The organism is Vibrio sp. Isolate33, assembly GCF_022397895.1.
GTDB classification, from domain to species: Bacteria; Pseudomonadota; Gammaproteobacteria; order Enterobacterales; family Vibrionaceae; genus Vibrio; species Vibrio pomeroyi.
Genome location: NZ_JAKEUP010000014.1, coordinates 1 through 57,671, shown reverse-complemented (window position 1 = coordinate 57,671; position 57,671 = coordinate 1). Strand labels below are relative to the sequence as shown.

57 protein-coding genes (1 of these 57 running past the window's edge) are annotated in these 57,671 nt (G+C 43.9%); 27 read left to right on the top strand and 30 right to left on the bottom strand.

The genetic code is table 11. The features are described from left to right. Positions 1-509 carry the 5' portion of a TfoX/Sxy family DNA transformation protein gene (locus tag L1D37_RS17815; protein ID WP_019822603.1) on the bottom strand. The gene continues 73 nt to the left of window position 1, outside the view, so the window shows 509 of its 582 coding nt (coding positions 1-509); its start codon is at positions 507-509; its stop codon lies off the left edge, out of view. Positions 510-866: 357 nt separating this feature from the next. Between L1D37_RS17815 and L1D37_RS17810 the strand changes: the two genes are divergently transcribed. The 5 genes from L1D37_RS17810 (at position 867) to L1D37_RS17790 (ending at position 6,409) form a co-directional block, all read left to right on the top strand. After that, positions 867-1,787 (top strand): HDOD domain-containing protein, encoded by a 921-nt coding sequence (locus L1D37_RS17810; protein WP_176681524.1) that lies wholly within the window; start codon positions 867-869, stop codon positions 1,785-1,787. Between the two features lie 38 nt (positions 1,788-1,825). After that, a complete protein-coding gene (locus tag L1D37_RS17805; RefSeq protein ID WP_176681525.1) occupies positions 1,826-2,731 on the top strand; it encodes a lysine exporter LysO family protein in 906 nt (301 codons plus the stop codon). Between the two features lie 174 nt (positions 2,732-2,905). After that, complete coding sequence (locus tag L1D37_RS17800; RefSeq protein ID WP_146492362.1) at positions 2,906-3,433, top strand: hypothetical protein; 528 nt, start codon at positions 2,906-2,908, stop codon at positions 3,431-3,433. A gap of 118 nt (positions 3,434-3,551) precedes the next feature. Then, positions 3,552-5,195, top strand: a complete 1,644-nt coding sequence (panP, locus tag L1D37_RS17795) for a pyridoxal-dependent aspartate 1-decarboxylase PanP (protein ID WP_017630381.1) — start codon at positions 3,552-3,554, stop codon at positions 5,193-5,195. Between the two features lie 359 nt (positions 5,196-5,554). Continuing rightward, positions 5,555-6,409, top strand: a complete 855-nt coding sequence (locus L1D37_RS17790) for a MurR/RpiR family transcriptional regulator (RefSeq protein WP_004734686.1) — start codon at positions 5,555-5,557, stop codon at positions 6,407-6,409. Positions 6,410-6,537: 128 nt separating this feature from the next. Here L1D37_RS17790 and L1D37_RS17785 read toward each other — a convergent pair whose 3' ends face one another. Further along, positions 6,538-7,830, bottom strand: coding sequence for an iron-containing alcohol dehydrogenase (locus L1D37_RS17785; RefSeq protein WP_239848637.1), 1,293 nt, complete (start codon positions 7,828-7,830; stop codon positions 6,538-6,540). A gap of 580 nt (positions 7,831-8,410) precedes the next feature. Here L1D37_RS17785 and L1D37_RS17780 point away from each other — a divergent pair. Together L1D37_RS17780 and L1D37_RS17775 are read left to right on the top strand one after the other, a co-directional pair. Continuing rightward, on the top strand, positions 8,411-8,674 hold the full coding sequence (locus L1D37_RS17780) for a GrxA family glutaredoxin (protein ID WP_009847069.1): 264 nt from the start codon (positions 8,411-8,413) through the stop codon (positions 8,672-8,674). A gap of 249 nt (positions 8,675-8,923) precedes the next feature. Next, positions 8,924-10,606 (top strand): aspartate:alanine antiporter, encoded by a 1,683-nt coding sequence (locus tag L1D37_RS17775; protein WP_017630384.1) that lies wholly within the window; start codon positions 8,924-8,926, stop codon positions 10,604-10,606. 276 nt (positions 10,607-10,882) lie between these two features. Here L1D37_RS17775 and fabV read toward each other — a convergent pair whose 3' ends face one another. From fabV to L1D37_RS17760, 3 genes are all read right to left on the bottom strand, one after another. After that, positions 10,883-12,085: an enoyl-ACP reductase FabV gene (gene fabV / locus L1D37_RS17770; protein WP_048664789.1), complete on the bottom strand. Its 1,203-nt coding sequence runs from the start codon at positions 12,083-12,085 to the stop codon at positions 10,883-10,885. A 210-nt stretch (positions 12,086-12,295) separates the two neighbouring features. Continuing rightward, a complete protein-coding gene (locus L1D37_RS17765; protein ID WP_239848636.1) occupies positions 12,296-14,578 on the bottom strand; it encodes an acyl-CoA dehydrogenase in 2,283 nt (760 codons plus the stop codon). Between the two features lie 55 nt (positions 14,579-14,633). After that, the gene (locus L1D37_RS17760) at positions 14,634-15,263 is read right to left on the bottom strand and encodes a TetR/AcrR family transcriptional regulator (RefSeq protein WP_017631427.1); all 630 of its coding nucleotides are present in this window, start codon (positions 15,261-15,263) and stop codon (positions 14,634-14,636) included. A gap of 918 nt (positions 15,264-16,181) precedes the next feature. Here L1D37_RS17760 and L1D37_RS17755 point away from each other — a divergent pair. Together L1D37_RS17755 and L1D37_RS17750 are read left to right on the top strand one after the other, a co-directional pair. Next, positions 16,182-17,489, top strand: coding sequence for a TolC family outer membrane protein (locus L1D37_RS17755; protein ID WP_239848634.1), 1,308 nt, complete (start codon positions 16,182-16,184; stop codon positions 17,487-17,489). Further along, on the top strand, positions 17,489-18,100 hold the full coding sequence (locus L1D37_RS17750) for an OmpA family protein (protein ID WP_026084313.1): 612 nt from the start codon (positions 17,489-17,491) through the stop codon (positions 18,098-18,100). Before L1D37_RS17755 ends, L1D37_RS17750 begins: the two co-directional genes overlap by 1 nt. A 262-nt stretch (positions 18,101-18,362) precedes the next feature. Here L1D37_RS17750 and nhaA read toward each other — a convergent pair whose 3' ends face one another. The 5 genes from nhaA to L1D37_RS17725 all read right to left on the bottom strand — a co-directional run bounded on the left by nhaA (position 18,363) and on the right by L1D37_RS17725 (position 25,541). Further along, positions 18,363-19,526, bottom strand: coding sequence for a Na+/H+ antiporter NhaA (gene nhaA, locus L1D37_RS17745; RefSeq protein WP_239848633.1), 1,164 nt, complete (start codon positions 19,524-19,526; stop codon positions 18,363-18,365). A 275-nt stretch (positions 19,527-19,801) separates the two neighbouring features. Beyond that, positions 19,802-20,950 carry a lipocalin-like domain-containing protein gene (locus tag L1D37_RS17740; protein WP_239848631.1) on the bottom strand — a complete coding sequence of 383 codons (1,149 nt, stop codon included), beginning with the start codon at positions 20,948-20,950 and terminating at the stop codon, positions 19,802-19,804. Continuing rightward, positions 20,940-23,393 carry an ABC transporter permease gene (locus tag L1D37_RS17735; RefSeq protein ID WP_176681531.1) on the bottom strand — a complete coding sequence of 818 codons (2,454 nt, stop codon included), beginning with the start codon at positions 23,391-23,393 and terminating at the stop codon, positions 20,940-20,942. The genes L1D37_RS17740 and L1D37_RS17735 overlap by 11 nt, the downstream gene beginning before the upstream one ends. Next, positions 23,374-24,045 (bottom strand): ABC transporter ATP-binding protein, encoded by a 672-nt coding sequence (locus L1D37_RS17730; protein ID WP_017060385.1) that lies wholly within the window; start codon positions 24,043-24,045, stop codon positions 23,374-23,376. Before L1D37_RS17730 ends, L1D37_RS17735 begins: the two co-directional genes overlap by 20 nt. A gap of 122 nt (positions 24,046-24,167) precedes the next feature. Beyond that, positions 24,168-25,541, bottom strand: a complete 1,374-nt coding sequence (locus L1D37_RS17725; protein ID WP_239848629.1) for an MATE family efflux transporter — start codon at positions 25,539-25,541, stop codon at positions 24,168-24,170. 482 nt (positions 25,542-26,023) lie between these two features. Between L1D37_RS17725 and L1D37_RS17720 the strand changes: the two genes are divergently transcribed. Next, positions 26,024-27,451, top strand: coding sequence for a cytochrome-c peroxidase (locus L1D37_RS17720; protein WP_239848628.1), 1,428 nt, complete (start codon positions 26,024-26,026; stop codon positions 27,449-27,451). 155 nt (positions 27,452-27,606) lie between these two features. Beyond that, positions 27,607-29,031 (top strand): DUF2867 domain-containing protein, encoded by a 1,425-nt coding sequence (locus L1D37_RS17715; protein WP_239848626.1) that lies wholly within the window; start codon positions 27,607-27,609, stop codon positions 29,029-29,031. Positions 29,032-29,151: 120 nt separating this feature from the next. On the opposite strand, the gene L1D37_RS17710 is transcribed toward L1D37_RS17715, so the two are convergent. The 3 genes from L1D37_RS17710 to rsuA form a co-directional block, all read right to left on the bottom strand. Then, a complete protein-coding gene (locus tag L1D37_RS17710) occupies positions 29,152-29,811 on the bottom strand; it encodes a DUF2913 family protein (RefSeq protein WP_176681535.1) in 660 nt (219 codons plus the stop codon). Beyond that, the gene (locus L1D37_RS17705) at positions 29,811-31,028 is read right to left on the bottom strand and encodes a Bcr/CflA family multidrug efflux MFS transporter (RefSeq protein ID WP_239848625.1); all 1,218 of its coding nucleotides are present in this window, start codon (positions 31,026-31,028) and stop codon (positions 29,811-29,813) included. Before L1D37_RS17705 ends, L1D37_RS17710 begins: the two co-directional genes overlap by 1 nt. Before the next feature lie 204 nt (positions 31,029-31,232). Further along, positions 31,233-31,928 carry a 16S rRNA pseudouridine(516) synthase RsuA gene (rsuA, locus tag L1D37_RS17700; RefSeq protein ID WP_017633289.1) on the bottom strand — a complete coding sequence of 232 codons (696 nt, stop codon included), beginning with the start codon at positions 31,926-31,928 and terminating at the stop codon, positions 31,233-31,235. Between the two features lie 97 nt (positions 31,929-32,025). Between rsuA and L1D37_RS17695 the strand changes: the two genes are divergently transcribed. From L1D37_RS17695 to L1D37_RS17680, 4 genes are all read left to right on the top strand, one after another. Beyond that, positions 32,026-33,768 carry a DEAD/DEAH box helicase gene (locus tag L1D37_RS17695; RefSeq protein WP_239848624.1) on the top strand — a complete coding sequence of 581 codons (1,743 nt, stop codon included), beginning with the start codon at positions 32,026-32,028 and terminating at the stop codon, positions 33,766-33,768. Between the two features lie 174 nt (positions 33,769-33,942). Then, a complete protein-coding gene (locus tag L1D37_RS17690) occupies positions 33,943-34,341 on the top strand; it encodes a hypothetical protein (protein WP_132763695.1) in 399 nt (132 codons plus the stop codon). 61 nt (positions 34,342-34,402) lie between these two features. After that, entirely contained in the window at positions 34,403-35,062 is a 660-nt protein-coding gene (locus L1D37_RS17685) for a response regulator transcription factor (protein ID WP_004741316.1), read from the top strand. Between the two features lie 127 nt (positions 35,063-35,189). After that, positions 35,190-36,539: an ATP-binding protein gene (locus L1D37_RS17680; protein WP_132763692.1), complete on the top strand. Its 1,350-nt coding sequence runs from the start codon at positions 35,190-35,192 to the stop codon at positions 36,537-36,539. A gap of 105 nt (positions 36,540-36,644) precedes the next feature. On the opposite strand, the gene L1D37_RS17675 is transcribed toward L1D37_RS17680, so the two are convergent. The 3 genes from L1D37_RS17675 to L1D37_RS17665 form a co-directional block, all read right to left on the bottom strand. Beyond that, a complete protein-coding gene (locus L1D37_RS17675) occupies positions 36,645-37,025 on the bottom strand; it encodes a VOC family protein (RefSeq protein ID WP_239848623.1) in 381 nt (126 codons plus the stop codon). Positions 37,026-37,244: 219 nt separating this feature from the next. Beyond that, a complete protein-coding gene (locus tag L1D37_RS17670; RefSeq protein ID WP_239848622.1) occupies positions 37,245-38,552 on the bottom strand; it encodes an LssY C-terminal domain-containing protein in 1,308 nt (435 codons plus the stop codon). A 14-nt stretch (positions 38,553-38,566) separates the two neighbouring features. Further along, complete coding sequence (locus tag L1D37_RS17665; protein WP_239848620.1) at positions 38,567-39,295, bottom strand: glycosyltransferase; 729 nt, start codon at positions 39,293-39,295, stop codon at positions 38,567-38,569. 369 nt (positions 39,296-39,664) lie between these two features. Between L1D37_RS17665 and rplY the strand changes: the two genes are divergently transcribed. After that, positions 39,665-39,943 (top strand): 50S ribosomal protein L25, encoded by a 279-nt coding sequence (gene rplY / locus L1D37_RS17660; protein ID WP_132763680.1) that lies wholly within the window; start codon positions 39,665-39,667, stop codon positions 39,941-39,943. Positions 39,944-40,111: 168 nt separating this feature from the next. On the opposite strand, the gene L1D37_RS17655 is transcribed toward rplY, so the two are convergent. From L1D37_RS17655 to L1D37_RS17610, 10 genes are all read right to left on the bottom strand, one after another. Then, complete coding sequence (locus L1D37_RS17655) at positions 40,112-40,504, bottom strand: NUDIX domain-containing protein (RefSeq protein WP_239848618.1); 393 nt, start codon at positions 40,502-40,504, stop codon at positions 40,112-40,114. Between the two features lie 30 nt (positions 40,505-40,534). Continuing rightward, positions 40,535-41,044, bottom strand: a complete 510-nt coding sequence (locus L1D37_RS17650; RefSeq protein WP_176681560.1) for an RDD family protein — start codon at positions 41,042-41,044, stop codon at positions 40,535-40,537. 151 nt (positions 41,045-41,195) lie between these two features. Continuing rightward, a complete protein-coding gene (locus L1D37_RS17645) occupies positions 41,196-41,951 on the bottom strand; it encodes a nucleotidyltransferase domain-containing protein (RefSeq protein WP_176681561.1) in 756 nt (251 codons plus the stop codon). A gap of 71 nt (positions 41,952-42,022) precedes the next feature. Next, positions 42,023-42,685 (bottom strand): DNA alkylation repair protein, encoded by a 663-nt coding sequence (locus tag L1D37_RS17640; protein WP_176681562.1) that lies wholly within the window; start codon positions 42,683-42,685, stop codon positions 42,023-42,025. Between the two features lie 142 nt (positions 42,686-42,827). Then, positions 42,828-43,364, bottom strand: a complete 537-nt coding sequence (locus L1D37_RS17635; RefSeq protein WP_176681563.1) for a GNAT family protein — start codon at positions 43,362-43,364, stop codon at positions 42,828-42,830. Between the two features lie 49 nt (positions 43,365-43,413). Then, a complete protein-coding gene (locus L1D37_RS17630) occupies positions 43,414-43,809 on the bottom strand; it encodes a DUF3465 domain-containing protein (RefSeq protein ID WP_239848617.1) in 396 nt (131 codons plus the stop codon). Between the two features lie 66 nt (positions 43,810-43,875). Continuing rightward, positions 43,876-44,127: a TIGR03643 family protein gene (locus L1D37_RS17625; protein ID WP_210449473.1), complete on the bottom strand. Its 252-nt coding sequence runs from the start codon at positions 44,125-44,127 to the stop codon at positions 43,876-43,878. A gap of 113 nt (positions 44,128-44,240) precedes the next feature. Then, positions 44,241-44,762: a GNAT family protein gene (locus L1D37_RS17620; protein ID WP_239848616.1), complete on the bottom strand. Its 522-nt coding sequence runs from the start codon at positions 44,760-44,762 to the stop codon at positions 44,241-44,243. 115 nt (positions 44,763-44,877) lie between these two features. After that, entirely contained in the window at positions 44,878-45,690 is an 813-nt protein-coding gene (locus tag L1D37_RS17615; protein WP_239848615.1) for a hypothetical protein, read from the bottom strand. A gap of 202 nt (positions 45,691-45,892) precedes the next feature. Continuing rightward, entirely contained in the window at positions 45,893-46,318 is a 426-nt protein-coding gene (locus tag L1D37_RS17610; RefSeq protein ID WP_239848614.1) for a hypothetical protein, read from the bottom strand. Between the two features lie 517 nt (positions 46,319-46,835). On the opposite strand from L1D37_RS17610, the gene L1D37_RS17605 reads away from it, so the two are divergent. Further along, the gene (locus tag L1D37_RS17605) at positions 46,836-47,027 is read left to right on the top strand and encodes a hypothetical protein (protein ID WP_176681569.1); all 192 of its coding nucleotides are present in this window, start codon (positions 46,836-46,838) and stop codon (positions 47,025-47,027) included. A gap of 317 nt (positions 47,028-47,344) precedes the next feature. Then, on the top strand, positions 47,345-47,764 hold the full coding sequence (locus L1D37_RS17600) for a BLUF domain-containing protein (protein WP_239848613.1): 420 nt from the start codon (positions 47,345-47,347) through the stop codon (positions 47,762-47,764). A gap of 145 nt (positions 47,765-47,909) precedes the next feature. Here the strand turns inward: L1D37_RS17600 and L1D37_RS17595 are convergent, their stop codons facing one another. The 3 genes from L1D37_RS17595 to L1D37_RS17585 are packed head-to-tail and all read right to left on the bottom strand — an operon-like array spanning position 47,910 to position 49,424. Then, on the bottom strand, positions 47,910-48,374 hold the full coding sequence (locus tag L1D37_RS17595; RefSeq protein ID WP_239848612.1) for a hypothetical protein: 465 nt from the start codon (positions 48,372-48,374) through the stop codon (positions 47,910-47,912). Further along, positions 48,365-48,754 carry a hypothetical protein gene (locus L1D37_RS17590; protein ID WP_239848611.1) on the bottom strand — a complete coding sequence of 130 codons (390 nt, stop codon included), beginning with the start codon at positions 48,752-48,754 and terminating at the stop codon, positions 48,365-48,367. The genes L1D37_RS17595 and L1D37_RS17590 overlap by 10 nt, the downstream gene beginning before the upstream one ends. Positions 48,755-48,806: 52 nt before the next feature. Further along, positions 48,807-49,424, bottom strand: coding sequence for a winged helix-turn-helix domain-containing protein (locus L1D37_RS17585; protein WP_239848610.1), 618 nt, complete (start codon positions 49,422-49,424; stop codon positions 48,807-48,809). Between the two features lie 254 nt (positions 49,425-49,678). Between L1D37_RS17585 and L1D37_RS17580 the strand changes: the two genes are divergently transcribed. The 9 genes from L1D37_RS17580 to L1D37_RS17540 are packed head-to-tail and all read left to right on the top strand — an operon-like array spanning position 49,679 to position 57,508. Next, positions 49,679-50,197: a hypothetical protein gene (locus L1D37_RS17580; protein WP_239848609.1), complete on the top strand. Its 519-nt coding sequence runs from the start codon at positions 49,679-49,681 to the stop codon at positions 50,195-50,197. Positions 50,198-50,214: 17 nt separating this feature from the next. Then, positions 50,215-50,733: a hypothetical protein gene (locus tag L1D37_RS17575; protein ID WP_239848608.1), complete on the top strand. Its 519-nt coding sequence runs from the start codon at positions 50,215-50,217 to the stop codon at positions 50,731-50,733. Further along, positions 50,730-53,513 carry a TcfC E-set like domain-containing protein gene (locus tag L1D37_RS17570; protein ID WP_239848607.1) on the top strand — a complete coding sequence of 928 codons (2,784 nt, stop codon included), beginning with the start codon at positions 50,730-50,732 and terminating at the stop codon, positions 53,511-53,513. The genes L1D37_RS17575 and L1D37_RS17570 overlap by 4 nt, the downstream gene beginning before the upstream one ends. A 2-nt stretch (positions 53,514-53,515) precedes the next feature. Further along, positions 53,516-54,214, top strand: a complete 699-nt coding sequence (locus L1D37_RS17565) for a hypothetical protein (protein WP_239848606.1) — start codon at positions 53,516-53,518, stop codon at positions 54,212-54,214. After that, entirely contained in the window at positions 54,214-55,254 is a 1,041-nt protein-coding gene (locus L1D37_RS17560) for a hypothetical protein (RefSeq protein ID WP_239848605.1), read from the top strand. Before L1D37_RS17565 ends, L1D37_RS17560 begins: the two co-directional genes overlap by 1 nt. Further along, entirely contained in the window at positions 55,254-56,078 is an 825-nt protein-coding gene (locus tag L1D37_RS17555) for an outer membrane beta-barrel protein (RefSeq protein WP_239848604.1), read from the top strand. Before L1D37_RS17560 ends, L1D37_RS17555 begins: the two co-directional genes overlap by 1 nt. Before the next feature lie 3 nt (positions 56,079-56,081). Further along, entirely contained in the window at positions 56,082-56,633 is a 552-nt protein-coding gene (locus tag L1D37_RS17550; protein ID WP_239848603.1) for a winged helix-turn-helix domain-containing protein, read from the top strand. Positions 56,634-56,640: 7 nt separating this feature from the next. After that, positions 56,641-57,066, top strand: coding sequence for a hypothetical protein (locus tag L1D37_RS17545; RefSeq protein ID WP_239848602.1), 426 nt, complete (start codon positions 56,641-56,643; stop codon positions 57,064-57,066). Then, positions 57,017-57,508, top strand: a complete 492-nt coding sequence (locus L1D37_RS17540) for a hypothetical protein (RefSeq protein ID WP_239848601.1) — start codon at positions 57,017-57,019, stop codon at positions 57,506-57,508. The genes L1D37_RS17545 and L1D37_RS17540 overlap by 50 nt, the downstream gene beginning before the upstream one ends. 48 nt (positions 57,509-57,556) lie before the next feature. Here L1D37_RS17540 and L1D37_RS17535 read toward each other — a convergent pair. Next, positions 57,557-57,671: integrase core domain-containing protein (locus L1D37_RS17535; RefSeq protein ID WP_239847824.1), on the bottom strand; the 115-nt coding region annotated here is incomplete at its 5' end.

Genomic DNA, 57,671 nt, shown 5'->3' with positions numbered 1-57,671 from the left:
CCCGCAAATTTCCAAAGTAGTTTTAGGTCAACATCGTTTCCGTACGCTTTGCGAACCTTATTAAACACTTCAGGCGCGCCCAACTGCATAAACATTGAAACATCATCCACACCAGCCTTCTTAACCATGCGCTCTAGTGTAAGCTGCATGTTTGGCAGATCTCTTAATCTACGGCTTGCTGATGATTTCTTGAAGCTGCGTTGCTGAATTGAATTATCGATTGAAGTACGAATAATGCTATCCAATTCAGGATGTTCGCATGTAAACAGGTCAGTAATATCGTAGTAATTTACGGTTGCTGTTGTCTGTTTTTTCACATGACGATACTTTTCACAATCAAGATCGGTCAGTTTTTTATCTAATGACTTTCCACCTCTAATGAATAAACAACCTTCACTCAATAAAGCGAACATAGCGTCATTTTGAAAGAGGCCAATACCTCCGAACATAGAACGTTTTTGATGCTCACCAAATTGATTCACGTAATTAATAAATGCTGTCTCGGTCATATCCGTTGATCCTTAATCAAATTACCCCGATTAGGTTGATCACCAGACAAGCAGCTTTTTATGCGAAAAATTTTAAATCTATTTTTTATTCTTTAGGTGAATATTATGATTGCGTTTTTCACCTTTAAACAAATGATACTTCGAAAAGAAAAATAAGTCTGGACTTAGTTCACATCAATCAATTGTGTATTCCGGATTTTCATGATTGACATCACAGTAAAGTATCAAACTATGATTGAATTTTGACGCTTGGTGATACACCGGTTCAAATTATTAAAGCTTATGTTGTCCGATGAGTATTGCCTCGCAGCATCGCGGCTTGTAAAATGGCAGGACATACATGTTTTTACTTTTTATATGAATCATTTATCGTTTTTCTGGCTACCACAAAATAAGGCTCTTCTCTTAAAGGGTCTAGAATCAGAGTTTGCCCAACTGGTTGGACATTCTATCTCAGCGGGAAAAATAACACTTCCTCCTATCCCCAACGTTGTACTGAAAATTCAAAAGCTGTGTACCCTTGAATCCACAGGAATTGCCGAAGTTGCCGAGTGCTTACTCGAAGACCCAGGCCTAACGGCTATCGTGATTCGTGTTGCTAATTCCGTGGTCTTTAACCGACGCAACATTACGTGTGTCGATATTATGACGGCGGTATCGCGTCTTGGCATATTACGCGTGCGTGACATCGTTACAGCTCAAGCTATTGAGCAACTCAAGCATTCCGTTAATCTGAGCAAAGAGTGTAATCAACTGTTGGTTCAGAGTGCTTCTGTATCCAAAGAGCTGGGCGCCACTATGGTCTTGGTGACCAACGGCTTCAAAGAGCTCTCCCCTATTGAATACCGCTACCTTGAACATGAAAAGTCATTGCTTGTAGGACTACTCGCTGATATCGGTTTGTTCTGTTTGGTTAGCGAATACCACCTCTATCTCGAAAACGGCAACTACCTAGATCACGACATTGCCCTGCAAATCTTCCAAGGCCAATGTTCTGCAACCAGTAAATTGGTTCTTGATCGTTGGGGCTTCGACAGCGACTTCATTGACGTGTGCAGCAACACCATCAACAAGCAAGAAGAACGTGAAGTGTCTTACTTAGATATTGCACGAATCGCTAACCACCTACTGATGTTCAGAAACAAGGACGAGAACATCGATGATCACGAAGTTGAATTGAACGTGACGGGTGCAGAAGTACTTTATAAGTTAAGCAACTTGAGTAAACATGATTTTAATGCAAAGCTAAACGACGTTATCAACGCTAGCGGCTTCTAAGTCACCGTTATATATGAAGTAAATGCAATGGGGAAAGCATGTTTACAGGGATGATCTTTATATTTGCTCCGCTGGTCGTGGGGTATCTGTTTTCTATTTCAAACGCTCAAACGCTCGAATTTATCAACCGCTCAACATCGCGCTTAATCTACGTGATTTTGGCCTTAATGGGCCTTAGCTTAGCGGCACTAGATAACCTTGGCAGCAACCTGCAGACAATACTTCTTTATACCGTCACTTTCTTTGTCTGCTTAAGCGTCTGTAACCTAATGGCGCTTCCCGCGATTGATAAGTTGCTGCCACTCAAAACGGACAGCAGTAAGAAGAAGCTTCCCCTCTCATCTATGGCGATGGAGTCTGCCAAACTGATTTTAGTGGTAGGTTCTGGCCTTATTGCAGGTTTAGTGCTGCCTATCGGCCTTGACTGGGTAGATACGGCAAGTGAATGGATTCTGTTTGTGCTGCTGTTCTTTATTGGCATTCAACTACGTAATAGTGGATTAACACTTCGACAGATTTTGCTCAATAAACACGGCATGGTCATCGCGGTGACAATCATCATCACCTCAATGTTAGGCGGCGTTATCGCGGCTTACCTACTTGATATTCCACTGTTCAAAGCTTTAGCTATGTCTTCTGGATTTGGCTGGTACTCTCTCGCCGGTATCTTAATGGGTGACGCGTTCGGCCCAGTTTATGGCGGAGCTTCATTCATGCTAGAACTGCTGAGAGAATTAGTAGCATTAGTGCTGATCCCAGTACTTATCCGCAGCTATCCATGCACCTCTATTGGCTATGCAGGTGCGACAGCAATGGACTTCACCTTGCCTGTGATTCAAACAACAGGTGGCGTTCGATGTGTCCCTATCGCGATTGTCAGTGGCTTTATATTGAGTCTGCTCGTGCCTATTTTGATGCTGTTCTTTGTATCTCTTGCTAACTAGATCGCAGGAATAGCGTTTGTTTTAGATTAGAATGCATCTCGAATACCAATGCCCAGGACACCGATACAGTTACCGAAATAAAAAGACACTAAGTGTCATTGCTCAACAAATAACGATCACGGTAACCTGTAACGACAAAGTTATAAAAAGAATAAACTTACAAAAGGAACCACTATGAAACGCCTTTGCGTCGCATTACTGCTAGCTACAACTTCTACTTTCTCTTTTGCAGCAGATTCAATGTCTGAGACAAACCAGTGCCAAGCAAAAAAATATGATGCGTACATCGACGCTTCTTTAGGTTGGTATACTGACCTTGCTGCATTAACTTCTGAGCAATACCCAGAGCTAACAGAAGTAAGTGAGTGGTTCCTAGAAGGTCGTAAGCACCACTTTGAGCTAAATCGTGCAGCCGTTCACTACTACCTAGTAAACGACTCAAGCAAAGTGGCTACAGAGCAGCCTGTTGAAGGTTGGCTACAGCTGGAGCAACACGACATTAAGACGCTTTCACAGCGCGATGACGAACTAGGTAAAGTAGCAAAAACCACGTTCGACGACCGCCAATCAAAGCCTCATGCTCAAAACTACGAGCTACGTTCAGCGTTTGCAGAACTGCTTAGCCACCCTAAGCAAATCGACACAGCGCTTCAACGCTACAACCAGTCGATTGCTAAACTTGAAGCGATTAAGTGTAAATAACCACTCATTTAATATGCTTTTTTGAGAAGTTGGATTTCATAATTAAGACGGGACATTGTTCCCGTTTTCGTTTAGATTGTCCCGCTCGCGTCAATATTAGAAAAATAACTCGCTTGCTATGGTTACGGAACAAAAAACAGCAGATGTTAGCTTCGACAGTCTTCTACGTATCTTCACGGTACCGGAAGGCCCAGATTCAACACTCACTCAAATTGAAGACAAACTTTCACGAAACCTGAATCAATTCTTACGTGAACATATTGTGGCTGAAGAAAAGCCGCTGCGTGAAATTGAGAAAGATTTTTCAAATGCTCATATCCCAGAGCAGCCTGAGTTTGTTTCTGAACATACTGAGCATCTCCTTGATTCGCTCGTGTCTCATTCGGTACATACGTCTTCGCCAAGTTTTATTGGTCACATGACGTCTGCGTTGCCGTACTTCCTGATGCCGCTTTCTAAAATCATGATTGCGCTGAATCAGAACCTAGTAAAAATTGAGACCTCCAAAGCTTTCACTCCCCTAGAGCGCCAAGTTCTAGGCATGCTACATCGCTTGATCTATCAAGATAACGACCAGTTCTATTCTCGTTGGATGCACAGTGCAAACCACTCTTTGGGTGCGTTTTGTTCTGGCGGTACCATCGCGAACATTACGGCGCTTTGGGTTGCACGTAACAATGCACTGAAAGCACAAGGTTCGTTCAAAGGTGTAGAGAAAGAAGGCTTATTCAAAGCTATGAAGCACTACGACTATGAAGGCCTTGCCATCTTAGTCTCTGAACGTGGTCACTACTCTCTTAAGAAAGCTGCTGATGTGCTTGGCATTGGTCAAGAAGGTTTGGTATCAGTCAAAACGGATAACGACAACCGCATTTGCACTGACGATCTAAGGCTCAAGATTGAGCAACTCAAGCAAAACAAGATTAAGCCTTTCGCCGTGATCGGTGTGGCTGGTACGACCGAAACTGGCAATATCGACCCACTTAAAGATATTGCTGAGGTGTGTGCTGAATCAGATTGTCACTTCCATGTGGATGCTGCTTGGGGCGGTGCGACCTTGATGTCTAACAATCATCGTCATCTGCTTGATGGTATCGAGTTGGCTGACTCTGTCACCATCGATGCGCATAAACAGCTTTACATCCCTATGGGCGCAGGCATGGTTCTGTTTAAGAAGCCAGATGCGATGACAGCGATTGAACATCACGCTCAATACATCCTACGTAAAGGTTCTAAAGACTTAGGCAGCCATACATTAGAAGGCTCACGTTCAGGCATGGCGATGTTGGTTTACGCTGCTATGCACATCATTAGCCGCCCAGGTTATGAGCTGCTGATCGACCAAAGCATCAATAAGGCACGTTACTTTGCCGACCTTATTAAACAGCAAAGCGATTTTGAGTTGGTATCAGAGCCAGAGCTTTGCCTGCTGACATACCGCTATGTACCTGAATCAGTTAAAGCTGCGCTGCTTAAAGCGGAGCCTGAACAACGCGTACAGCTGAACGAGTTACTTAACGAACTTACTAAGTTTATTCAGAAGAAGCAGCGTGAAACCGGCAAATCTTTTGTGTCACGAACTCGTTTAAATCCTGAAGCTTGGGCACACCAACCAATCATTGTTTTCCGCGTCGTGTTAGCTAACCCACTAACGGGTAATGAGATTCTTTCTTCAGTGCTTGAAGAACAACGCGAAATCTCTAAACTAGCGCCTAACTTGATGGGTAAAATCACCAAGTTGGTTACGCAAATCAACGCATAACCATTCAATTTTAGTTGCATCAAATTGAAAATTTCTTTCTTTTTGATGTAACTAAGCTGTCAGTTCATACTCAATTTGCATTCTTTTTGCTCAAACCCTCTTCCAATTCTGTACTTTTCTAAAATTTTGTTGAGGTTTGTCATATTCTTAAGCATTCATGCCGTGTTTTTGTATTAGTAAATAGTATGTTGGGTTTATACTGACTCTATGGTGCTAGTTAGCTTGATATCTATTTGAAGCAGCAGTATTTACGATACTGAATTTAAGTTTGGTCTTGTGATTATTGATATTTGTTTTAACCATACCCCCTGGTAAAAGATATTAACTGGCAAGTTGTTCTCTATACCCTTGTGAACACTATGAATACATTAGAAAAAATACAAAAAAACCTGGAAAATTTCAGCAAGTCTGAGCGTAAGGTAGCCGAAGTAATCATGGCTTCCCCTCAAACTGCAATCCATTCTAGCATTGCTACCTTAGCTAAGATGGCTGACGTAAGTGAGCCTACAGTTAACCGCTTCTGTCGTCGTTTAGACACAAAGGGCTTCCCTGACTTCAAACTTCACCTAGCTCAAAGCTTGGCGAACGGTACACCTTACGTGAACCGTAATGTTGAAGAAGACGATGGCCCAGATGCTTACACGCATAAGATTTTCGAATCGACTATGGCATGTCTAGACGTTGCTAAAAACAGTCTTGATGCGATGCAAGTAAACCGTGCGGTTGACTTGCTGACTCAAGCAAAACGCATTTCTTTCTTCGGACTGGGTGCCTCTTCTGCCGTAGCAAAAGACGCTCAAAACAAGTTTATTCGTTTTAATATCCCAATCACTTGTTTCGAAGACATCGTGATGCAACGAATGAGCTGCATTAACTGCAGTGATAACGACGTTATCGTTCTTATCTCTCATACTGGTCGCACTAAGAGCCAAGTTGAGATTGCAAACCTAGCGCGTGAAAACGGTGCAACGGTTATCGCTATTACAGCGAAAGACTCTCCACTAGATAAAGCAAGCTCGCTTTCTATCTCATTGGATGTACCGGAAGACACTGACGTTTATATGCCAATGGCAAGCCGTGTTGTTCAAATGACGGTTATTGATGTGTTAGCGACAGGCTTTACACTGCGTCGCGGTTCTGGTTTCAGAGAGAACCTGAAGCGCGTTAAAGAGTCTCTTCGTGATTCACGTTACGAGAAATACTCTCAGTTCTAATCCTCTAAGGTTCAAACAAAGAGCCGCCAGGATACAAACAAAAAGATAGCGATTAAAAAACGGAGCCTAGTGCTCCGTTTTTGTTTGTCTTTTTTAAATGCTTAATGCAGCGAACAGGTCTAAGGCCGTTAAATAGTCCAACTGTTACCCTTCTCCACCACACTATTTTCTGACGCGTAAGAGTTAATGATCGTAAAGCTTGATTCGACCACTGATGACTCTTCATCTTGGTGCTTCAAAGCCCCTGCATCTCTGCTCTCACCACAATCACACTTCTCGCAAACCTTCTGCAGAATATGAATTAAACGGTCTTGGTTCAGTGGCAAGGGGTTTCCTTTTATCGCAACCGACTTAAGCGCATCGGTAGACACTTCATCAAATTGAGCTTCACAGACACCAAACTCTAGTAGACTTGGAAGCTTTAACGTATCCAGCACTTCAGATAGCCAAGTTATCGCCTCTTCTTCTGTCGCCTCGGAGTTATTTGTCACTATCTGAGCAATTCGTTGGTAGCGCACTAAGATGTCGGCTCTTTGCTGTTCTCTCGCAACAGCAATGTTTTCCAACATCACGAACGGGGCTAAGCGCGCGGTAATCACACTGTGTGGTGCTGAAATCTTGCCACCCAATGCAGAGGCTAAACCATGTGCAGCTCCAAGCTTGGCATTGGTTATCGCCATCCCGCCCAGCATAGATGCGAAGGCCAAGTCAGAACGAGCTTGAGGTTCATCATATACACATGCTTGTACTACAGAATCGCTCAACTTACGCAGCCCCTCTTCACAGACCATATCAGTGAGCGGGTTAGGTTCACCGCAAACATAAGCCTCCATCAGATGAGTGAAGGCATCCATCGCACCGCGCCCTGACAAATATAAGTTGGTGCCATGAGTTAAGGTTGGATCGACAATCGCAACGTCAGCCAACATATCTGGACTTCTAAGGCTGATCTTAACTTGGTCTTGCCCTGATTTAAGCACCGCGTTTTTAGTCACCTCTGCGCCTGTGCTGGCCGTGGTAGGGATCGCGATGAATGGAAGCGGTTTGGTTTTAAGAGGAACATTACGTCCGACAACTTCGACATAGTCGTATAAGTTGCCTTGGTTAGGTAAAACAGCAGCTAGCGCTTTCCCCATATCGATCGCACTACCTCCTCCCATGGAAACAACCATATCGGGCTTAAACCGTCGCGCAGATATTGCCGCCTCTTCGACCATTTTGATATTGGGCTCACCCGAGACCGCGATGTGTTGATAGCGCATACCCTGAGCATCGAGGTAGTCGGTGACAATTGACGTGCGCTCTAATGTATTGCCAGTCACCAATAGCACGCTGTAGCCGTATTGGTTAAAGAGAGACAATGAAGCGGAAAGCGCTCCATCACCAAAGATGATCTTTGTAGATGTCATAAATTGAAACATGGTGCCTCCTGCGCCTATGACCAAACAAAACTGCGAACTCTTGGTTTTTGGAATGTGGACTTTGTAGCTCGTTTTTTCTTGTATTTGTAACTAGTCTTCGTTTCTTGCCTTTGTAACTGGCAGATTTCGTAGCGAGGGTAAGAGCATGCTGAAAACGACATATGGCTAATAAATAATACAAAACATGGTAGCGGTCCGTACATTTACGCCACGCCGCCTCTTTTCAATTTCGCTACTTTCCCGCGCATCAGTATTAAGATGCCTCGTTCTATGAGTACGTTTTTTGACGAGGTGCAACTTGTCGCATTAAAGATGGATTAAAGTCCCATTCTTAGGGGTAATTCACACTCTTAAATTATGGATACTCAACCTAGATACCCATCAGAAATCATCACGGATCCTTTTTGTGACCATTATTTGCTCTGATAGGCAAAACCTATTGTATTAAGAGGCAATTCCATCTTTATTTCCCCATGGCATTGAGGCATAGTTGGTTTTAAGAAATTTTGAGTGGCATTCATAAAAGAATAGTTAACATAAATGAGTTAACGAGCCTCATCCCGTATTTAGGAGAAATTAAATGTTTGTAGTTATTTTTGGTCGCCCTGCTTGCCCATTCTGTGTTCGTGCAAAAGAGCATGCTGAAACTCTTAAAGCTAAACGTGATGACTTCAACTACCGTTACGTTGACATTCACGCTGAAGGCATCAGCAAAGCTGACCTAGAGAAGACAGTGGGTAAGCCAGTAGACACAGTTCCACAAATCTTCATCGATCAAGACCACATCGGCGGCTGCACAGAATTTGAAGCATACGCAAAAGAAAACCTAGGTCTTTTCGACTAAGCTAAGATTTCTCTCAAGAGATCCAAGGCTATAGCCTTAAACAGCTGACCAATTTTACCGTTAGGCTGTACAGTTTATAGAAAGCCCGCTCACTGTAGCGGGCTTTTTTATGACCAGTTTTCGTACGGAATAAGAATAAGGTCAAAATCAAGTAAAATAGCAAAATATCGCTTATAATTTATTTATATTTAGATACAATTCACCTCTCAAACTTACCCTGTGTTTCACGCCAATTATTGAGCGACCACTGTGAATATCGACGTTGTTTTTCTGTTAGAACAAAACCCCATTCTCCTCATCTTTGTTGTTTTATCGATTGGATTAGCCATTGGTAAAATTCGTTTCGGTAGTCTCCAACTCGGCAATTCAATCGGTGTTCTGATTACTTCCCTCGTTATGGGACATCTTGGCTTTTCTTTTAATGCAGATGCACTCACCATTGGCTTCATGCTGTTTATCTACTGTGTTGGTATTGAAGCGGGTCCAAACTTCTTCGGTATCTTTTTCAGAGACGGTAAGCACTACCTCATTCTAAGCCTTGTGGTACTTTCTACCGCGATTGCCTTAACCTATTTCAGCAGCCATTACCTCGGGCTAGGCTTCGGCTTATCTGCCGGCATGATGGCAGGCGCGCTTACCGCAACACCTATCTTGGTAGGTGCGCAAGATGCTCTTAATTCTGGGCTTGCTGAAGTACCAAGAAACATGGACTTGAGCCTGATTATCGAAAACCTTTCGGTCGGTTACGCGATGGCTTACTTGGTTGGCTTAATCAGCATGATCATGTTCGCTCGCCTGATTCCAAAGCTGCAAAAAGTAAACCTACACGACTCGGCTGAGCAGATTGCTCAAGAGCGTGGTTTAGGTGCTTCTGGCCAGCGTAAAGTTTATCTTCCTATCATTCGCGCCTATCGTGTGGGACCTGAGCTTATCTCTTGGACTGACGGTAAGAACCTACGTGAATTGGGTATCTATCGCCAAACAGGCTGTTACATCGAGCGTATTCGCCGTAATGGTATTCTTGCCCACCCAGATGGTGATGCAATTCTGCAAGAAGGTGACGAAATCGCACTGGTTGGTTTCCCAGACAGTCACGCGCGTCTTGACCCAAGCTTCCGTAACGGTAAAGAGGTTTTCGACCGTAACCTTCTCGATCTACGTATCGTGGAAGAAGAGATCGTCGTTAAAAGTGACAGCATCGCAGGTAAGCGCCTGTCAGACTTAAACCTGTCTGAATATGGCTGTTTCCTTAACCGCGTAGTACGTGCTCAAATTGAAATGCCGATGGACTTAAACATCGTGCTTTCAAAGGGTGATGTACTGCAGGTGAGTGGCGAAAAGAGTCGTGTTCACGGCCTAGCAGAGAAAATTGGTTTCATCTCGATCCATAGTCAAATGGCCGATTTGATGGCTTTCTGTAGCTTCTTCATTCTGGGTATTTTGTTTGGTTTGATCACCATGACATTCGGTCAGGTGTCGTTTGGACTAGGTAACGCGGTTGGCCTTCTTCTATCAGGCATCATGCTGGGCTTCTTACGAGCGAACCACCCTACTTTCGGTTACGTACCTCAGGGTGCGTTGAACATGGTCAAAGACCTCGGTTTGATGTTCTTCATGGTCGGTATCGGCTTAAGCGCCGGTGGAAAGATATTTGAGCACTTAACCCAAGTTGGCCCACAGGTCATTGGTATTGCTCTGGTGGTGAGTGTGCTGCCGGTATTCTTCGCTTACTTGGTTGGTGCTTATGTGTTGAAGATGAACCGAGCTCTATTGTTTGGTGCGATCATAGGTGCGCGAACCTGTGCTCCGGCAATGGACATCGTAAATGACCATGCTCGCTCAACAATCCCAGCTCTGGGTTATGCTGGCACCTACGCAATAGCAAACATATTGATGACCTTAGCAGGTACTTTCATCATCATCATTAGCTAGCGTCTACTGCATTAAAAGCAGCCAAGCTTAGATATTTCGGATGCACTAATTCATCTTTGGGTTAGTGCATTTTTTATGGCCTGTTCTAAGCGCTTCAGCCTCCTTCCCCGCACCTGCTCTTACTCTCTTCGTATCTCGATACCCGTATCCGCTCTTAAATCTTTTCGCATCTCGCCACTCGAATCCCGTATCTGCTCTTAATCTCTTTAATCAAATAGCAGACAAAAAAATAGGCGCTCAATGAGCGCCTATTTCGTTTAGATTCGATAAGTTGAATTAGATGTCAGCTACATCAAATTCAACAGCTGGGTTAACGTCAGCTTCGTAATCAACACCTTCAACACCGAAACCAAATAGCTTCAAGAACTCTTCTTTGTACTCTACGTAGTCAGTCAGTTCTTTTAGGTTCTCAGTTGTGATTTGAGGCCATAGGTTACGACAGTGATCTTGGATGTCTTCACGAAGCTCAAGATCATCTAGACGTAGACGGTTCACTTCATCTACTTCTGGAGCGCTGCCGTCTTCTTTGTATAGACGTTGGCTGAACATACGGAAGATCTGTTCCATACAACCTTCGTGAATACCTTCTTCACGCATCTTCTTGAACACCATAGCGATGTAAAGAGGCATAACAGGGATTGCAGAGCTTGCTTGAGTCACAACAGACTTAAGAACAGCAACGTTTGCAGTACCGCCAGTTTGGCCTAGTTTCTCGTTCAGCGCTGATGCTGCACGGTCTAGATCCATCTTAGCTTTACCTAGCGCGCCATCCCAGTAGATTGGCCACGTTAGTTCAGTACCGATGTAGCTGTAAGCAACAGTTTTACAACCGTCAGCTAGAACACCCGCTTCAGAAAGAGCGTTGATCCAAAGTTCCCAATCTTCACCGCCCATTACTGTAACAGTGTCTTTGATTTCTTCTTCAGATGCAGGCTCAACACTTGCTTCGATGATAGTGTCTTTGTTGGTATCAACCGCTGTTGATGTGTACGTTTCGCCGATAGGTTTTAGAGCTGAACGAATCACTTCGCCAGTCTCCGGCATTTTTCGCACTGGAGACGCCAGTGAGTACACAACCATATCGATTTGACCTAGATCTTCTTTGATCAGATCAATTGTTTTCTGTTTCGCTTCGTTAGAGAAAGCATCGCCGTTCAGGCTTTTTGAATACAGGCCTTCTTCTTTAGCTAGCTTGTCGAACGCTGCTGAGTTGTAGAAGCCAGCTGTACCCGGCTTTTTCTCAGTACCGGCTTTCTCGAAGAAAACACCGATAGTTGAAGCGCCGCCACCAAATGCAGCCGCAATACGTGAAGACAAGCCGTAGCCACTTGAAGAGCCAACAACTAGTACACGTTTAGGTGCGTTTGCGATTGGGCCTTGAGCTTTTGTGTAAGCAATTTGTTCTTTTACATTAGCTTCACAACCGACTGGATGTGTTGTAGTACAGATGAATCCGCGAATTCGAGGTTTGATGATCATATTCAACTTCCTTAAAAAATCAGGTTAAGGATAAAAGTTTCGTACGCAAATGGCATCTAATTTCTGTAAAAATGTGGTGAAAATGCAAGTGGTTGGAGCACTCAGTGAATATTTGCTGACTAAGCCACCATTTGTTAACGCGTCTATTGCGACTTCTACGACAAAAACAAAAAAAGGCACCTTATTAGGTGCCTTTTGTCATTTCTTTATCTAAGCAACGCTATTTAGCTTAGGTTTTAACTCTTTTCGCGTCAAAGTTTCACTATAGTCATGACTGAAGTGGTCAACTTGAATCGCTGCGTAGCGAAGTTTGTCTGCTGCAATGATTTGGTCAACTTCGTCTTGAGTAAGAACGTCTGCCGCCAGTGCTTGAGCAAGTTTATCTTGTAGCAAGCCTTTACGAGCCACTTTGCCCTCTTTCACCGCTTTGAAGATCTTACGCTCAAGAGGCTTAATGCTGTACATCGCATTGAACGCGTTCTCCATCAGACCAACGCTATCCTCTTCTTCTTTACCGATATAGCAAAGGTGAGTTAGACGTTCACGGTGTGCACCCGGAGTCATCAAGCTTTCAGCCAGTTGTACTGTTAGGTTATCACTTGGTTTTTCAAAGTGGTTACCTACCGGGAAAACGAGACCTTTAAGTACTTTACCAACCATCTTGTTCGGGAAGTTTCTATACGCTTCTTGTAGAGATTTCGCCGCGTTATGGAAACAATGTTGAACCGCATAATGTACGTAGTCTAGGTCAGCTTGTTGACGACCTTCGTCTTCATACTTCTTAAGTGCAGCAGATGCCATGTATAGATAACTTAGACCATCACCTAAGCGTGCAGAGATAAGCTCTTTACGTTTCAGTTCGCCGCCTAATGTAAGCATTGCGAAGTCCGCACTTACCGCAAGCGCACGGCTCAAACGAGTCAGGTCTTGGTAGTACGGCTTCGTTGGGCCGCTCATATCCGCTTTAATGAACTTAGAGCCTGTTAATGCCGCACCGAATGCACCAAATGTGTTCTTAGTCGCGTGACCGATATGCTTGAACAACAAGTTATCGAAGTCCTTCGCACCTTGCTTCTCGTCTGGGTTTGCCGCCGCTTCCATTTCGCTTAGCACGTATGGGTGACAGCGTGTCGCACCTTGACCGAAGATCATCAAGTTACGAGTCAGGATGTTCGCACCTTCTACTGTGATAGCAACGGGAATACCTAGGTAAGGCGCAGCCAAGTAGTTCATTGGGCCATCTTGAATTGCGCGACCTGAGTGGATATCCATTGAATCATTCAGAATCGTACGCGCCATCTCTGTCATGTGGTACTTCGCGATAGCCGTTACGATACCCGGTTTCTCTTTCATATCGAGTGAAGTAGTTGTCAGCGTACGAGTGGCTTCTAGTAGATACGTTAAACCACCAATACGGCCAAGGCTCTCAGCAACACCTTCGAACTTACCAATCGACATACCGAACTGCTTACGAACATAAGCGTATGCGCCAGTTGTTCTCGCAGTTAAGTGGCCCATTGCTGTACCTAGTGCTGGTAGTGAAATACCACGACCTGCAGAAAGACATTCCACCAGCATACGCCAGCCTTTACCTGCGTAATCTGCACCACCGATTAACCATTCCATAGGGATGAATACATCATGACCGCGTGTTGGACCGTTCATAAATGCAAGGCCAAGTGGATCATGACGCTCACCAATCACAACACCTTCGTGGTCAGCAGGGATTAGCGCACAAGTGATACCGATGTCTTCTTTGTCGCCAAGCAGTTTCTCTGGATCGTGCAGTTTAAAAGCCAAACCAAGTACAGTCGCCACTGGTGCCAGCGTAATGTAACGCTTGTTCCAGTTAAGCTTGATGCCTAGTGTCTCTTTGCCTTCGTGCATGCCCATACACACAGTGCCGACATCAGGGATACCACCCGCATCAGAACCCGCTTCAGGGCCTGTTAAGGCGAAACATGGGATATCTGTACCGTCAGCAAGACGAGGTAGCCAATAGTCTTTTTGATCTTGAGTACCGTAATGAGACAGTAGCTCACCAGGACCAAGAGAATTTGGAACCATGACAGAAACCGCAGTACTGATACTGCGAGTCGCAATCTTAGTTACGATAGTCGAGTTCGCGTGTGCTGAAAATTCACGACCGCCGTACTCTTTCGCAATAATTAGCGAGAAGAAACGTTCTTTACGCAAGAAGTTCCAAACCTCTTCAGGAAGGTCTCGGTCTTCTTTTACGATTTGGTGGTCATCAAGCATAGCAAGCAAAGTTTCAAGTTCATTATCCATGAACGATTGCTCTTCTGCTGTCAGCTGAGGTTTTGGATATTGGTGCAGCTTAGTGAAATCTGGTTTACCAGAAAACAGCTCTCCGTCCCACCAAACACTACCGGCTTCCATCGCTTCTTTCTCGGTGCTAGATAGTGGTGGTAGTACTTTTTTAAAGAGTTTAAAAGCTGGGTCACTTACCCATTTTTGTCTTAGAGAGCTCATAGTTCAGATCCTTTTGTTCACTATTTTGGTTGTGAATGTTTCGCTTTTTATTGTTTTATTCTTCTGCTGACATGCCAGCGGCCAAGTATGGAATAAGAATATCGACCACTGCTTTGGCATCTATTCGCTTACCGTAATCATTCTCTGCAATTTCAACGAGAGCCTGACTGGAAGCCATGGTGAAAACACAAGTCCCTAGGGTGAAGTGCAATCGCCAAAATAACTGTTCTTGAGTGAGGTTAGGGTTGGCTTTCATTACTGAACTGGTAAACAGAGTCAGTACTTCGCTGTAGCGAGTTGTAATGAACCAACGCAAGTGACCTTGCACATCCGTATAGCCTCGACCGATGAGTAACATAAATCGGCTCGTACCATTTGGCCTTACATCGTTAAGTGCTCTTAGTGGTTGTCTTAAAGACTCAAACACGTCACTCATAGAATACGTTTCGTTCAAGTTTAAGTTCACTAAAGCGTCTTGCAGTGCTGGCATAAATGCTTCTAAGTATCGATTTAATACGGCACGAACCAGAGTCTTCTTATCGCCAAAGTGGTAGTTCACTGAAGCAAGATTGACATTGGCTTTACCCGTAATAGTGCGTAAAGAGGTGTCATTAAAACCGTGCTCAGCAAATAAGCCTTCAGCCACATCTAAGATTTTGTCTTTGGTTGTACTTCTTGGTGCCATTTCAATCACTCGTATTAAACAACTGTTTGAAATATACGCTTAGTACATTTATTTAACAAGCAAGCAACATCACATTTTCACAAATTGGTCGTACCAGTTAATAAAAGTCTGCACTAACCGATTGAATCGACGTGTGTTTACAAAAAAAGGAAAAATTAATGAATTTTCTGGGAACTGAAATTGAAAAGGAGGGTCATAAATTATGTAGAAAACAGAGTATTTAGAAGTTTAACAGGCCGTCAAACTTGTTGTTCTCCCTGCTTTCTTAATTACTGCATTTTCCTTATTAACTCCTATACTTGTATCCGCCCAAACCACGTTGGTTTGGGCTTTTTTTTTGCGTTTTTTTAATGCTCAAGTATCAGCATATCCAATAGTAATCATTCAGCAAGAACACGTCTCGATACGCTCATTGGTACACGCTAAAGCTACAGGCAATTTATAAGTCGCACGATGCTAGAGTTGTCAGGTTGCCTAACAATGATAAGGCTCAAAGCCTATAGAAGAGGGGCTCCCTCTTACTCTACCTGCCATTCATTAGTCTCTATACCATTAAGAGTATCACGAAGTTTCATATCTCATGTTGTCTCCAGAACGCTCAAAATAGAGCTGAAACCTTTGGCACATTCTTATTGTTGATATCGACATTTCAAACAAGCTCACGCCCTATCCTCACCTATTCGAACACTTGCTTAATAATGGCGTTAATCCACTTCGTAAATCACCCATTCAAAAGTCGCCGACCTCGACTATTAGCAAATTAATCAATAGCAATAGCGACTTACCTTCGAAATAAAGCCCACAAACTTAGCATTTTTGTCCATATGTCCTAAGCTTCGTTTAATACCCTTTCTCAATTAGGAAGTTAAACGCAAGTTAGGGAAAGGCGGGGACATTAAAAGTAGAAGGAGACCTACTTTGAGACTGTTTAAATTATCCATCATGTGTTACTTAGTTGTTGCAACCCCACTCTCTGCTCAAACTTTGGAACAGGCCGTCGCCATTACCTTGGCAACAAACCCTGAAATCAAAAGTATCTTCAATGAGTTTGTGAGTGTCCGAAGCCGTAATGACGCCGCAGGCGGTGCGTATAGACCAAGCATTGACCTTGATGCCGGGATTGGCTACGAAGGTATTAACCCTGCACCAAACAATGGCCCAGATACAGACTTAACGCGAAAGGAAGCAACGATATCCCTCACTCAATTGCTGTGGGATGGTTCATCGACTCTCAACGACATTGATCGTACTGCCGCAGAAGCAGAATCGGTTCGCTTACAACTGTTGGCGGATGCTGAAGATAAAGCGCTAGAGGTCACCCAGATCTACTTAGACGCAGTCAAAGCAACTGAAGTTTTAGCCCTATCGGAAAGTAACCTTGCTATCCACAAGAAAATCTATAAGGACATCAAAAAGCGTGCTGTCTCAGGGATAGGCTCAACCGCAGATGTGTCTCAAGTAGAAGCTAGGATTGCAAAAGCGCACGGCAACTTATTAGCCGCACAGAACAATTTAATCGATACCCATACCCAATTTAGACGAATAGTAGGTCAAGAACCGCTAGGCTTAGTTTACCCAAGAGCCGATATTTCGATGATTCCTCTGTCATTATCAGATGCCCTTGTTGATGCACTAGACCAACACCCTGTCATCAAGGTTGCTACTGCAGATGTCGATTCAGCACACTTCCAATACAAACAATCAAAAGGTGTTAATTACCCGACCTTCTCTATTGAAGCCTCTCAGTCATGGCGTGATGATGCGGGTGGCGATGAAGGTTCGAGCCAAGAAACACTGGCAATGCTACGAATGCGATACAACCTCTACAACGGTGGCACTGACAGTGCAAACTCAGAAGCTGCTGCTTATCAACTTAATAAAGCAAAAGATCTGAGAGATCGTGCTTATCGACAAGTTGAAGAAGGGCTACGCCTCTCTTGGAGTGCATTGGATCTTACGTTACAACAAAAGAACTTTTTATCTGATCACGTAGATTCTGCATCAGAAACCGTTATCGCTTATGAAAAACAATATCGAATCGGTAAACGTACGCTTCTAGATTTGCTCAACACCGAAAACGAACTGTTTGAAGCCCGTAAAGATTACTTAGATGCACATTACGCTGAACAGTACGCGAAATACCGTGTAATGAACGCGACAGGTTCTCTATTGAACGCTCTACTAGTCGACATCCCTGACGAGTGGACAACGGCCGTGGAGTATTAATCATGAAGATAACTTACTTACTACTTCCTGCATTAACAATGACCTTGCTAGCCTGCTCTAGCCAACAGGAAGAAGAATATATTGAGACACCTGAAGCGTCACAGATTTCAGATCTGCAAGACGATGATAACGATGGCGTGGTCAATGCTCGAGATACCTGCCCTGGCACACCTGAATCGTCTCTAGTTGATAATGAAGGTTGCGGCGAGACGGTTAGCTCGCAAGAAGTCAGACAGTTGAACATTCTTTTTGCTAATGACTCGTTTGAAGTTAACCCGATATTCTCTGATCAAATCACCACTATGGCTGAGTTCTTGGAAACCTACCAAAGCGCGTCGATTGAGATTCAGGGCTATGCCAGTAAAGTCGGTGCGAGTGAATACAATTTGGAGCTATCAAAGAAACGAGCTCACCACGTTGAAGATGAACTACTATCGAATGGTATCGACCCAAGTCGAGTGAGAGTTGTCGGTTATGGTGAAGAGCGATTAGAGAGCGAGGGCGATGATGCGACTTCTCATGCACTAAACCGTCGAGTAACAGCTACTGTTGTCGGGCTGAGCGAACAAATTGTCGAAGAGTGGACCATATTTACCACGCTTAAAAAGTAACGTGACATCGTCACCGTACTGATGAGGGTAGTATTCACAATAACCTAGTCTCATCACGCATAGCTGGAAGAATTGAAGTTCATCCACTAACCTGAAAGCCGTAAGATCAATAAAGCCGTGATAGGGTCGCCCATCACGGCTTTTTTGTTCTTTGTCGTCACATGAATCGAGGGGATGACTCTGTGACGTTTCTTGCTACTCGGGAACTAGCTTGTTACTCAGTGAGTAGGCTCCCTATTTGATTTAGCGAGCCTACTACCGATTATAGTTTTACTTCTTGGTGCTTAGTTTTCGGTAAAGAAATACTTAGCAGAACGTAACCCAGGATTGCTGCTGTCGTCGATCCCATCAGGATACCTAGTCGAGCAAGCGTATCAAAATCTGCGTTCGTTGGACCAAATGCCAATGAAGAGATGAAGATAGACATTGTAAAGCCAATACCACACAGCACAGACACTGCGAAGATGTTCATGAAGTTCACACCTTCAGGAAGTTTAGCTACACCTGTTTTCACAGCACCCCAACTGAATAGGAAGATACCCAGTGGCTTACCAACCAATAGACCCATAGCAATACCAAGCGGTAGCATGCCAGTTAGGTTTGAAATTGAGATGCCTTCTAGCGAAATACCAGCGTTTGCAAATGCAAAGATAGGCAAGATTGCAAAAGCGACGTATGGGTGCAGAGCATGCTCTAGGTGTTTCAGCGGAGAATGTTCCCCTTTATTACCTTTCAGTGGGATAGCAAAACCAATTACTACACCTGCTAGCGTTGCGTGAACGCCAGACTTCAATACTGCGAACCACAGAATTGCACCAACAATGAGGTAAACACTTAGCTTGGTTACATGCTTGTTGTTTAGCATGAACAAGACACCAGTCGCGATAAAGCCAACCGTTAGTGCAAGCGTAGATAGGTCACCTGAGTAGAACAGAGCAATGATAACAACAACACCTAGGTCATCGATAATTGCTAGAGCCAGTAGGAACACTTTCAGGCTTACTGGTACACGGTTGCCTAGAAGTGCCATGATACCCAATGCGAATGCGATATCTGTTGCTGCCGGGATAGCCCAACCTTGAAGCGCTTCAGGGTTACTTGAGTTAAATAGCACGTAAATTAGTGCAGGAGCTAGCATACCACCCACAGCTGCGATAGCTGGGAAGATTGCAGTCTCTTTAGACTTTAATGCGCCTTCTAAAAGTTCACGCTTAACTTCTAAGCCGATTAGAAGGAAGAAGACAGCCATTAAGCCATCGTTAATCCAGTGAGACACAGACATACCAAGAACGTAACTATGAAGTACGCCTTGGTACATTTCGTTCAGTGGTGAGTTTGCTACAAACATTGCGATCGCCGCAGCGATTACTAGGATGATGCCGCCAGCAGATTCCATTTTAAAGAAGTCACGGATGACGTCGGTCATGATTTCGCCCTTATATTTATTATTTAAATAAACGAATAACAAAGAATAACCACGAGTTTATATCCAAGCTTTATCGATAGATAATCACTTCTTTGGATGTTTAACTTCGGTTTTTCCTACAAATACTAAACAATACGTCGTATATTCCATAAAGTTGTTATGCACCATAAATTAAGTATAGATGAGATCATCGAACCTGTATGCAGAATTAATTACATGCAGAGGAAAGTGGATGGCACAAAAAAAGGCTATCAAATGATAGCCTTAGGTGAAGTTTAGTAACCAGTGAGCTGCATAAAGCCGGTCGCTTCATGGCTACCGCTCGCCTTAATCGGCCCTTCCCAATATGGTATGACAAATGGAAGCCACATATCCCTACGTATAATACGCGTGGTCAGGTTGATATCGTGCTTGGGCACGTTAATGATCCACTGAAGTGGCATTCGTCGACCATTCATCAAAGTTGTGTTTTGCAAAGGCTGAATCGAAATATCAGCTTCGGTCAGCTGGTACACCTTACCGGAACGAGTCGCTAAAGTACCGAACACATAGGGCAACTGTTGATTATGACGATAGCGATTAATGCTCAGCGCTGTGCCATCATCGAGATTGAATACAAACCAATCCCAACCTTGTTGACCCACTCCGAGCAAACCACTGCCCCACTCTTTATGTACCCACGCTGTTCCTTCAACTTCCTTGGCGACACCGCCGAGATTCAACACGCCACTCAGTGATAAGAACGGCGCGCTGAAGTTATAAGATGCAACAGGTAATAAATCGTGCTTTTTCTGATAGCCGTTTTCCCCATTAAGTACGTATGGCCCTTTCGCCACTGTATCTAATTGAAGACCGAACGTATCTGTTTGCACTTGCAGACGACCAGGAAACGGCGTGTTACCCAGCGAACGCCAATTCCAATTATCAATCCAAATTCTAAACGGACGACTGGTCATTCCCGCTTGGCCAATGCCACCACGAGCCATGCGCTGTTCTTTCCATACTTTAGATTTGGAAGAGACCACCACGTTTGAGATATAGACTTGCGGACTCTGCCATCCGGGCGTTTCACGCTCGTCTGTCGCTATACGGAAGAAGCTCCACTGAACCGAATAGTCTTTGCCATCGTCCCCTTTCAAAGACGCAAAGTAGTGCCACCATTCGTGCTGAAATTCCGGATGAAACTTGAAATCTTGTGGTAGCGAAACGTTACGGTCTGGTAACACAGGTTCAAACACGTTGAAATGTTCGCTTACTAGAACAGAGTTCACCTCATTTACGCCCTTTTCACCAGGATCGATGAAATAGGAGTAGTAACCCCAAACACTCAAAAAGATGCTGAAGAAACTGATTAACAATAGAGAAGACAAAATTCGCTGTCTTAACTTGGTTGAGCTATTCCGTAGAAACATATTAAAGGGCATCCCTCAGTGACTTCATCGGCGTGTTCCGAATCATTCTCATCACTGGTAAAGCACCAGCTAACATCAATGCTGCCATTGCCCAAGCAAATGTCTCTAAATAGTCCCAAGGGAGCACTTGTAACTCGAGTGACCACCCAAAAGACTGCTTGATAACGATATCAACGATCAAGCTCGCTAACGCTAAGCCAAGCGGAATCGCTATTAACGAGGAAATAAGTCCAAACACAAACAGTTGTAAACTGCCTGTCAGAATCAGCTCTTTCGCAGAGACTCCCAAACAGCGCTGCAGCGAGATATGTCTTTGCCGCGAGACTTCACCCGCAACAGTTGCAAAGAAGATACCAAACACCGCAATAACTAAAGTAATGTTGCCTAGCGTATCTGCAATCGCGAAGGTTCTATCAAATACCCGCATCGCTTGGCTGTGAATATTGTTGTTATCAAAGATACGTTCAGAACCAAGCCTGAATACGCTTTCCAATCGGCTTCTAAGACCGATTGAATTGACATCATCTTTGAGTATCACACCAAGGCCAACATTGCCCCGCCCAGCAAAACCATACAGCCAGTTTCGGTGTGACATCATCACTTGATGGTAAGGGTTACCATAATCGTAATAAACACCGACCACTTGCCAACCAGAGCCCAAGTTGTCATAGAGATCAATGTAGTCTCCCGGGCGAATACCCAACTTGAGAGACATCGATTCGCTGATCAACACACCTTTAGAGTGGTGTAAGTGATACCAGTAATTTGGAATACCAAGTTTGATGGTTAGCGCTTCTAATTCGCCTTCAGAAGGCCCCGTACTCACCACTTGAATACTACCCACTGGAGAAGCGACATCTTTCTCCCAACGCCACCAAACAGAATCAACTTCAGGTTGTTCTGATAGCCAACTACTCATACGAGCAGCTGCATTGTTGGTTGGGTAAATATAGAGGTCAGCCGCCAAGCGCTGCGTTAGCCACTTATCGGTGGTATCCCTAAAGCTGCCGACCATGGTTTCTACGCCAATGTTCGCCGTTAACGCTAGCATAAAGGCCATAGTCGCCACACCGCGGTAGCTCATACTTGATGCTGCGTCCGCGAAGAACCAACGAGCACGAACCCAACGTAATGAATAAGATAGGCTGTTAAACAGTTTCCACATTAAGAATGGCGTAAACAAGGCCACACTCACCAGCATCAGTGCAATAATTGCAAAGCCAGACTCTTGTGTCTGTGGGGCTTGATACACAGCGACAGCAGCAACCAAGAAGCCACAGCCAATCAACGCTTGCCAAGTGAACTCGGTGCCAGCAAAACGCATCAAAGATAAACGAGAAGACAAACGAATCGGTTGAGACTTAAGTAAACGAACCAACGGCCACGCACACGCTAAGAAAGCACCAATCAATGCCATCAGCAAGCTGTAACCGCTCCAACGCCAATTCCAATCGATCGTTAAGCCAACGTTGGCGTCGTATAAATCGCCCAAGCTTGAAGATACGGCAGGTAATAGTTGGTTTGCTAACATCACGCCAAACACATTACCGCAGATCCAGCTCAGTAAAACCAATAGGAGTAACTCTAAACAGAGCGCTTTAGTCAGCTGCCAACCAGACACACCCGTCTGTCTTAAAATTCCAACCAACGGTTGACGCTGGATAAAAGAAAGCGACATTGCTTGATAGAAAATGAATAAACCAACCACAAACGACAGCATACCCATCGCTTTTAGGTTTAAGTGGAACGCACTGGTTAGCGACTCAAGTTCGGCTTTTGAGCTGCGCGAAATCGTCAAACCGTTCGGCAGCATATTTTTGAGACGTTCAAACTTCTCGGTAGACATCTCTGAGCAAGCAATTACCGATAAACCAGCACTTCGCTTGAGCATTCTCAGTAGCGAAATATCCGCAATCAGCCTTGTACCATTGATAATGTTGTTCTCGTCAACCATTACCGGGCCAAGCTCAGAGCCATCCAGAAGGGGAATGTAGTCACCATTATTCCATTTCATGTGTTCAGCGAGATCATCGCTCACAAGGATAGGATACGGCGGCTTCATGAGGTTTAACGTATTGAGATCTTTTAACGCAACGCCCGGTTGCAGTTGAAGCATAGATACTGGGTCTATGCCAATCAGCATGAAGTTTGAACCGTTTTCATCAGTGATACGATGGTGATCAAAAGGAGAACACTGCTGAAAGCCTTCACGGCGAAGGTGGATATAAAAGCCTTGTGGGATTTTATTGGCGTTGTGTTTTGGTCGAATACGGTAAGGAAGAGGATTCGAAAAGAGTTTTTCGCCATGGGCATAGCTTTGCTTGGCGTGTTGGTTGATAGCAGTAACACCAACCAAAAGTGATACGCCGAGGGTTAAACCAAGCCATACCAAGATAATCTGAAGTGGGTAACGTCGATAATGACCGAGTAGTGCCTTAACTACGGGCCATAACATGCAGTTGCCCTCCTTGTAGACGGATCCGGCCATCCATGTGTAACGCTACTTTTTCACTGTGTGTCACCAACAACAAAGTGCATTCTAATTGGCGAGCTAAAGACGTAAGCAAACGCATTACCGCTTCGGCATTACGCTCATCTAGACTACCTGTCGGTTCATCGGCCAATAAGATTTTTGGTTCCATATACAACGCACGAGCAATCGCTGCACGTTGTTGCTGCCCACCAGATGCCTCTTCAGGGTAACGACCAAGCAAAGGCATAAGATCTAAAGCAGAAAGAATCTGTCTCCAGAGCCCCTTGTCTTCCGGTAAGCCTTTTAACTGGCGGCAAAAACGAATGTTATCGGCGATGTTCAATGTCGGCAGTAAGTTGAACTGCTGAAAAATATGGCCAATGTTGTTTCTGCGATAAGCGGTGCGGTCACGCTCGGTAGAGTCGTGCATGTTGAAGTGAGGGAAAGCGATTTCACCTGAATCGGCTAGGTCTAAACCCGCGATAAGATTCAGTAAAGTACTTTTACCTGAACCGCTTTCGCCCATTAATGCTAGCTGGTCACCTTGGTTTAATGTCAGTTCAGCACCTTGCAAAACAGGGTGGAACTCCCCCCCATCGACATAGCCTTTACATAGGTCTGACAGCTTTAACATTAAACAGCTCGCATTAGTTAGAATTTGGAAGGAGAATCTACACTAATTCCCTGTTAGGAGGAAGTATTTTGAAAGATAGATCACACACCAACGATAAAGTGATGCGATTGGTGCGCCCGACTTCAACTTCCTATCAAGTTTTTAATCCATTTTCTTGTTTTCATGCGATAGAGCGACCCGCCCCACTTAATCACTTCTTCAGTGAGGAACAGTAGGTAAACCCACTCAGGTGGAAACTTAAAGTAAATAGCGGCGATGGCTGCCAGCGGAATACCAATCACCCACTGAGCAATCAGATCTTGGTAAAGGCAGAACTTCACGTCACCGCCTGCTCTGAGTACACCAACGATCACTGTCATTGGAATAGAGCGGATGACAATACCCACGCTGAGAATCAAAATAAACTTCTCTGAAAGCGCTCGGGTTTCTTCAGTCAAAGCACTAAAGGCATTCAATATTGGCGTTTGAATAAAGTAGAGGAAAATCGCCACTACAATACTGGTCAAGAAACACAAAATCGTTAAGCCTAACGCTTGATAGTAAACCGCTTCATTGTTCTTCGCACCTAGCTGGTTACCCACCAAAACTGCGGCTGCATTCGACATACCAATCAATAAACTCAATGAGATAGATTCAACTGGCGTCATCACCGAAAGCGCTGCTAAACCTTGCACACCTGATTGTCCCATGATGGCGTGATAAGCAAACAAGCCACCAGCCCAAGCTAAGAAGTTGAAGGTTGTTGGCAGAGACAATTTCAAGAAGCGAACAACTTTCTCCACAGTAGCCGCTGCTTTGATATCACAAAGTTTGAAGGCTAATAAATGTTTAGAGAAATAGAGGTAACCAAACAAGGTCGCCACTTCAATAGCACCACTCAGTACGGTCGCAATCGCCGCACCTTTGATGCCAAGAGCAGGAAATCCTAAGTTACCGAAGATCAACACCCAGTTTAAGAACACGTTAGACAAGATTCCAATGCCACTGAAGAAGGTACTCAGCCCTGGCTTATGCATCGCTCTTAGGCCAACAGCCATACTGCTGACACACGATACGGCTAGCATGCTAAATGAGGTGATAACGATGTATTCAACACCCAAGCTGATGACTTCTTGAGAGTCGGTAGTCACACCCATAATTTGTGCTGGGAAAGAGACAAAGAACACTATGGTCAACAGCGCAAACAGCGTCGAAACCAGCCAAGTTAGTGCAGTACTTTCTCTCACACCTTGCTTATTACCCGCTCCCCAATATTGAGCGGTAAGCAGAGCCCCGCCCGTGGTCACGCCCACCAGCATAATAGTGGTCACGAACATCGCGCGACTTGCAACGCCGACTGCGGCAATATCGGCTTCCCCAAGTTGTCCTAACATCAATACATCCACTAAGCCTCGGCTTGAAAACATGATGCTCTGCAAGGTGATTGGTAAAGCAATGGCAATCAACCTGCGAACAAAATCGCCGCGTGTGTGATGAATAATTGAAGAGAGCAACATAGGAATACCTGAACGGAACGTGTTGATGACAAAAGGATTATTCCTTCAGTATATCAATGTTCGAATTTCAACCATACATAAATCATACTGAGGACATCAATTTCCGTATAACGTCTTTTCACGTTTCATCCATCGGATGTCAATAAGGTGAGACTCCCAAGCCTAGGTAAGAATAAGCTTGGTAAATATAATCAATTCTTAAATTAGTCATAAAAAGTAGATATAAAACAGAACCCATACATACAACACTCAACTCAATACCTAATCAGCCTAAATTGACGGAAATCAAAGTTAGTCCCGATGTTTATTTCATTGATTTTGTTATAAATTTTCACATATCGGCTTAACCATATGATTTGAGTGGTTTTATTGTGTTAAATTTTAATCCATCTAATTATTCGATTAATATTCATTCCTTTTTGTCATTTCATAAATCACCTTTAATTCAATAACTTCCACCCCTGTTTCAATAGGGAGTTAAAATGAATAATAAAAAATTAATAATGAGTTTGGCAGGTGTCGGTATCTTGGCTTATTTAGGTACGGTGTATACGGTTGATAAAAACGATCAACGCATTGCTGCTGAAAGCCTCGCGCAATTTTCATCTTTGGATAAGTCCTCTTTAGACTACCAAGCAATGAAAGTACTCAGTGATAAAGGGTGTGCTTACTGCCACACCAACGAAAGTGAAATGCCCTTCTACTCTGAATGGCCAATCGCGAAAACCCTCATGAATGCCGACATACAAACAGGTATGAAGCACTTTGAGATTACGCAACTCTTCAACGGTATTCAGAATAATGAACCAGTATCCGAAGTAGCGCTCGCGCGCATCGAAAAAGTGCTCTACGACGATTCTATGCCACCTAAGATCTATCAATCCATGCACTGGTCTGCAGGCATTTCAAATGAAGAAAAGCACACCTTATTAAAATGGATACGCCAAACAAGAGCAGACATTCACCAAGACTCTCCAGTAGATGACAGCCGAAGAGAAGGCACGCTTCAGCCAATCTACACCACGTTTGAAGTAGACGAAGACAGAGTAAAGCTGGGCAAAGCGCTCTACCACGACACGCGCCTATCTGGTGACGACACGGTTTCTTGTGCCACTTGCCACGGCTTAGACACAGGTGGTGTCGACAATTTAGTTGGCTCTGTTGGCATTCATGGTCAAGTTGGCGGCATTAATGCACCAACGGTTTTCAACTCAGCGTATAACAAACTGCAGTTTTGGGATGGCAGGGCAAATGACTTACAAGACCAAGCTGGCGGCCCTCCTTTTAACCCTATCGAAATGGGATCAGAGGGTTGGCAACAGATCATCAATAAGCTGAGTAGTGATCCTGAGTTAGTGGCCAAATTCAATAAGACTTATGACGGTGAAATCACCGGCGACACCATCACTCATGCGATCGCCGAATTTGAGAAAACCTTAGTGACACCAAACAGCCGTTTCGACCAATACCTGACGGGTAATACCGACGCAATGGATTCTCATGAAATACACGGACTGAAGCTATTCAAACAATACAGCTGTGATACTTGCCACACGGGTGAAGCCATGGGCGGTGAAACCTTTGAAACCATGGGCATGAAAGCAGACTACTTCTCCGACAGAGGAACCGACATTACCCCTGAAGACTTAGGAAGATACAACGTCACGGCGATTGAATCCGACAAGCATAAATTCAAGGTTCCAACGCTGAGAAACATTGAACTCACTGCACCCTACTTCCATGACGGCCATGCAGAGACACTAGAACAAGCGATCTTTGATATGGGTAAATATCAAGTGGGTGTCGAAATGAGTGACAATGAAGTGGATGCCATCAAAGCATTCCTAGAAACGCTGACCGGCGAATACAAAGGAAATAACCTTAGCCCTATAGCGCAGCAGCAGAGCTAAGTAGCGTCCATCGAAGCGATTAAATGCTGCCGATAAACTTAAGCCAATAGGTTCTTTCTATTGGCTTTTTCATTACACATGGCTCAATTGGTTTTGCAGAAAAGTTAGCGTAGTATGAACAAAGGATGGTTTGATACGCAATACATGGAGTAACGATGAAGAAAGTACTGGTTTTAGGCGCTTCTGGATATGTTGGTTCACAGCTACTTCCTCTTCTACTAGAGCAAGGTTATCAAGTAACCGCAGCAGCAAGGCATATCGACTACTTAAAAGCGAGAACTGAGCCTCATGAGAATTTGTCACTCGAATATCTCGACCTGGCTGACCAAACTGCAACACAAGCTTTAATTCCAGACTTTGACCTTATCTTCTTCCTTGTACACGGGATGGCAGAAGGCCACGACTTCATTGATTACGAGTTAAATCTAGCACGCAACTTCGTCTCTGCACTTGGCCCTAAAAACCAGCATGTTATCTACCTAAGTTCACTTCAGCCTCAAACTGGCGATTCTGAACACCTTCAAGCTAGAAAGAAAACGGGTGAGTTGCTTCGTAAAGGATCTGTTCCTGTTACTGAGCTTCGAGCTGGCGTCATCATCGGCCCGGGTTCAGCTGCCTTCGAGATAATGCGAGACTTCGTTTACAACCTACCAATCATGATTGCGCCGAAATGGGTCGACTCAAAAGCGAATCCTATCGCATTGAAAAACCTAAACCACTATTTGTTAAAGCTCGCGCAAAATACTCCTAGTGAAAGCCAAACCTTTGAGGTGGGTGGCCCAGATATCGTCTCTTATCGAAATCAATTCGCGCATATTGCCAAAACCGCCGATCGTCCACTTAGACTGTGGGCAACCTCCCTACTCACACCTAAAATCGCTTCTTATTGGCTTGGCGTGGTGACCTCTGTCCCTTCCAACATAGGTAGAGCCTTGCTTGCGGGTTTAAAGCATGACTTTATTGCCAACTCGACCACCATCCAAGAAAAGTATCCGCAAAAACTCGTGTCTTTCGAGAGCATGGTGGAACAAGCGATTCACGCTGAAGGTAACTTCGTAAAAAGTAATGTATGGGGCTTTGATAAAACCGCATTCAAACGCTGGCAAGCAGGTTACGGTTACTACCCTAAGAAGACAGGCGCAAGTATCACGTCTAGTGCCTCACTAGAGTCGCTTTGGCACGTCGCTCAACAGATAGGAAGCCCGAAGCAAGGTTATTTCTTCGCTAACGCTTTATGGCGCACAAGAGAATGGTTAGATCTTCTGTTTGGTGGCGGTATACCCGTTCGACAAATGCCGGAAGGACCAAAACTAAAAGTGGGCGACAAAATCGATTCATGGAAAGTCATTCGTTGTGAAGAGAACCAATTTCTATCGCTATTGTTTGGCATGAAAGGTCCGGGCTTAGGACGACTGGAAATCACCGTTTCTGATAACGGAGACACACGTGAATTAAACATTTCAGCTTGGTGGCACCCTAAAGGCTTTCTAGGGTTACTGTATTGGTTTGCAATGATGCCAGCTCACCTATTTATCTTTAAAGGCATGGTGAAAGCGATAGAGAAGCAAGCAGAAGAGTAGATGCGAGATTCGAGTAACGAGATGCGAAAAGATTAAGAGCTATAGATACCCCCCTTCACACCTTATAGCTAGAAAAAGACCGCCATTTAGGCGGTCTTTATAATTTCAGTGGTCACGAGATTAACCAATAACGCTAATAGGGATCTCAGCCAGTTGGTTGCCTTGGTTTGCAGGATAAACGATATATTCACCGTGGTACTTCACTGCAGACTTGTAGTCCGTCACTTTGTGAAGCATAAAGCCCGCTTCCATCGCCGCTTGGATAAACTCAGCATGGTTACCACGTACAAACCAGTTCATTGGTTTAACCATCAACTCACCGTCGAAAGAGTCGTCACACTGTTTGCCACACAGGGCAAAAGAGTGCTCTCCATCGGTAAAGAATTGGATTTTGCCACCAGTAGTTAGCTCGTCTTCGCTTGATACGCTCCAACCCATCTCGTACATCTTGTCCATGAACGCTTCAACATCGCTGTCTTTTAGCGCTTTAGGCTCTTCGCCCTCAGGGAAGAACTGGCCGTAAAACGCAGAGATACGTTTGAAGGTAAAAGTTAAATCAGAGTTGTTACCCTTTGAGCGACCCTGCTTTTGCCAGCGAACTAAATCCGGCACAATCACGCGATCGTAAGATTGAGCCTTAATCGCTTTGGTTACCCAACGTACAAGGTAAAGGTTGTTTGCAATAGGTGCGTCAATCGCTTTACCTGACTTATGCAGAGCGTACAGCTCACCTAGCGCATCGTTTACTAACTTCTGAATTTCAATATAGTATTTTGACATTATGTCTTCTTTCCTAATGTCCAATATAGTAGTGCTGACAGAATTGCACATGCTGCCATCACCATAGCCATTGGCCCTGCAGTATCACTTGGTAGCATTGCGACAATTGCCCCTACCACAGAACCAGTACCAAATCTTAATGTGCCCGCCAGCGAAGAAGCTGTACCAGCCATATTCGGGTATCCGCTTAAAAGCAGCGCCATCGAGTTACTACCAATCGTAGACAGTGTGCCGATGAACAGCATCACGAATGGCACGATACCCCATAGGCCGATGTCTAATGACCAGCCGACCAACAAACCTAAACCCGCGAACAATTGAATGGACAAACCCAATTTTAGCATCGCGTGAGAGCCCACTTTCTTCACGATTCGTCCATTAATGCTCGTCATCAAGATCATCGCGACAATGTTCAAACCGAACAAATAACCAAATAGATCAGGGCGAACACCATAGATGTCGATGTAAACGAATGAACCTGCGGTTAAGAATGCGAACATTCCCGAGAAAGAGAATGCACCCGAGAAAATCAGGCCCATTGCCGTCGGGTTCTTACACAAACGAGCATAATTACGAATCGTTGTTTTGAAACGCAGCGGTTGACGATTTTCCGTTGGCAGCGTTTCTGGAATCTTCATCGATACCGCTAAGATTACGATCACCGCAAATATAGCCAATACCCAGAAAATTGAACGCCAGCCGAACCACAATGCCAAGTAACCACCAATCATAGGAGCGACTAACGGTGCGACTGTCATCACCAAGGTGACGAAAGACATGGTTCTCGCGAAATCTTCGCGGTCAAACATGTCTCTTACCACTGCTTGAATAATAACGGCGGCTGCAGCACCAGCAAAACCTTGCGCGGTACGGATGTAAGTCAGCGCTTCAATGCCATGCGTTGTTGCACTTACCATAGAAGCGATAGCAAACAGGAACACACCAATCAACAGCACGGGCTTGCGACCATAACTGTCGGCTAATGGACCGTGCAGTAACTGCCCCAACGCGAAACCTGCGGTATAAGCTGTTAGCGTAATTTGTACTTCACCCGCCGTCACACCAAGATCTTTGGCAATGGTCGGCATCGCCGGCAAGTACATATCGATCGCAAGCGGCGTCAGTGCGCCAATTGCACCGAGAATCAAAAACAGCATTAAGCCTAATTGAGGAGTTTCAGGTTGGGAGCTTGGGCTCTGTGTGGTAGATGTCTGCATGGTTCTCCGAATGTTCAACTGATAGAGCTAGGGACCTACGTGAGCACGCAAGTCAAAAGATTGGCTGAGACTTTCCTAGTACCAGTCAACATCATCAGCCGACGCTATCCATGGTCGGCTTTACAACGAAAGGGCTATTCCCTGCTATGAGCGATGTTCTGTCATCAACAGTTTTGCTGATTTTAAACAACTTCTAGCTAAGGGTTACTTCCAGATAGAGTCGACTTCTTCTTGAGTTAGGTAACGGTATTCACCTAATTCTAAAGATTCGTCCATCTCGATTTCGCCAATACGTTCACGGTGCAGTGCTTCTACCTTGTTACCAAGCGCAGCAAACATGCGTTTTACTTGGTGGTATTTGCCTTCGTGAATCGTTAGTAGTACTTCACGTTCTGCACGTACTTCAAGATGTGCAGGAAGTGTTAGGCCATCTTCGCTCTTAAGCTGGATGCCCTCTTTGAATTTTTCAACATAGTCTGGTTCTACTGGATCAACCAACCACACACGGTACATTTTTTCGCACTTGTGTTTTGGTGCTGTAATGCGGTGAGACCACTTGCCATCATCAGTGATCAGAACAAGACCTGTTGTATCAACATCTAGACGACCAGCAAAGTGCAGCTTGTCCATTTTGATTTCATCAAGTAATTCAAACGCAGTGCGATTTGAGCCATCTTCATGCGAACAAACAAAGCCTTCTGGCTTATAAAGCATGATGTAACGTGGACCATGAACATTCAGTTCATTGCCCTGCCATTCAACAACACACTCTTCAGTTACCTTAAGTGAACCGCTTTTTTGAATGACGTCATTGACTGTCACTGCTTTTGATTTTAATAAGTGTGTTGCTTCTCTTCGAGTGACGCCTAACGCATCGCACAGAAATTTATCTAAACGCATGAATACCTCAACTAATCTAAGTCGGGTATTATAGTCACCTTTGCTCAATTAGTTGAGCTATTTCACACTATTTGTTCTCCATTTTACAAGACGCGATATGTATACACTCCGCCCGTACCAAGCTGATTCCGTAAAATCAGTGATTCATTACTTCAGAAAACACCAAACTCCGGCTGTTCTCGTGCTACCGACAGGGGCAGGAAAAAGCCTTGTGATCGCAGAACTGGCAAGGCTCGCGAAAGGTCGAGTGTTGGTGCTTGCTCACGTAAAAGAGCTGGTTGAACAGAACCATGAAAAATATGAAGGTTATGGGTTAAAAGGATCTATTTTCTCGGCGGGTTTAGGCCGTAAAGAGACCGACCAACAAGTGGTATTCGCGTCAGTTCAATCTGTGGTTCGTAACCTTGATTCATTCTCAAACCAATTTTCACTCTTAGTTATCGACGAATGCCACCGCGTGCCTGACGAAAAGACCAGTAGCTATCAGAAAGTGATCACTCACTTACGCGAGAATAATTCCGGCATCAAAGTACTTGGCTTAACGGCAACGCCGTACCGCCTTGGTATGGGCTGGATTTATCAATATCACACTCGTGGCCAAGTGCGTTCGGATGAGCCACGCTTCTTCCGTGACTGCATCTTTGAACTACCAATTCGCTACTTGCTTGATGAAGGCTTCTTAACCCCTGCTCGCATGATAGATGCGCCAGTATTAAGTTATGACTTCTCACAATTAAAGCCAGCAAGTACAGGTCGATACAAAGAAGCTGAGCTTGATATGGTGATCGAACAATCAAAACGAGCTACACCGCAGATTGTCGACCAGATCATCCATCTCGCCCAAGACAAGCTTGGCATCATGGTGTTTGCAGCCACAGTTCGACACGCTCAAGAAATCCTTGGCTTATTGCCCGAAGGTGAAGCTGCAATTGTCATTGGTGATACGCCGACATTAGAGCGTGACCAGATCATCAATGACTTTAAAGATCGTAAAATCAAATTCTTGGTCAACGTATCGGTATTAACCACTGGCTTTGATGCACCGCATGTCGATTTAATCGCGATTCTTCGCCCAACAGAATCCATCAGTTTGTATCAACAAATCGTTGGCCGTGGATTGCGTTTGTCTCCAGGTAAAAAAGAGTGTTTGGTGCTCGACTATGCAGGCAACAGCTATGACCTTTACCAGCCAGAAGTCGGTGATCCTAAACCGGATTCAGACAGTGAAATCATCACCATCCCTTGTCCTGCTTGCGGCTTCAATAACAACTTTTGGGGCAAACTAGACAGCAACGGCTTCTTGCTTGAACACTTTGGCCGTAAGTGCCAAGGCTACTTTACCGATGAAGACACGGGAGAGCGCGAGCATTGTAACTATCGCTTCCGCGCCAAATATTGTGGTGAGTGCGGCGCCGATAACGACATTGCGGCACGTATTTGTCATGAGTGTGACGCCACATTGGTTGATCCAGACAAAAAGCTCAAAGAGGCACTCAATCTAAAAGATGCTCTAGTGTTTGAGTGTTTAGAAATGAACCTCAACGTGCTTAAGGACGACAAAGGAAAGTCGCAGCTTAAAGTCACCTACCGAGGCGAAAACCAAGCGCAAGTGCATGAGTTTTGGTCATTAACTACCAAGAAGCAAAAGCAAAACTTCAAAGACCAGTTTGTTCGCCCGCACCTTGCGGATAGGCACAGGCCTTTTGAGGAAGCGTCGCCATCGAAAGTGGTTGCTCACCAACATAGATTCCGCCCACCACAATTCGTGATTGCACGTAAAGTTGGGCGCTTTTGGAAAATGAGAGACAAGATATTCGAAGACGAACTACAGCAGCGTTGAGGTCAAGGATAAGTCTTACGTTCTTAACACTTGGTGGTTAGTCTGGCGTATTAAAGCATTCGCCATTTAAGCGTTAAGTTTTTCGGTATCAAATTCTCATTATTAATCAGGTTCACTTTCTGTTCAGAATTACTTTTTTATACTGAACGCTATCAACCTTCTCTAGGATTCGCTATGTTTAGTAAAGCTATGATTTCTTTGTTTTCTATAAGCTTAGGCTTATTTGTTTCTGCTGGCGCATGGGCTGACTCACATCATAATGGTCACGACCTAGTACAAGACGTTCACAAAGCAGGAACCCGAATCGAATTCGAAGAAGATCAAGACGAAGTCTATGAAGCGGTTCGAGAAGGCTACATTCGTCCTTTCTCTGAAATGTATGCTGCGGTAGAAAACGATCTTCATGGCCGAATCATTAAAGTCGAGCTAGAAGAAGATGATGATATTTGGGTGTATGAGCTAAAAATTAACTTCCAAAACAACATCATTAAAGTTGAATACAACGCCGAAACGTTGGACATGCTAAAGATTGAAGGCCGTAACTTTAAAAACGCAATTAAACACGGCGACTAATTAAGCACGACGAATAGTTAAGTTCGACGAACAGTCATTACAAAAATTAAGAAGAACAATTATGAAAATTTTAGTCGTTGAAGACGAACCTCGTTTGGGCCAACAAATTATTGAAACACTTGAGGGAGCCGACTGGGTTCCAGAACTTTCTCAAGATGGTATTGACGCGCTCTACCGTGCAACCTCCGAAGAGTGGGACGCGATTGTTCTCGATTTAGGACTGCCTAAGCTTGATGGCCTGACCGTTTTAAAAGGCATTCGAGACGAAAATATTAACACGCCAGTGATTATCTTAAGTGCTCGTGACACCTTAACCCAGCGTGTTGAAGGCTTAAACGCAGGCGCAGATGATTACCTGACTAAACCATTCGAAATGGTTGAGTTGATTGCCCGTATTCGTGCTCAATTGCGCCGAGCTTCAGGCAGCGCAGCGCCAGTTCTTCAAATTGGTGATTTAAGCCTAGACACTCGCAGCTCTAAAGTACTATGGCAAGGCCAAGCTGTAAGCCTAACGGCACTGGAATATAAGGTTGTCGCGTATTTCATGCATAACCAAAACAAGGTTATCTCGCGCACTGAATTGGTTGAGCACATCTACAAACAAGATTTCGACCGCGACTCAAACACAGTTGAGGTGTTTATTGGTCGAATCCGTAAGAAAATTGCACCAAAGATCATCAAAACGGTGCGTGGCCTTGGCTACCAACTGAATGCTGAATAGCGCCCTATCTAATTACACTTGAAGCAATCGTCAATGAGACTCAGTGTAATAGCCAATTAAATGGACAGCCTGTTCTGATCATCGAAATACAAACAAATAACGGTGGGCAAAGGCAGGCTTGAAATGCATGAATCTAAAGAAACGAACTCTTAAAAATATCAGTCTAAAAAGCCGCTTGCTCCTCGCTGCGGCTTTTTGGCTTGGTGCGATGATATTAGCGGCAGGTGTCGGAATACCGAAACTGGTAAACGACTATCTAGTCGACGACATGAAACAGCAGCTTTCCCTAACCATGGATGAGCTCACCGCCAATATCGAAACCAACGACAACGGCAACCTTATCATGGCGGAGCGCTTGTCTGACCCAAGGTTTAACCAACCATACAGTGGTATCTATTGGCGCGCCTCAACCCAAGATCAAATCATTCGTTCTCGCTCTTTGTGGGACAAAGACCTCACCATCAAGCGTTCTCCTATTCACACCTCTATCAAAGGTCCTGAAAAAGAGAAGCTGATTTACATCGAACAAGACATCTACCTACCTTCACTGAGTGACCCAATCACCATCACTATTGGTATTGATGAAGATCCATTAGAGTCGACGCTTGCAGAACTAACGGGGCAAGTATGGTTGATTCTGATGTTGTTGTTCGTTGGCGTGCTGATGTTGATTGGTATTCAAGTTAGCTGGTCTCTATTACCTCTTAGTAAGATGCAGCGCGAGTTGGTGATGCTCAGAAAGGGCGAACAGCAAGGGCTAAGCGATAACTACCCGAAAGAAGTTTCTCCATTAGTTTCGGACCTCAATGCCCTACTCTTTCATTACCAAGAATTACTGGAACGCGCTCGTAACCACGCGGGTAACCTATCTCATGCGTTAAAAACGCCATTATCGGTGATGAAAAATGAAATAGAGCTGCTGCCTGACAACGAGAAGAAACTGTTACAGCAACCGATTCAACAGATCCAAAGCCAGATAGATTACCACCTTGGTCGCGCTCGTATGGCGGGTGCAATGAACATCCTTTCAGTGAAGTCGTCTCCTTGTGAACGTGTTGAAGCGATCTCAATGGCATTTGATAAAGTTTATGCAGCCAATGAAGTCACCATGATAAATGAACTGGACTCTGAACTTGAAGTCGCTGTAGAAAAAACCGACCTCGATGAAATGGTCGGCAACCTACTTGAAAACAGTTACAAGTGGGCGGGCAGTATTATTCGCGTTCACGCTAATGAATTGGCTGACGGCAATGTCGAGTTGATTATTGAAGATGACGGACAAGGCATTCCCGAAGAGAAACTCGAACAAGTGACCAAACGAGGTGTAAGGCTCGATGAGACCACTCCTGGAACAGGTCTGGGGTTGAACATTGTGAATGAGATGGCACACAGTTACCGTGGCAGCTTAACGCTCAGTAAAAGCTCAATGGGCGGCTTGAAAGCCTCCCTCGTTCTAAAAGTATCTCAGGCTTCTTAAACCAAGAAACTCATACTCGCATTAGCCCTTCGATAAAAAATCAGGAGTTTGCATATCAATCGCAAACTCCTGATTTATCTTTATATGGTTATAACTCAAACTGGGTTAGCTCATCGAATGCAGACCAATGACATTGCCTTCGGTATCAATAACCACACTGATGAAGCCATGCTGCCCAATCGCCATTTTAGGCACTTGCAAAACACCACCGTTCGCTGCTGCTAAACTTGCCTCGGTCGCACAGTCCTCACAAGAGAAATACACCATAGTGCTGTTACCTCCCGCCTTGACGTTGGGCATGGAACACAAGGCTCCTGTCGCGCCGTATTTTTCCATCTCGCAAGGGAACACCCACATTTCAATATCGATGCCCGTTTCGTTATCTAACTTCTCCAACGTCACTTTAAACACAGTTTCGTAAAACGTTTTTGCTCTCGCCATGTCGTCGACATAGATTTCAAACCAACCAACCGGATTCATTTGCATCACTTTGTCCTCAGCTTTCGCCCTTGTTCACCCTTAATTAGGATAGACAAAGTTGGCGAAGTTAGAGTTGGGAGATGACTCAAAGAGAATGTTTACTTCAATCGGTATGAACAAATAGATAGAGATGAACAAGTAGAAACGACCGAACCCTGTTGAATTTAGCGTTCAATCAAGGTTCGTAATTAACAGGTATTAGACAAAATTCAGAATACCTAAAGGCTAGATATCATTAACCGCAACATCTAAGGTTTGTTGTTCATTACTGTATGAGCTTGCGCCAATGACCAAGATCTTTCCGTCGGTGTAGTAGTCATGTTGATCATTCATTGCTTCAGCATTGGCGAGAGGCAAATTGACGAGTTCGATGCTTGGGTAAGCCGCTTTAATTTGCAGAGCCAACCTATCACGCTCTTCATCGACATTCGGGTCAATCTTATGAAGTATGGTCACAATCCCAGAATACGGTGTCACTTTTAAACCATCATCGTAACTGATTGCTCCTAACCACTTGGGTTGATTGCTGTTGCTGTCTAGCCCAGCGTTCCACCAGCGTATGTGGCTTCTGTTCATCAAGTTTCCCGGCAGTTGGAACGCCATGTCTTGTGGTTGATTACGCCAATACAGGTCAGACACGGGCGGCGTCTTATCTTTAAGCAGCTCAAGGTAATGAGTCCACTCAATCTCGTTTCGAGAGAAAGTCTGGTTCTCAATCCAACCCAGTTGATTCATTAACTCACGTGGCGACTCCCCGACATACACGACATTGATTGCTTGCGCGTCATAAATAGGAGACAGCCCAGGAAATGCTTTATAAGTCACTTGTTGTAAATCGACCGTGCTTACTTGTGTCGACACTTGTTGAGTTTGAAAATCATCGGCTTTCCAGAAAAAATGAGCATAGTTTGCGTAACACAACCAAGTGACTAAAAAGGCACTGGTTTTCAACGTTAGCTTTCGCCATTTAAGCTTGTAGCCGACAACGATAAAAACCGACACCGACACTAAGCCACTCAATAAGTTTTGATGTTCAGTGAGAAAAACCTTAACTGCGCCCAGTAACGGAAACTGCTCAACGCCGTGTGCAAGCAACATGCCCCAAGCGATAAATTGACCGCCACCAAGCAACAAACCTATCGAAGAGAACAACGTAAAACTGCTCCATTTAACACGGTGAGAACCAGCAATAAAAGGCACTACCCAAGCAATCGGCCCTAACAGGCGCGCTGCGACAATAATGTACGTTCCCTTCTTAGCAATGAGATAACGACACCGAGCGATCAGCCTTTTGGTTTTTGGCCGAAATTTGATTAGCTTCTTTTGCGCGGTTGCGCCCCATTTTGAACCGATGAAGTAACTGAGTTGGTCGCCAATAAAGCCACCCAACATCACCATCACCAAAGCCATCCATGCACCTGAATACAGTTGAAAGCCCGCAGCGATAAAAAAAGGCTCTCCCGGTACAAATAGGTTCGGGCCAATGAGTGCATCACCTAATGCACCCAAAAACAGCCCTAGTCCATCAAACATAACAACCTCAGCCCTTACTGTTCTTTGTAATGACCAAACTTGTAGTTCATCTCGTTGTTACGCATTTCGCCTTTAAAGAAGCGTCTTACGTTCGCTTTAAGATAAGTTGTGCCTGTTTTCACGACACCATCTTGGTCTAAACGACGTGGGTCAAAGCCAAACGTCATGTTCAAGAATCGGAATCGCCATGTTTTACTCGCTCGCTTTACGTAGTCGCAATCTTCACACAGCACGATTTCTTCATCGAACCCGCCGATCTCCTCATGCGCTCGTTTGGTCGAGAAAATACACGCACCAATCGCGGTAGGGAAAAAGAACTGAGTAGCAAACAGGCCTGCGTTGAATAGTCCGTAGCCAAATTTATGCACCAATGGCAGCCCTTTTGAACTCATGTACACACCAGCGACTTCAAGCTTGTTCTCTTCCAGCTCGTAAAGCGCTTTAGCGAGGAAGTTACGAGACAAGCTTACGTCTGCATCCAAGAAAAGAATTCTGCTGTACTGAGCTAAAGCTGCACCTGTATTTCTACCAAGGCTTACGCCACGTTCTTGCATATGATGGACGGTAAGTTTTGGTAGTGCGCTTTCATAAGCCTGCGCAACTTCTCTTGTGTTGTCTTCGCTGTTTGAATCGACAACTATCACTTCAAACTCTTGGTGGGTTTGTACGCTCAACTCTTCCATCAAGCGGCTAATGCGTTTCTCTTCGTTCAATGTAATAACGACAATGCTTACTGGTTCCATGTTTTCACCTGTTCATTCTGCTGATTAATTAACACTAAGATTACCCAACCAAGCATTAACCAAGCCTTAGGTGAACATTCATTTTCCGTTCATTAACTTAATGATTTCGCACCAATATAAATGAGCTCAAATAGCGATACAGGAACAGAAAAAAAGGAATAAACTAGGGCTAGCGAGTGTTTTATCTACAAACGAGCCAATTATCGAAGGAAATTCACTTTGTGATGGGCTTCTTACTTGCTCATATTCGAATGTGATGTTAGTATCCGCGCTCGCTTGAGCATGAACTCGTTTGTGCCTAAGCATTACCACATACTCAAGGTCGCATTGAGGTGTGAAGTTAATTTTTACTAATTTGAGAGTAAAACTATGAAATTTGAAGCAGTAGTACGTACTGAACTAGGTAAAGGTGCGAGCCGCCGCCTACGTCACGCTGGTAAATTCCCAGCTGTAATCTACGGTGGTGAAGCAGCAGCTGTATCTATCGAACTTGTTCACGCTGAAGTGATCAACCAAATGGACAAGCCTGAGTTCTACGAAGCAATCACTCTAGTGATTGACGGCGCTGAAGTTAAGGTTAAGCCACAAGACGTTCAACGTCACGCGTTCAAGCCTAAAGTTGAGCACATGGACTTCATCCGCATCTAATTCCCTACCAAGGAATAAGATTGGATTAATCCAGCCTTCTGCATAGAAAAGATAATCGATCTTACCAGTCGAGAAATCTAGAAATTCGAAACCCCGATGCTACCAACATCGGGGTTTCACCGTTTTTGAGCTCGCAAAAACGTTGTAAGTCCTATGACCACCACCGTTTTAAAGAAACATCCCCACTCGCTCCAATTCTTTTAAAGCAACACCATCAGCTGTGATACCAACAGGCGCGGAATCCAATGGATACCACGCGATGCTGTCAGCTTCTTGTGCGGTTATCTCACCTTCCCATTGGGTTACCACAAAATAATGAATCAGCTGTAACTCTTTTGTTGGGTGGTAAAGTGAACATAAGAACGTGTATCCAGTTGGAGTAACGTTTAACTCTTCTTTAAGCTCTCGAAACAATGTCTGAACCTGATTTTCATCCTGCTCTATATGTCCGCCAGGTATCGTTATTAAGCCGGGATCAGTGTCCTTAGAATAGCTGCGCTTTTCCAGCAATACATGTGATTCGTTGATCAAGATAAAAGAGACACAATCATGGACATCCATCGATTTTTCCTTAAGCCATAATTTAGATATTTAGACTTTCCTTACGACAACAGAGCCCGCAATGAAATCGTGAATCGCTCTGCGTTTGTGGTTAAACAACATGGAAATGAACTCTAAAAGAACCCAGCCAATCGCCACATAACCAACGAAAATAAAAGCTCGACCTTGTTCTAAACTTTCCCAGGTTTGGCCGTAGAACGACAGTTGTGCATAAGAGTAAACTTGAAAAGGAATAAACATGATTGGGACAATATCTCTCATGCAAGATTGTTTGAGAGTTAGGTTTCGACTTTCAGATACATCGACCACTTTTACTCTCGTGATCATCTTACCGATCGTTTGCCCGTATTTGGCGTGCATACCCACATAGTAAGCGATCCCAATTAGTGAATACGCAACTCCCCAAGCAAACACACCACCGGAATTTATCACGCCAGAAAACACGTAATCGTCTATCCACTCCAAAGGCATAAATACGATTGAATCTATCCAGATAGCAAAGAAGCGTCTCCAAAAATTTGAATACTTATCGACGTACATTCTTGTTCCTTAGTCTCTATTGGCAATAAAGCACAGACCCTACAACACATCAGTTTTTAATACATTCAACTAGTTATGATTTATAAAACAAATGCTAAGCGGCATGCATATGCCAATGATTTACCCCACCGATTTGCAGGCTCACTAACGCTCACGACAAGTTCTTGCTTAGTCTTTCATACAACTCCAAGGCTTTAACTTTAGAGGTTAATTGCCCGAGAGCGTATTGATGTGCTAATTCAATATCGTCACTTTGTTCTGGATAATAACGCTTGGCTACTGTAGTACACTGGCTCAGGTTGGTGTACCAACTGCCGTCTTTCTCAGCGACAAAGTAGTACGCCGCCCGCACTAACTTCTTGCCAATAACCTTAGCGACATCCGCATCGGTCATTGTTTTAAAGGCCAGACTCATTTGCTCAAGAAAAGTAGACAAGTCACCATTAAGCGCTAGGGCTATTTCACGACTAGGTTTGTGGCGTGGAAAATCAATAGATAGATCATTACCCCAAACACAACAGCAACAGTGCTTGAGCCAAAACTGCCAATGGAATTTTTCTTGTGGCTGCAGAACTTCTGAAAGTGAGCCAGGGTCGATATCAAGCTTACTGACTTGGGGATATGTTTTGGGAATGGTGTCAGAAAGGTGCTGAAATAGTCGATTCTCTTTTTGACCAATAGGCGTATTGAGTACGATAGAAACATCCAAATCCGAGTGACCAACAACCGCCGTTCCTCTCGGCACACTTCCGTATAGGTAGATACCATCAATTTGATTCGGAAGGCCACTTAACAGCGAGTCAATAACAGCATTCACCACACCTTGGAATTCGGGTGCGATATTCTTAGATGAATATAGATTTTCGATGAACCCGTCTTTGTCGAGACCTTTAGTTTGCTCTTCCACCTAGAGTTCCTATTTGAATAGTTATAATTAATCACACAGAATTCTGATAATGATTTCAGGTATGCCATTGGTCAAAGTGACATGAGCTCTCGCTTAGTTTTATCATCCAACTTTTCAATCGCGTAGCGAAATGCCACTCTTGGCATTACTGCATAGTTAGCCTTTAAATAACGAACAACCAATTCAGGCTCTTTTTGACTGAGCACTTTAAGCATCCAACCATAGCCTTTCTGTACTAAGTCATGGTTATCTTCAAGCAATAGATCCGCCACGCGAAACGGATCCAACGCGGCGTATCGATTCTGATTGATTGGATAAATTAAGATGACAGCAGCGGCTCTACGTACAGCAAAATTCGAATGCTCGACCCATTTGATTGTGAGGTCGAACAAATCATTATACTGAGACAACAAATCCCCAAAAGCATGAGTACAAAAGTCGTCACAATCGTTCCAGTCTGTGACGAACTCTTTTAACCAACGTTCAAAGATCGGGAACGTGTCTTTTGAATATTGTTTCCTTACCCTAAAAGCCCAATCGTAAGCGATAACACCTAGTGCCCAGTCTCTTTGTTCTAATAATTGAGTGCACAAAGACAACACGTGTGAGATGTCTTTATCTTCAATAGCCTTAAAAGTCTGAGCAGATATGGTTCGAACCTGACCTGTTTTGATGCTTGCTTTCGGATAGCCAACTTCTGAAAGATGCCGATTAACCGTTTCCACTATATCCACTAAAGAAGTACCCCCATAAAGTTACAAGTGACTAGCCAACAAAGCCTAAAGTTCGAAGTATTAGTAATTTTTTAAATTACTAAGGAAGTGCCACATGTTAAGAATCAATGGTTAATAAATTAGATAAGTACGCTTGGGTATTTCAGCACCTTTCCCATTCAGTACTAAGAATCGCGAATACGACTGTATCCCACCACTTATTTTTGAAGAACCTGTGCTCTTTAAAACACGCTTCTTGTCTCATCCCGAGTGATTTACACAATCTTATAGCTGCTAGATTATCACCAATGGTTTCTGCATAAATACGATGAACCCCTAACTCTGAAAACCCAAACTCAACCAGAGCTTTAGCCGCTTCTATAGGTAGCCCTTTCCCCTGAATTTCTCTCGCAAAAGCGCAGCCCATTGAAGCTTGCTGGTTATCTTCAAGGCGTAAACACACGGTTCCGATAAACTTCCCTAACTCTTTACTTTCAACAGCTAATTGATAGGACTGACGAGGATCTTCCTCAGCCTGTTCAACAAACAATTGGGTGAGTTGTTGGTACTTACTAGGCTCACAATCAGTCTCATCATAGAAGCGCTGATATTTCGCATCCTGTGACATAACGACAAACGCGCTTTGATCCTCGAGCGTCATATCTCGGAGCACCAACCTATCAGTTTCCAGTTTGAACATCAGAATTCCTTTTTATTTCATAGCCATGAAGGGAAAGTCTCGGAGGTGTTTACTCATATACGTTCCCATTGTGCTTTAACCAACCGTGGACGTGACGGTTGTTAGGGTCTCTGTGAGTCCAGTGAATGACACCACCTTTCTTGTTCCACTCGTATTCACCATAGAATTCAACTCGGTCCCCTTTTCTTATATCTTGAATACGAGGAGCCAAGTCGATATTGTGCGCGACTAACACGGTTTGTTTACTGTCCAAACGTAAGATGAATTTCTGATGTCTAGAACCTTTATTATCATTTGGAAGTATTCGAAAAACTGTACCAGAGCCACGAACTTGTACATCGCTTTGGTGACGCTCATAAGCTTGCTTAAGACGAACATCATTGGCTTGAACATAACCAACACCAATGCAAAGTGTTACCAAAACTAAAGTAAAAAACTGTCTCATTCCTTTTCTTCCTGTCGTTTCCATATTGAGGTATTCATTGGAATTGATAGATATATAAGCCCTTATTTAACGATGCTTGTATTGAGAAGGACAATAACCTCTCGAAACTTCAGAGCTACGAAGTTTTACATGTTTTGTCGCACGACCTGCGACGCGAGCGCGCCATAATTTGAAGCTACCTGGCTTCATATGACTTCGCATAAAACGAATCACCTGGGATTCATTTAAACCAAATTGGTGTTCTATTGCCTCAAATGGCGTTCGGTCTTCCCACGCCATTTCAATAATTCTTGATTCACTCTCTTTAGATAATTTCATTGTCTACTCATCCTTTAAAATCTGAGTAGAAATACGCTCACTCTCACTTTTTAGATCAGGGTGTTACCACTGAATCGATAAGGAATCATCAAACAAAAAACAGATATTTATCGCTATCCTCTCTCCAGCCACTCGCTACGCAGCACCCCATACTTCAACGAGTCATAATACTCGCCTTGGTAATATCGCACCTTTCTCAGCCTCGCCTCTTGCTGGAAACCTAGCTTCAAAGCGAGAGACATCATGCGCGGGTTACCTGACCAAGTAGTTAGCCCAACACGCTCAATTTGTTTGTTTTCGAATAAGTAAGTAATCCAGAGCGGAAGTGCCAATGCTGCGATCCCCTTCCCCCAATAATCAGAATTGTAAATGACGACGCCAGCTTCGAGCCATCGTGTCTCTTCACATTCCCAGTAGCAACTCACGGTTCCAACAGGTACACCGTCGACAAGCACCAGCTGCAGGTCTTCGCCCTCAAGCAGTCGTTTAAACGAATGCGCTTCAAAGCTTTCTAATGACGGATGAGAATACGAAAAATAAGGGCCATTAAACTTGGTCCACTCATCGCTTGAGATAACCAAGGCATAAATGGCTGCTAGTTCGCTTGGTATTGCAGGTCTGATAGTTACTTGCATTCGCTCTCCTTGCTTTAGATCTTGGTCTTGATTACAGAGGGATTGATCTTAACCATAACAGTCATTAAGAATGAAGTAACTAAGTCGAATGACTACCGATCTAGCCGCAAAACAATCATGGGGTTAGATAAGCTTGTGCGAATTCTCTAAGCACTCTCGCATTGTTGTGGTGTTTGCTATCCCCGCACTTTATGCCGTCCACTCTGATGTCCGGGCTGGAATAAGCAGGTATAACATCTCGCTCATAAGACATCACTGTGCCTCTATCAGCACAAATTGCGCCAAAGGAATATTGAGGAACTCTTGGGTACGATCCAGAAATGTAACTTTCGATGCTACCTGAGTCTTTCAATAACGTTTTGTAGTCGTGATTAGCACCACTCAAATGGCCAATTTCATGTTCCATTGTCGAGTCTGGGCAATTTATAGCCAAAGAGAAAAAATAGGATACTGGAGATGAGATACCACAATAATCAGACTCGAAACTAGAATTATAGTTAGAAAATACTATCCCTTTAAAAATGGGAACACCTTCCTCTGTTGTTTCAGGAATCGGTTCTTCCATCGATAGTTTTAATAACCTCTCTGCTGCGCTCAAGTCTTGAAACCAGAGGCTATCGATTACCGAGCTATAAGTCACCTTGGTTACTTTTCTCGTCATAGGAATGCAGGAGTTCTTCAACACCAGATTCGAATAGCTTTCCCATGTCGCTATCTTAGAGGTTATAAATTCTTTGGAATATTCCGCTAACACAGATTCATCAACATAAAGGTGGATTTCTGTATTCAAAACCTCACTCTGCACACAAGTAGGAAACTCTACGCTTTGAGCATTCGAGAATCGGCTATTGCTCAACACTATAATCAAAACATAGCCAACTAACTGAAGGAGCCTTTTAAAAGAACTCAGACTGACTCGTGTATTCATTTCCATCCTCTCCCGATACTCAAAGCCATAAAGAGCATCATCAATGCCATGACTCAAGATTCATAAAAATCACTATTACACATATAAGAGTGGTCTCTCAAAGTAACCTGTTCTATCGATGTTTTTCTGAAAATAAAAAGCTCGCCAATTGATGACGAGCCTTATTTATTATTGAACCTAACGTATTGCGATACCCTGCTTACTAAGAAACTTGGTCGCGTAATGCTAATTCGACGTTTTTCAAAATTTTGAACTCTTCGCGAGTACAACCACGAGCCACTGACACCCAATGATCACCGGTTTCGTCTGCCCCTTTAAACTCTGCACGCAACTCGTATTTTCGCCATGAAACAAAAGCCAAAATAAAAGTCAGTGCAAGCATTGGCAAGCCAAACTGAGGTACAAACGCCCAAGTCGCAGCAGAGAGTACCAAAGCCAATGAAACGATATTGATTGCGTTTTCTTTAATGCCCAATTGACGAATTTCTAACTGCTTAATCTTACGCAAGCTATACACATCTTTCTTAACTCGCAGTTCACTAGAGCTGACGAGAAAATCCGTTGCCTTATAAGGCTTACGAAATCTAATTAAATTCGCTAACCCATTGCGTGTTTGGTTCTTATTCATCGCCTTTTCTCCATGTTATTTAAAGGTTAGTAAAAACTAATATAATCATGAAGTTATTGACGAATGAGGAATTTATAAATCAAACAAATGTTAAAATCAAGCTTATGCAATTAATAACACTTATGACAATACCAATCTGACATTTACAATCCCAATAAATATATACGCATGTTGGATGTTAGCTCTTCCTAAAGCTCTATTCTTCTATTGAGTTACTGCATTGACTCCAAGGAAGAAATTGGCCAAAACAGCAAACGACGTTGAGCCGTTTTGTAACCACTTATTTCTATCCAATTTAGGTAAAAAACAGCTTCCGCTCCAGAGCTTGAAGCCTTGTCACATAACACCACCATTAACCATAACCTCTTCCATAGTTGAGCCACCCACCTATTAGTAAGCTGAATGATCAAATCATTCACTGCATGACATCAACAGCGCCTATCAATTAAGCAATTGATCTCATAATGTGGAGTCTGTATGGTTACTTTATACACACTGTTGCCTAATGGAGATTACGATGGACGAACTACTGACATACGCTATGGAGCAGAAACAACGAACAATGGTGACGAGCCTATTCGCAAAGAATGGATTTAAGATCGCAGCAACAGATTTTGATGATGTGACTTTTGAGCGTGAAAGCGTGATGGTCAATGTCCGATTTGATGCATCTTCAAACGTTGAATCGATTTCGGTTTTAAACAAGTAGCGATATTAAAAGCTAGCGCTAGATTACGTGCAGGTAACGGTAGTTAATCAAAAGTGTAGTTGCGTAAGACAACATACATGGCGAAATACCATCTAAAATAACGAAAGTTGCCTGCTCAAGGCTCAAACCTCAGAAACGATCAAACTATAGACTCTCCCATTATTCTAAAACCGATTTCCACTCCTTCTTTTCTAACGAATCCTGATTGTTGCCCTTTCCCCAAAACCCATTAGTGATAAATATACCAATAATTAGCAATTCCATGAGCTTGGCTTATATTTATTAGTACCTTTTGAAAAAAATTCGAAGTGATGCTTATGCGCCTAACTCGGTTAATTTATGTCAGTACGCTTTGTGAAAACTGCGACTCGAAGGCTTTAGATGAAATTCTCAAGATCTCACACGATCGTAATAAGCAGAGCCACTTAACTGGCCTTCTTAGTCACAACGACAAGTATTTCCTACAATGTATCGAAGGTTCACGAACTGCGGTTAACCATACCTACAATCATATTCTGAATGATAAGCGGCACGAGAAAGTCATGATCTTGTATTTCAAAGAGATCGATTGCCGGGAGTTTGGAGATTGGTCGATGGGCGATATTCCGCAATCAAGCCTGACCGAATTAGTGAATTTACAGTTTTCAACATCTGATCAATTCAACCCTTATGAGATGTCTGGAGAAAGTGCGTATCAAATGCTTCTAGAGTTGAAACAAAATTTGCCATCTCAATAACCTGCGCTCCAAACCAAATCGCCAGCGAGTTGAAGGGCGAACATCCTCTGCTGCTAAGCACAGATACAACAAAGGCTAGATATGAATCTAGCCTTTGTTGTTTGATGCTAACGCTCAAAATAATCCGATAAATATAAGCAACCACCTATAACGGTGCTGGAGTTGATATTGATGAGATGGGTCCAAAGTATCCAGAAGTCTCGATTTTGTTCTCATGCATTCCTAACCTCGGGTCCTCCTCAAGCCTTCTTACAACGTATTGCCCTTGCTCGTCTTGCTTAATCTTAAAAACCAGCAATGTTTGGTGGGAACGAAGAAATGCATTGAGATTGTTAGGATTGCCTTCCACGACTTTATCACTGCGTATTGTCAGTAAGTAAATCGTATCAAGTAAGGTGCCATAATAGCCCGTGCCGACAGCATGAGTACCATCGTGATAAGCGGCTTGAGCTTTGAAACGACCATGAGAGCCAATGATGGTCACATCACGATCGTCAAAATGACTAGTTATTTTGAAGTCGCTAAACAAGGCATTTGCCCAAGGTACAAGTAGTGGCAATACAAGTAAGGCAATGATGGATAGAACCTTCGTTTTTCTCGTTAATCCCATACTTTTAACCGTCCTTGAATCACCACTTGGTCGAACTTCTTCTTAATATCGTCTTTCTGCAATAACCCAATCACTTTGCCATTTTGCTCAGCGATGCGCACGTGGGTTAAACCTCTAAAATAGTTTTCCAAGTCGCTCGCCACAACCTTGGCTGCAAACTCGGGGTCAAGGTTCGCTTCATAATCACCATCTAAGGAAAAGAAGTACAATGAGTCACCCAAAGATGCATAAATCCCTCGATGCACTCGATACACCTGCCCTTCATAACTGTGGATGGTCTTATAAAGGCCAGATTTTGCGTTCAAAATAATGTCGTGTTCATCGTCTTCAAAGTGAGCATAGCCAGAAAAGTAAGTACCCAAAGACAAAAACCACGGCACCAGAAACAGCACCACAATAAAAAGCCCAATCCGTAGGCTCAGAGACTTAAGGCTAACCACCAGCACCCCCGCCGAAACACTCGAAGCACTCGAAGGCTTCGCGATAAACGAAATAGAACATGATTAGACCGATAAAGAGTGCAATGGTGATTTCCCAAACAACGGGCTTTTTGCTCCAACGTTGAAAAACGTTAGAGGCAGAAGACGCGGTCGAATCTTGAGTCGTCATCGGCGTTTCTACATTGTCATCAGCTGCCTGAGAAACGACTTCTTGAATTGTCTCTTTATCATGAACTGATTCATGGGACTCAATGATCGCTTCATTATTTGCTGCCGATTCATCATGAACAATTTCAATGTTCATGGCGTTGATGAACACATACCCTTCTCCGGGCAAATTATTCACTTCAAACCCAAGCTCTAAACTGTCTAACTTTTTTCTCAACTTCATGATAGCGACGGCCAAAGAGTTATCACCGACCACTCTTCCCGGCCAACCTTTTTCTATCAACGCCTGCTTATCAATCACTTCTCCGTGTGATTCACAGAAAGCCAACAGCAAGTTGTATTCACTTCGGTTCAGTTCTAAGGGCTGATTCTCTTGCCCAGAGTCACTGTCTATCAAAGTGATGGTTCTTCTTACTGTGTCTATAGAAAGTCTTTTAAACATTCTTTTCCCTGTATTACTGCCACCTACTAAAAGTAGCCTAAAAAAACATAAAACACGATTTATCAGTCAGTTAACCGTGATAAACCTAAAAAATTAAACGTTATTAACTGCGTATAAAGCACTATTAACGGGCTTTTATTTCCAATTCATACGCCATTGAAGTCAAATCAGTCATCTCGAAAGTGTGCATGTGATCTCGATTCCAATGCACCTTTTATTTTTATACATACATTTATAAACAATAGGTGACAAAGATGAAACTTAATAACTTTTTCGTGATGGGTGCAACAGCATTCGCTATGACGTCTGGTTCGGTATACGCGGCAGATGACGTTGCAACTGCAGATGCAATTTGGACAGGTGCAATTGGCAACTCAGTGCCAAGTTCAAACCTTATCATCACGGGCTTAGGTGGTGGCGATATTCAAACTGGTGAGCTGTACGTGACCTCTGAAGGTACGTTCACTTCTTCAGAAGTTGTTCTAGAAGCACGCGATTTTGACTCAGCAAATTCAACAACAGGCGATAGACAACCACTTGCAAACTGGACTTACGTAACATCACAAGTATTGGTTGGTGGTCAACTAACTCAAGACGCTCAAGTAAGTGTTTTTAATGGTGGAACAGAGCTAACGGCTGCAGCACCAAACAGCTACCAAGGTTCATACGTTGAGCTAACAGTAGCAAACACAACTGACATCCAAGACATCCCAGTAGAAGGTACTGCACAAGTTATCGTTCAGATGGCTGCTAGCTACGACGGTTCACTTTAAGTCGTTTGGGGAAAACTGTGAATTACTTAACTCGTCCACTTCTCGCTCTGTTAACTGCAGGCGCTATGAGCCTTTATGCCAATGCAGAAACTCATACGTTCCAGTTAACGAGTGATATCGATAAGAAAAATTTTTTCTCTTATCAGATCACAGAGGTCGCGTTTTCCCCTTCTTCATTGACACTAACGGTCGATCCAAAAAGCGACTCTTTCCGTGATGCAACAACCCAGTTATTGGTTGAAACCGATATTCCAAGTTCAGACCAATCGACTCGCTTCCAGCTGTTCATGACGGGCAATACTGCGCAGTGTTTCAACATTGATAAGCAAGCATTACCAACGCCTGCTGACCTTGTCGATATCACTGTCGCGGATCAGCCCTTAACGTCATCGAACCCAGTTCTGATGGATTTCAATACCACATCAGAAGACCTAAAGGGTGGCGAATACGACGTCATCTTGTCCTTTGGGGCTTTACCGGCAGGCTCAAACCTGTGCCAAGGCCAGTTATCTGTTTTAGCGGAGCTTTCACTGTGAAAAATAGCACGTTTATTACAACAACGATCTTAGGTTCGTTGACCTTGTCACAACTGGTTTTTGCTAATGGAAACACTTTAATCCCAGCGGGATTTGAAGATTTTTATTCGCAACAAGAGCGCGATGTCGAGATAAAAAACATTGATGGCCGTTACATGACGATTCCTATGTCGGTAACTTACGATTCAGTGCAATTCAGCAACCCTGAAGATGCGGCTGCCGTTGCAAATGAACTGATGTCATCAGGATTAAATGAGCGTACAGCAAAGCAGATAGTCGCTGGGTTTACTCGCGGTCAGTCGAATACTGTCGACTGCCAAGGTGACCTGAACTTATGTAGCCTAACACCGAAAAGCTACGACACCTTTTATGACTATCACTCAAACAAGCTGTACCTCTATGTGAATAAAGAACTGCTTGAGGAAAGCAAACCGAAAGCACTCAAGAAGCATTATGCGTCGACTTACAACGCAACCCCAGGCTTGATAAACAACGCAAGCTTGTACACATCAAGCGATTTTACCAATGACTTGAATGTGAATTTAAGTGATCAATTCATCTTGGGGCTGCCTTATGGCTCAGTTCATGTCGATACCTATCTGAGCAACCAAGAAGATGCGTCCGAGCTGAATTATGGCTACTACAACCTAGAGTACCAAAACCTGCGTTTAACAGCAGGCTACCATCAAGATCGCTTGGCGCTGAACAGCACTTCTTTCTTGCTCAACAGTACTCAATACCATGACGTAAACGTGAATTTGTCTTCGAGCAAAAACCTAAGCCGTACCGCTAAAAACGAAGACCAATCGCTGTACTTCTATGCGCAAACACAAGGCGTACTCAAGATATTCCGCGATGAGCAAATCATCGTGCAACAGTCTGTACAAGAAGGCCAAGGCAGCATCAGCTACTCAGAACTACCTAACGGCGTTTATGACGTAACCGTTGAGATCTCCGTGGGTACTCAAGTGGTCTCTTCTGAATCGGTACGAATTTACAACGCGAATACAGACACGTTGAATACTGGTGAATTCGATTACTCGATCGCCGCGGGCCAATTTCAAGACAACGACACTTATCAAAGTGACGAAGACCAACCATCAGGCATGTCTTCAACGAATGAATTCGAAGGCGTGGCATTCCTTCAAGGTGGGTTGGCTTATAAATGGTCGAACACTCAAACGGTCGCGATTGGTAGCACTTTGACCAACGAACATGCGATGGGCCAACTGGGTTTTAAAGGCTACCTGCCATTCGATAGCCGCTATGAAATGTTCCTTTCGAACATCGATAGCGAAGCTTGGTATTTGTCTGGCTATTGGAACCTTGGCAGCTTGGGCTTTACCTATGAGCGCCTAAACAACCCAGACCAAAACCCATTTGCAGAATACTTATACGGTGCCAGTGACAAAGAACAGCTCGGTATTTCCACCAGCTACACCATTGGTGACACGGTGCGTGGATATAGCTCAGTGAATTACATCGAACAAAGTAATTTATACAACAGTTCGCTAAGTAACTGGTCACTGTCTTCTGGTTTAAGTGCACCGTTTATTGTCGATTCAACTCTCGACCTGAACGTCACCTTTAACAATGAGCAACTGACATCTAATTGGGATGATGGTGAGCTCTCCATCTCTCTAAACTGGTCGGTACCTCTTTCATCGAAGCTTACTGGCAACACGGGTTTCACCGTCACAGAGAATGGCTTTAGCCAATATACCAACAGCTTAGAGACACAAGATTTAGTCGAAGACCAAGATACAGATTTACGACTTACGGCTAGCAACAGTTACTACGTTAATTCGCCAAACGCAGCGGTGACGAATGTAACAGCGTATGCCGCACAACGGGATGAGCATTACCAAGCTGACGGCTTTGTCTACGCCGCGAACAATGGCGAAAAAGCGTTAAACGCGACATTACGCAGCACCCAAATTATTGGTGGCGAGAGCGTGAGTTTCACTACAGCACAAAGTGATGCTTATGTGGTTGTTGATACCCAAAACAACATTCGTTTTGATGCCGATGAACGCAAAACCAAAGGCTTGGTGGTGGTAAGAACCGATGACCAAGTGATGAACAAACAATACATCTACGACGACCGAGCTGTCATCACGTTAGATGACTACCAAGCCGCAACCATCGAGCTTGATGTCGAGAGCGTCGCTTTGCACAACACTGGCCAGCAATCAGTGACGGGATACACGCACCCTGGTTCAGTCATCGAATTGAATTCAAACGTGAGTCGTGTGATCAGTTTTGTCAGCAAATTCAAAGATATTTTCGGCAACGATGTACACGACATTGAATGTGAAGGCCCGGCTTGTTTGAACGTATCAAGCATTACCTCTGGCATTCACAAAGTGGACGTACAAGAAGGTCAACAGTTCGCACTAACCAGTAACGGCCAACAATGCTACTTACCGTCTGTCGATGATGCGAAACAACTGAATTTTGGTACTAACTTCTGCCAACCAAAATTGAATCCAATGGAATCAATGATGTTGGTGAGTAACGACAAAGAAATTAACGTGATGTACATCGGTGAATTTGATGACATCAACACACTGAACGAACAATTGCATGCACTGACTGACAACGGGATGGAGTTTATTACCACGCGTCTAGGTCGTACTTCTTTTGTTTACCTGACTGTAAATAAGGATCTTCAACTCAGTCATCAACAACGTCAACACATAGAAAATGTTGCTCGCTACGCCAATTCGGAATCGCTACGAGAGCACAACTTTGTACTTAACCGACCTAAAGGTAACTGATTATGAAAAAGCTTCCTATTTTACTGACTGCTGCTCTTGCAACCTCTGTTAACGCGATGAACGTCGATACCATGTTATTGGTTGGAGACGAATACGGAAACGGTGTATTCACTTTAACTAACAGCAACAAGATCACGGAATTCATCCAATCCAACATTACTCAATTGGTGGTTGAAGATGGCGAGATCACGCGTGTTCCATACTCAGAAAACAACTTTGAAGATTGGCACGTCACGCTGACTCATAACAAAACCATCCTAGAACCCCACCGTCAAAAGCAAATTGGCGTGCGCTCTTTGTGTGGTAACAAATGTGACTTCACTGAAGACCAGTACTACCTCGTCAGCTTTGAACCTTCGCCATACGACCCTGAAGGCAAGCTGAATTCAGCAGTGACAATCAACTTTGGCTACCGACCGTTGTTTGTTATCCCTGCACAAGCTCAAAATATTGATTACTCGATTTCTTTAGATCAAGGCCAATTGCACATCAACAACACAGGTAACAGCTTTGTGCGTGCCTATGTCGATCAATGCACAGATGAAGTAACAGAAGATTGTGAAGTCACGATCATGTCTCTAGCTGGCCGTGAGCGTAACTACCCTCTACCGGAAAACATCGATCTTTCAGACCTAAAAGTCACTGTTGTTAACCACGACGAAAGTTATCGCCAAGATGTGACTCTGAGCGAGAGCAAATAATGAAACGACTCGTTTTATGGTCGCTACTGTTCGCGGCTATGCCAAATTATGCAGCCACTCTCAACATCAATATTGAGGGGCAACAGATACGCTTTGAAAACGCCATCACACTCGGTGGAAATAACTACACCTTGAGTGATTGGTCTATCGCGAGTGGCCTCACGACAACGAGTCAGTTTTTGCCAAGTGCGTTTATTACAGACAAACCAGACACCATGACATTAACCAGTAATGCTGGTCAGAGTGTGGAAGCGGCAATTGCGGTCAAAGGTCTGCAATACAATACGGCATCAAACCCTTTCACGCGTGGTGAGAACCTGTTCGTTACACCGGTATGCAGCCAATCTCAATTGTCGGGAAACATCGTTACGCTTCATGATAGTGATACACAAAACTGCAGTGCGGATTTCTCATTGGAGTATCCACAATCCATCACGCCGTTTTATTTCTATCGCCCAACCTTCAACATAGACACAGCCTCATTATTGAATGCACTTCAAGGTCAGGCAAAAGGTGTCTACACGGCAACGATCCCTGCGGACATCAAATACTATTACCGCTCTGCGGGTGGCGCGCTAACCTACCGAATTTTGCCTGACGTTTTTACCGTCAATATCGATTACACACCAAACAGCTTAGAGAGCATTGATGTGGTAGGCGATGGTGTATTGAGCCCAGTGTATGACACAACGAATCATACCGTATCGGCGCAGACCACGTTCAACATCACCGCGCTTGGCCAGTTCAGTACTGGTTTATCGATGACGTTACTCACCAATGAATTCGAGCTGACATCAGCATCAGGTAAGACATCGATTCCCTACTCTATCCAGTGCAATGAAGCGAACTGTGAGGATACAGATTGGGTTAAAAATGGCGTCAATCAACTCGACAATAATCAAACCAGCTATGTGATTCAGTCACCTAGCTCAGTGATCAATTTCGATCTTAATGTTAACTACCAGAATATTCCTTCGACAGACGTTGAAACCGGTACTTATTCAGGAAACTTCACCGTGATGTTTGAGGAACTGTACTAATGAAACTATCGACTTTTTCTTTCGGTGACGCTTTAACGACGAAATACGTTATCGCCGGAGCCTTAATGCTGCCTAACCTATGCTTGGCCGACACTTCTCCGTTTTACATCGGTGCTGACGTCACTAATGCAGGCAAGACAAACTCTGAGGTATCTGACACCGCATTTGGTGGTCAAATTCTATTGGGTTACGACCTGAGTAAAACATGGTCTGTCGAAGCCAGCACTGGCTTTTACGGACACATTAAAACCATGAAAGAACCAGACTACCCTTATTCGGAAGTTGAGGAACAGAGATTCAACAGCACGGATATTTCGTTACTCGGGACGATCCCACTGTCACGCAATTACAACCTATACGCTGGTGCGGGTTCGTTACTGGAGGGCAATACATGGTCTCCGATCAGCCAACTTGGTTTGGAGTATGAATTCGACGAGCATCTCATCATGAAGTTCGGCTATAAGTTCATCTTCAGTGATGACCCAGAAAAAGATATGCAAGTTCTCAGTGTCGGTATGCGCTACCACTTCCCGACACAAAATGAATCAGTCCCTGAACCGATGGTGTACGACGACATTTCCGTCACTTCCACTTCAAAAGTGACAGAATATGAACCTAAGGTTGTCTCTGAGGTAGAACCTCAAACCTGCGAGACTGTTCGCTATATCGTAAAAAAGGACGATTGGCTGATTAAGATTGCTCACAATCACCACATTAGTTTTGAAGAACTGAAAAAGCACAATCATAGCTTTACCGATCTCAAAGATATCGACTTGATTCATGCGGGCGATATCGTGTTTCTTCCCAACGAACTCTGTAATTAAGCCATGTTGTTGTATCTAAATTCAAAACGAGATGCATTAGAACTCTATGACGGAGAACCACTCACTCTGTTGCACTCCGTCTCTCTGAGCACCATCGAGTTTAATGTTCTGCATGTTCTCTATGACAACAGTTATAAGCCTTGTAGTCGTCAAGACTTGAAAAAGGCGGGTTGGCCAGATCGTGTGGTTGGCCCAAATTCGTTGAATGTCTGCATCATGCACCTGAGGAAAAAACTTAAGGCCATCATTGACGACTCAGAAATACGAGTAGTGCCGTCACATGGCTACAAGCTGCTAATTCCGACTTCGATTCAGTTGGTTGAAGAAGGCGAACTGCCCAACATCAAACGGAGTGTGAGCTCTAAACGACTCAAAGCCTCAGGTACTGATCCAGTAAACCCTCTATCAGTGGAAAAAAGAGCGAAGAGGAAAAGAATTAACCCAGGCATTTCTAGTTGCACTCGCAAGCATCAACGGCTTCGTTGGGAAGACCTGATACTAACGGTAGGTATCTGGACTTACGCTTTTACTCTCTATCACTCGATTTTCAACTGAGGTTTTCATGAAGCTCAAACGACCACTACTCATTATCTTCGCCATTTTGGCTATTCCCTATATCAATGCGACTGGCGGAGAGTTCTCAATTTACTCTGGGCAGACTAAGCGACATGCCGAAACCCACATGCAATTTTTCCACGGTCTTTATTCATCGGTTCAGTTTCTACCACACGAGGTCGTGAGAAAAGGATATGGCGTTTATGCCGTGCTCAATGACACGGTATTCATGCTCTCGTTAGACAAGGACTACGAATTTCTTAATCCCAACATTGACGACAGGGAGGTATTAAAATTCGATGCGATTCAGCACTTATCTAAAATCAATGTCGCACAGCTAAGCTCTGATAAAAATACAATTTATATGCGAAAACGGTTGGAACATGAAAAAATCGAAAACATTCAATTTAGGGGCGATTTGGGCTTCTGGTAGAATTTCATTATGGAAGGTATCGTTGCTACTGGCGATTCTGCTTTTGATAAGCCCTTGGATCAAACTCGTCGGGTATGAATTCACACTCGAGAGCTCTTTAAGTGGTCCGGAACGTTCGCTGCATGTCTACATCAATAATGGTGTGTTTACCTTTGTGAATATTCTGTCTGACGGCACAACGAGAAAGAGCTCGGGGTTAGTTGGCTTTACGCAAAACACACTCTATTTTCTCATTTTGGAGTCAAAGTACTTACATGTAGACGACCACTTATCCCCGGAATTAAAACGTGACTTCATCAATGCCAATAATCGGCTTTTTGACGTTCGGTTAAAGGCTCAGGGAGAACACAAGGTCGTCATGTCATTCGATGAAGAGCTGCAGTTTAAAAAGGTACAGACTCAATTAGCCAGGATTCAAGGCAGCTACCCTAAGATAGATTGATAACTTCAAAAAATTGACCCGTCCTGATATGGGTTGACACTTGATTGACTAAAACGCTCGATGTATTTCATCGGGCGTTTTGTATTTTAGAGCTGTGTGAGGCCTATATTCATTATAGATTTTTACTGATTCAGCGACCATTTTCTTTGCTTCATCTAAATCA

Coding starts and splice junctions, on each gene's coding strand:
- L1D37_RS17765 (WP_239848636.1), bottom strand. CDS start 14,578: ATGAGCTCTCTAAGACAAAAATGGGTAAGTGACCCAGCTTTTAAACTC.
- L1D37_RS17600 (WP_239848613.1), top strand. CDS start 47,345: ATGCGCCTAACTCGGTTAATTTATGTCAGTACGCTTTGTGAAAACTGC.
- L1D37_RS17690 (WP_132763695.1), top strand. CDS start 33,943: ATGTTTAGTAAAGCTATGATTTCTTTGTTTTCTATAAGCTTAGGCTTA.
- L1D37_RS17665 (WP_239848620.1), bottom strand. CDS start 39,295: ATGGAACCAGTAAGCATTGTCGTTATTACATTGAACGAAGAGAAACGC.
- L1D37_RS17595 (WP_239848612.1), bottom strand. CDS start 48,374: ATGGGATTAACGAGAAAAACGAAGGTTCTATCCATCATTGCCTTACTT.
- L1D37_RS17585 (WP_239848610.1), bottom strand. CDS start 49,424: ATGTTTAAAAGACTTTCTATAGACACAGTAAGAAGAACCATCACTTTG.
- L1D37_RS17610 (WP_239848614.1), bottom strand. CDS start 46,318: ATGAATAAGAACCAAACACGCAATGGGTTAGCGAATTTAATTAGATTT.
- L1D37_RS17760 (WP_017631427.1), bottom strand. CDS start 15,263: ATGGCACCAAGAAGTACAACCAAAGACAAAATCTTAGATGTGGCTGAA.
- L1D37_RS17540 (WP_239848601.1), top strand. CDS start 57,017: ATGAAAAAATCGAAAACATTCAATTTAGGGGCGATTTGGGCTTCTGGT.
- L1D37_RS17580 (WP_239848609.1), top strand. CDS start 49,679: ATGAAACTTAATAACTTTTTCGTGATGGGTGCAACAGCATTCGCTATG.
- L1D37_RS17805 (WP_176681525.1), top strand. CDS start 1,826: ATGTTTACAGGGATGATCTTTATATTTGCTCCGCTGGTCGTGGGGTAT.
- rsuA (WP_017633289.1), bottom strand. CDS start 31,928: ATGCGTTTAGATAAATTTCTGTGCGATGCGTTAGGCGTCACTCGAAGA.
- L1D37_RS17675 (WP_239848623.1), bottom strand. CDS start 37,025: ATGCAAATGAATCCGGTTGGTTGGTTTGAAATCTATGTCGACGACATG.
- L1D37_RS17565 (WP_239848606.1), top strand. CDS start 53,516: ATGAAAAAGCTTCCTATTTTACTGACTGCTGCTCTTGCAACCTCTGTT.
- L1D37_RS17650 (WP_176681560.1), bottom strand. CDS start 41,044: ATGTACGTCGATAAGTATTCAAATTTTTGGAGACGCTTCTTTGCTATC.
- L1D37_RS17605 (WP_176681569.1), top strand. CDS start 46,836: ATGGACGAACTACTGACATACGCTATGGAGCAGAAACAACGAACAATG.
- L1D37_RS17810 (WP_176681524.1), top strand. CDS start 867: ATGAATCATTTATCGTTTTTCTGGCTACCACAAAATAAGGCTCTTCTC.
- L1D37_RS17680 (WP_132763692.1), top strand. CDS start 35,190: ATGAATCTAAAGAAACGAACTCTTAAAAATATCAGTCTAAAAAGCCGC.
- L1D37_RS17560 (WP_239848605.1), top strand. CDS start 54,214: ATGAAACGACTCGTTTTATGGTCGCTACTGTTCGCGGCTATGCCAAAT.
- L1D37_RS17725 (WP_239848629.1), bottom strand. CDS start 25,541: ATGTTGCTCTCTTCAATTATTCATCACACACGCGGCGATTTTGTTCGC.
- L1D37_RS17705 (WP_239848625.1), bottom strand. CDS start 31,028: ATGCAGACATCTACCACACAGAGCCCAAGCTCCCAACCTGAAACTCCT.
- rplY (WP_132763680.1), top strand. CDS start 39,665: ATGAAATTTGAAGCAGTAGTACGTACTGAACTAGGTAAAGGTGCGAGC.
- L1D37_RS17655 (WP_239848618.1), bottom strand. CDS start 40,504: ATGGATGTCCATGATTGTGTCTCTTTTATCTTGATCAACGAATCACAT.
- L1D37_RS17800 (WP_146492362.1), top strand. CDS start 2,906: ATGAAACGCCTTTGCGTCGCATTACTGCTAGCTACAACTTCTACTTTC.
- nhaA (WP_239848633.1), bottom strand. CDS start 19,526: ATGACCGACGTCATCCGTGACTTCTTTAAAATGGAATCTGCTGGCGGC.
- fabV (WP_048664789.1), bottom strand. CDS start 12,085: ATGATCATCAAACCTCGAATTCGCGGATTCATCTGTACTACAACACAT.
- L1D37_RS17790 (WP_004734686.1), top strand. CDS start 5,555: ATGAATACATTAGAAAAAATACAAAAAAACCTGGAAAATTTCAGCAAG.
- L1D37_RS17630 (WP_239848617.1), bottom strand. CDS start 43,809: ATGAGACAGTTTTTTACTTTAGTTTTGGTAACACTTTGCATTGGTGTT.
- L1D37_RS17720 (WP_239848628.1), top strand. CDS start 26,024: ATGAATAATAAAAAATTAATAATGAGTTTGGCAGGTGTCGGTATCTTG.
- L1D37_RS17635 (WP_176681563.1), bottom strand. CDS start 43,364: ATGTTCAAACTGGAAACTGATAGGTTGGTGCTCCGAGATATGACGCTC.
- L1D37_RS17780 (WP_009847069.1), top strand. CDS start 8,411: ATGTTTGTAGTTATTTTTGGTCGCCCTGCTTGCCCATTCTGTGTTCGT.
- L1D37_RS17670 (WP_239848622.1), bottom strand. CDS start 38,552: ATGTTTGATGGACTAGGGCTGTTTTTGGGTGCATTAGGTGATGCACTC.
- L1D37_RS17545 (WP_239848602.1), top strand. CDS start 56,641: ATGAAGCTCAAACGACCACTACTCATTATCTTCGCCATTTTGGCTATT.
- L1D37_RS17715 (WP_239848626.1), top strand. CDS start 27,607: ATGAAGAAAGTACTGGTTTTAGGCGCTTCTGGATATGTTGGTTCACAG.
- L1D37_RS17615 (WP_239848615.1), bottom strand. CDS start 45,690: ATGAATACACGAGTCAGTCTGAGTTCTTTTAAAAGGCTCCTTCAGTTA.
- L1D37_RS17620 (WP_239848616.1), bottom strand. CDS start 44,762: ATGCAAGTAACTATCAGACCTGCAATACCAAGCGAACTAGCAGCCATT.
- L1D37_RS17685 (WP_004741316.1), top strand. CDS start 34,403: ATGAAAATTTTAGTCGTTGAAGACGAACCTCGTTTGGGCCAACAAATT.
- L1D37_RS17735 (WP_176681531.1), bottom strand. CDS start 23,393: ATGTTATGGCCCGTAGTTAAGGCACTACTCGGTCATTATCGACGTTAC.
- L1D37_RS17710 (WP_176681535.1), bottom strand. CDS start 29,811: ATGTCAAAATACTATATTGAAATTCAGAAGTTAGTAAACGATGCGCTA.
- panP (WP_017630381.1), top strand. CDS start 3,552: ATGGTTACGGAACAAAAAACAGCAGATGTTAGCTTCGACAGTCTTCTA.
- L1D37_RS17740 (WP_239848631.1), bottom strand. CDS start 20,950: ATGCCCTTTAATATGTTTCTACGGAATAGCTCAACCAAGTTAAGACAG.
- L1D37_RS17785 (WP_239848637.1), bottom strand. CDS start 7,830: ATGTTTCAATTTATGACATCTACAAAGATCATCTTTGGTGATGGAGCG.
- L1D37_RS17555 (WP_239848604.1), top strand. CDS start 55,254: ATGAAACTATCGACTTTTTCTTTCGGTGACGCTTTAACGACGAAATAC.
- L1D37_RS17730 (WP_017060385.1), bottom strand. CDS start 24,045: ATGTTAAAGCTGTCAGACCTATGTAAAGGCTATGTCGATGGGGGGGAG.
- L1D37_RS17550 (WP_239848603.1), top strand. CDS start 56,082: ATGTTGTTGTATCTAAATTCAAAACGAGATGCATTAGAACTCTATGAC.
- L1D37_RS17625 (WP_210449473.1), bottom strand. CDS start 44,127: ATGAAATTATCTAAAGAGAGTGAATCAAGAATTATTGAAATGGCGTGG.
- L1D37_RS17695 (WP_239848624.1), top strand. CDS start 32,026: ATGTATACACTCCGCCCGTACCAAGCTGATTCCGTAAAATCAGTGATT.